Genomic DNA, 56335 nt, shown 5'->3' on the forward strand with positions numbered 1-56335 from the left:
CGGCAGCACCGGGACGAGCGCCCGCTCCGCCAGCGCGCCGTGGCCGATCTCGCGGCGCTTGGGCGAGCCCACGCGGCCGGTCTCACCGGTGGAGAACGGCGGGAAGTTGTAGTGGTGCATGTAGCGCTTGCGCGTCTCCGGGGAGAGCGTGTCGAGCTGCTGCTCCATGCGGAGCATGTTGAGCGTGGTCACGCCGAGGATCTGCGTCTCGCCGCGCTCGAACAGCGCCGAGCCGTGGACGCGCGGCAGCACCTCGACCTCGGCCGACAGGGTGCGGATGTCCCGCAGGCCACGGCCGTCGATGCGGAAGCCGTCCGTGAGGATGCGGCGGCGGATGAGCTTCTTCTGCACCGACCGGTAGGCGGCGGAGATCTCCTTCTCACGGCCCGGGAACTTCTCGGCGAGCTCGGCCTTGATCTCGGCCTTGATCTCGTCGATGCGGCCCTCGCGCTCCTGCTTGCCGGCGATCGACAGGGCGCTCTCCAGCTTGGCGGTGGTGCCCGCCTCGACGGCCTCGTAGACGTCCGGCTGGTACTCCGGGAACACCGGGAACTGGACGGTCTCCTTGGCGGCCTTGCCGGCCAGCTCGATCTGCGCCAGGCACAGCGCCCGCAGGAACGGCTTGGCGGCCTCGAGGCCCTGGGCGACGACCTCCTCGGTCGGGGTGGTGCCACCGCCGCCGTGGATGAGGTCCCACGTGTTGTCCGGCGCCTCGGCCTCGATCATGGCGATCGCGACGTCGTCACCGACGATGCGACCGGCGACGACCATGTCGAACGTCGCCTGCTCGCGCTCGGAGTAGCGCGGGAACGCCACCCACTGCCCGTCGATGAGGGCGATGCGCGTCGCGGCCACCGGGCCGGAGAACGGCAGGCCGGACAGGCCGGTGGAGACGGACGCGGCGTTGATGGCGAGCACGTCGTACGCGTCGTCCGGGTGCAGCGAGAGCACCGTGACGACGACCTGGACCTCGTTGCGCAGGCCCTTGACGAACAGCGGCCGCAGCGGACGGTCGATGAGCCGGCAGGCGAGGATCGCCTCGGTCGAGGGGCGGCCCTCGCGGCGGAAGAACGAGCCGGGGATCTTGCCGGCGGCGTACTGCCGCTCCTCGACGTCGACCGTCAGCGGGAAGAAGTCGAACTGGTCCTTCGGCTCCTTGCCGGCGGTGGTCGCCGACAGGAGCATCGTCGAGTCGTCGAGGTAGGCGACGGCGGAGCCGGCGGCCTGCTTGGCGAGGCGGCCCGTCTCGAAGCGGACGGTGCGGGTGCCGAACTTGCCGTTGTCGATCACGGCTTCGGCGAACTGGATCTCGGGACCCTCCACGGGTGCCCTCCTTGTTCTCGAAGGCGCCGGACGAGACCTCGGCGGTCTTCGATCGAGGCCCACGGACCGTTGTCGTCCGGGAGCCACTACCGAGGACCGGACGCGGGCCGGCCGACGCGGGGGTGGAGTTGTCGTACGCAGAACCGGCCCGGACCCTTCCGCGGGTCCGAGCCGGTGGGACGTGCTATCGACGCAGTCCGAGCCGCTCGATGAGGCTGCGGTAGCGCTCGATGTCGACCTTCTGCAGGTAGCTGAGCAGGCGGCGACGACGACCGATGAGCAGCATCATGCCGCGCTCGCTGTGGAAGTCGTGCTTGTTGACCTTGAGGTGCTCGGTGAGGTCCTTGATGCGCTGGCTGAGCACCGCGACCTGGACCTCGGGCGAACCGGTGTCGCCCTCGTGCGTCGCGTACTCGTTGATGATGGCCTGCTTGGTGGCGGCGGCGAGGGCCACGGGCTCTCCTTCGGTGTCTCGTTGCGCGGCGCGCCGGGGCATGTCCACCCGGGCTCTGTGGGTCCGCGGCCGTTCGTACGGCCCGACGAGTCTACCAGCCGGTCCGCGCGGCCCCGGCCGGGTGCGCGCCCGCCCGGCGAGCCCGCCGCCGCGCACCGGTCCGCGGGTCGCGACCGACACGAAGTCTCGCATCGTGAGACCGCCGGTCGGGTTCGTCCGGGTGCGCCGGGGCGGGTGCCACACTCGGTCCGTGAGCACGCGTCCGATCGCCGCCCCGGCATCCTCGCGCGCCCTGTGCCGAATGTGCACGTCCTGCTGTCCGTGTCATCGCTGAGTCCCACTCGCTGACCCGCGGCCGGCCATCGCCGGCCCCTGCGCCCCGCGCAGGACGACCCCACAGGACCCCACATGTCGAGCACCGCCCTCCTGCCCGCACCCCGCGCCGCCCTGCGCCCGGCCGTCGCGGCCGCCCCGCCCCACCCGGAGGCCACGCGCCGCGGGTTCGTCCTCCAGGTCGACCTCTCCGACGTGGCCGACGAGGACCTCGACGACCTGCTGCGCGCCGTGCAGAACCTCGCCGACCTCGCCTCCGAGTGGTTCCCCAACGCGCGCGCCCGCGCCGCGCTGACGGGCACCGAGGGCGGCGCCGCGCGGGTGGTCCCCGCGGGCCGGGCGGCGGCCTTCCGCGACCGGCTGGCGGCCCTGCCGAGCGCGCCCACGCTGACGATCGACCCGGACGCCCGCACGGTCACCATCGACGGCCGGGCCGTCGCCCTCACCGCGACCGAGGTCGCCCTGCTCGTGCACCTGGCGCAGGCCGGCCCCCGCGTCGTCTCGCGCGGCGAGCTGCTGGCGTCGGTGTGGGACGGCCGAGACGTCCCCGACGGCAGCCGCACGGTCGACGTCCACGTGCGCCGGCTGCGCGACAAGACCGGGCTGGCCGACCTCCTCGTGACGGCCCGCGGGGCCGGGTACCGGATCGCGCCGCGCTACGACGTGCGCGTCACCGGCGACTAGACCGGCGCCAGCACCTCGCGCGCCCGTCGCACGTCGTCGGCCATCGTCGTGAGCAGCTCGTCGACCGAGGCGAACCGCTCCATGCCCCGCAGGCGCGCGACGAGCTCGACGGCGACCTCCTCGCCGTACAGCTCGAGGTCGTCGCGGTCCAGCACGTACGCCTCGACGCGGCGCTCGTGGCCGTGGAACGTGGGGTTGGTGCCGACCGAGATCGCGGCGGGCAGCCGCCGGTCGGGGTCGTCCTGCGGGACCGGGCGTCCGTGCACGTCGCGCAGCCGGACGAGCCGTCCGGCGTAGACGCCGTCCGCGGGCACCATCCCGGTGGCGTCGGGGCCGAGGTTGGCCGTCGGGTAGCCCAGGGTCCGGCCGCGCGCGTCGCCGCGCACGACGATCCCGCGCACCCGGTGCGGGCGGCCGAGCACCCTGGCCGCCCCGGCCACGTCGCCCGCGGCGAGCAGCTCCCGCGCCCAGGTCGACGACCAGCGCCGCCAGCGGTGCGCCGCCGGGTCCTCCTCGCCGCCGGCGTCGCCCGCCGCGGGCGGACGCACGTCGTCGACGACGTCCACCCGGAAGCCGAGCCGCTCCCCCAGCGCCGTCATGGTCGCCAGGTCGCCCGCGTTGTCCTTGCCGAAGCGCACGTCCCGCCCGACGACCACGGTGCGCGCCCGCAGGGCGTCGACGAGGTACGTCCGGACGAACTCCTCCGGCGTCTGCTGCGCGAACTCCAGCGTGTACGTCGCGAGCAGCACGCCGTCCAGGCCGGTCGCCGCGAGCAGCTCGAGGCGCTCGTCGTCCCCCGTCAGCAGCGGCGGTGCGACCTGCGGCCGGTGCACCCGGGCGGGGTGCGGCGTGAAGGTGACGGCCACCGCCCGGCAGCCGGACGCGGCGGCGTCGGCGACCATGCGGCGCAGCACGTCGACGTGCCCGCGGTGCACCCCGTCGAAGTTCCCGATCGTCACCACCGACGGCCCGAAGCCGACCGGCACCTCGGCGAGATCCCGCCACACCTGCACGTGCGCTCCCGTTCCGCTGACGCCGCACGCCGGGTCGGCGTGGTCAGGCGTGGTCACTGCGTGCTTCCGCGCGGACAAGCCTGCCATGTCATCCGACGAGTCACGCCGGGGCGAACACCACCACGGGCCGCAGCGCCCCCTCCCGCGGTTCCAGCAGCGCGACGAGCGAGCCGTCCGGGGCGATCCCGGCGGTGGTCCCCTCGGCGTCCCCCCGCGCGATCGTCCGGCCGTGGCCGAGGGCGACCGCCTCGTCGTCGGACAGCGCGCGCGCGGGGAACGTCACCCGCGCCGCGTCCGCGAGCGGCAGCACCGCCAGCGGCGCGTCGGCCGGCTCCTCGGCCAGCTGCTCCAGCGTCCGCGCGACGTCGAGGCCGAAGCCGCCGACGCGGGTGCGCCGCAGCGCCGTCAGGTGCCCGCCGACGCCGAGCGCGGCGCCCAGGTCACGCGCGAGGGCCCGCACGTAGGTGCCCGACGAGCACACGACCTCGACGTCCACGTCGAGCACCGGCGTGCCGTCCAGCTGCGCGGGCCGCGTGGCCAGCACCGCGAAGCGCGACACCGTCACCGGCCGGGCGGCCAGCTGCACGTCCTCGCCGGCGCGCACGCGCGCGTAGGCGCGCTCGCCCGCCACCTTGATCGCCGAGACCGTCGCCGGCACCTGGAGGATGGCACCCGTCAGGGGGCGGACGCCGTCCTCGACGGCCTGCCGGCTCACGCCGGAGGCGCCCGTCACGGCGAGCAGCTCACCCTCCGCGTCGTCGGTCAGCGTCGTGGCGCCGAGCCGGATCGTGGCGGTGTAGGCCTTGTCGGCACCCGACAGGTAGGCCAGCAGGCGCGTCGCCTTGCCGATGCCGACGACGAGCACGCCGGTGGCCATGGGGTCGAGCGTGCCGGCGTGGCCCACCTTGCGCGTCGCGGCCAGCCGCCGCACGCGCCCGACGACGTCGTGGCTGGTCCATCCGGCCGGCTTGTCGACGACGAGCACGCCGTCGGCGGCCGTCGGCCGGCGGCCGTTGCCGCTCGGGCCTGCGTCGCCGCTCAGCGGGACCACCGGTCCAGCGCGACGTGCTCGAGGCCGTCCACCCCCTCGATGACGCAGGCCAGCAGGGCGTCCATGCCCTCCTCCTGGCCCCGGTGCGCGGGGGCGTCGACCGCCAGCAGCACGTTGATGAGCATGCCGGTCGCGACGAACGTGCGGCCGTCGTCGGGCGTCCCCCCGGTGCGCTCCAGGAACATCCGGTAGACCTCGCCGAGCGTGTGCCGCGCGAGGCGGCCCACCTCCTCGTCGGCCTCGGCGAGGAACCCCTGCATGAGGATGCGCAGCAGGTCACGGTCGTTCAGCAGGTGCACGTAGGCGGCGCCCATCTGCGTGCCGGCGTCCGGGCCGGCCGGGATCGGCCGGAACGCGCCGAGGATGGCGTCGGCCACGTCGCGGTACACCGCGAGGAACAGCTCGCGCTTGCTGCCGAACAGCCGCACGACGTACGGCTGCGACACCCCCGCCGCGCGCGCCACCTGGTCCGTGGTCGCCTGATAGCCCCCCTGCGCGAACACCGTGCGGGCGGCGGCGAGGATCTGGTCCCGGCGCTCGTCCGAGCGCATCCGGGACCGGTGGCCCGCCACATGGGCGTGGAGCGCGGTCGACATGTTGACATGTTATCAGTCGATGCCTACCGTCGTCCTTCGTAGTAATCAGTGAATGCCAACAACAACGGAGCGCGACCATGACCGCCAGCACCGAACGCCTGCGCCCACCGCAGGCGTCGCCCCGTCCCGTCCCGGCCCGCGCCGCCGGCACCGCGCTCGCGCTGGCGGCCGCCTCGCTGCCGATGTTCATGTCCACGCTGGACAACCTCGTCATGACCACCGCCCTGCCGGTCATCCGCCGCGACCTGTCGGCGTCGCTGGAGCAGCTGCAGTGGATGGTCAACGCGTACACGCTGGCGTTCGCGTCGCTGATGATCGCCGCTGCGACGCTCGGTGACCGGACCGGCCGCCGGCGCGCGTTCGTCGCCGGCATCGCCCTGTTCGGCACCGGCTCCGTCGCCTCGGCGCTCGCCGGCTCGGCCGGGATGCTCGTCGCCGCACGCGCCGTCCAGGGGGCCGGCGCCGCGGCGATCATGCCGCTGTCGCTGACGCTGCTGGCCGGCGCCGTCCCGAAGGAGCGACGCGCCATGGCGATCGGCGTCTGGGGTGCGGTGTCCGGGCTCGGTGTCGCCCTCGGCCCCGTCATCGGCGGCGCCATCGTCGACGGGTTGTCGTGGCAGGCGATCTTCTGGCTCAACGTGCCCGTGGCGCTGGTGTCGATCCCGCTCATCGTGCGCGCCCTGCCCGAGTCCTTCGGCCGGCGCCAGCGCCTCGACCTCACGGGCGTGCTGCTCGCGGGCCTGGGCGTGCTCTCGGTCGTGTGGGGCGTCGTCCGCGGGAACGACGACGGCTGGACGTCCGCCTCGGTGCTCGGCCGGCTCCTCGTCGGCGCGGTGCTGCTGGCCGCCTTCGTCCGGCGCGAGCGGCGCACCGACCACCCGCTGGTCCCGCTGCGCCTGTTCGCGGTCCGCTCCTTCACCGTCGCGAACCTGACCGGCTTCGCGTTCGCGGTCGGCGTCTTCGGCGTCATCTTCGTGCTGTCGCAGTACCTGCAGATCGGCCTCGGCTACACCCCGCTGCAGGCCGGCATCCGCACCCTCCCCTGGACCGCGGCGCCCATGCTCGTCGCGCCGCTCGCCGGCCTCCTGGCGCCGCGCACCGGGGTGCGACCGCTGCTGACCGCCGGCCTGGTGCTCCAGGCGGCGGGGCTGGCGTGGATCGGCCTGCTCGTGGCGGGCACGACGAGCTACTCGGACTTCGTCCCTGGCCTCGCGCTGGCCGGCGTGGGCATGGGCCTGACGTTCGCACCGTCGGCGACGGCGGTGCTGGCGGACGTGCCCGAGGCCGAGCACGGCACCGCCAGCTCGGTCAACGCCACCCTCCGGGAGCTGGGTGCAGCCGTCGGGGTGGCCGCCATCGTCGCCGTCTTCCAGGCGGCCGGCGGCACTCTCACCCCGGACGGCTACGCCGGCGGCCTGCGGCCCGCGATGCTCGTCGGCGCCGCGGTGATCGCCGTCGCGGCGCTCGCCGCCCTCTTCATGCCGGCCGGCACCGGCCGGCAGGTGGCACCGGCAGCGCCGTCGACGGCCGACCGGGTGGGTCAGCCCGCGTAGCCCAGCCGAGGCGTGCCGGCCTCGTCGCCGATCCGGACGTCGGCGACGAGGCCGTCCGCGCGCAGCTCCAGCAGCCTCGTCACCGCACGGTCGCGCAGCGTGTACGGGTCGATGGTGTTGACGTACACCTTGGTGTCGCCCTCGAACCCGGCGAGGGTCGACACACGCCACTTGAGGACGATGCGCCACGGCATCGGCTCGCCGAGGTCCGGCGGCCGGTGGTGCCACTCCTCATTGCTCGGCGTGTGCACGCCGCCCACCGCGTGCAGCGCGTGCACCAGGTCGGAGACGCCGCGCACCTGGGCCTCGTCGTGCTCCCACGGCAGCTGCTCGCGCGCCGTCGAGTAGACCTCGAACGCCGGGTACCGGTGGCCCACGCCCGCGATCGCCACCGCGTGCTCGTTGCTCGCCACGACGAGCCCGTGCTCCACCGCGACGTCGATCACCTGGGTCTGGTACAGGTCCGGCTCGCCCCGCAGCCGCAGCCGCTCGTGCTCCACCTGCGGGCCGTGCTCGTCGATCGCCACCACCTGCTTGTGCAGGTGGTCGAACGACGCACCCGCGGGGCGCAGCCAGTTCTGGAACGCGGCGACGTACAACGCGGCGGGGCGCGTCTCGTACAGGTCGCGGATCGCGTCGACGGTCATCCCGACGAAGCGGTGGTGCTCGTCGGGCGTCAGCGTCCCCGAGCCCGCGAGCTCGTCGTCGAACGCGGCGCCGTCCACGAGGTGCCGACGGGCGACGACGACGTCGTGCGAGCCGGCGAACAGGTCGATCGCCGCCTGGTGGTCCTCCGGCGTCGCCGACGCGAGGTCCGGGTCCAGACCGGCGGCCAGGGCGCGGGCGCGCAGCACGCCCGCGACGTGCGCGGCACCCGCGGGGTCGGCCAGGTACGCCTCGGCCCGTTCCCGCACCGCGCGCGGCACGACGAAGCCGTGGTTCGCGCGCCAGTAGTCGACCGAGAGGATCTCGAAGAGGTTGGGGATGCGGCGCACCTCGGCGACCGTCGCGTCGAGCTGCGCCGCCGCGACGTGCTCGATGACGCGCGGGGACGGGTCCAGCACCAGGCGGGACTTCTCCGGCGGCGTGTCCCGGTACCTGCCGGAGCAGAACGCGCAGAGCCGGTCGACCCGGGACGGGTCGACCGGGTGGCGCTCCGCCGGCGCGCCCGGCAACGGGCGGTGACCCCGGCCGGGGACGGTCCACACGGTGGTCCCCGTCAGGGGCGACACCTGCTTGACGGTGCCGTCGGCGAGTCGCTGCAGCGGGAGCTCGGCCACGGCGGTCAGGCGGTGGGACCGTCGAGCTCGTCGTCCGCCCCGTCGGCGGCACCGTCCGACGGCGATCGGTACGGGTCCGCCTCGCCCGCGTAGCTGGCGCCGGCGGCCAGCGCCGCCACCTCGGCGTCCTTGCGCGCCGCGGCCGCCAGGGCGGCCTCGAGGTGCGCCGCCGTCTCGGGCACCGCGTCGAGGTGGAACGCCAGGGTCGGCGTCAGGCGCAGGCCCGTGGCCTTGCCCACCTCGGAGCGGATGATGCCGGTGGCCGAGGCCAGCGCCACGGCGGAGGCCGCCCGCGCCTCGTCGTCCCCGTACACCGTGTAGAAGATGTCGGCATGCTGCAGGTCACCGGTGACGCGCACGTCGGTCACCGTCACGAACCCCAGCCGCGGGTCCTTGATCCGGGTGTCGAGCATGCGCGCGACGACCTCCTGGATCCGGTCAGCCAGCCGGCGCACCCGCGCGTTCTCCGCCATCACGTCTCCCTGTCTGCGCGCACCCAAGGCGGGTCCGGCCCGGGGCGGACCCCGGGCCGGACCTGGTGAACCTCAGGAGCGCGGCTTCTCCCGCATCTCGAACGTCTCGATGACGTCGTCGACCTGCAGGTCGTTGAAGGAGCCGAGCCCGATACCGCACTCGTAGCCCTCGCGGACCTCCGTGGCGTCGTCCTTGAACCGCTTGAGCGACTCGATGGTCAGGTTGTCCCCGATCACCTTGCCGCCGCGCAGGACGCGCGCCTTCGCGTTGCGCCGGATCTCGCCCGACCGCACCAGCGAACCGGCGATGTTGCCGAACTTGGAGGACCGGAACACCTCGCGCACCTCCGCGGTGCCGAGCTGGACCTCCTCGTACTCCGGCTTGAGCATGCCCTTGAGGGCCGCCTCGACGTCGTCGATCGCCTGGTAGATCACCGAGTAGAACCGCACGTCGACGCCCTCGCGCTCGGCGAGGTCCTCCACGCGCTCGGCGAACTTGACGTTGAACCCGATGATGATCGCGTTGTCGACCGTCGCCAGGTTGACGTCGTTCTGCGTGATCGCGCCGACGCCGCGGTGGATGACCCGCAGGTCGACCTCCTCGCCGACGTCGATCTTGAGCAGCGCGTCCTCCAGGGCCTCGACCGCACCGGACACGTCGCCCTTGATGACGAGGTTGAGCGTCTCGACCTTGCCCTGGGCGAGGGCCTGCGTGAAGTCCTCGAGGCTGATCCGCTTGCGACGCTTGGCCAGCAGGGCGGCACGCTCGGCGGCCTCGCGCTTCTCGGCGATCTGGCGCGCCGTCCGGTCGTCGGGCGCGACGAGGAACGTGTCCCCCGCGCTCGGCACCGACGTGAGCCCGAGCACCTGCACCGGGCGCGCCGGTCCGGCCTCGGGCACGGTCTCGCCGTGCTCGTCGAACATCGCCCGGACACGCCCGTGGGCCGTGCCCGCGACGATCGCGTCGCCGACCCGCAGCGTGCCGGACTGCACGAGGACGGTCGCCACCGCACCGCGGCCGCGGTCGAGGTTGGCCTCGATCGCCACGCCGCGCGCGTCCTTGTCGGGGTTTGCCCGCAGGTCGAGCGCCGCGTCGGCGGTGAGCAGGACGGCCTCGAGCAGCTCGTCGATGCCGAGCCGCTGCTTGGCGGAGACGTCGACGAACATGGTGTCGCCGCCGTACTCCTCCGCGACCAGGTTGTACTCGGTCAGCTGCTGGCGGACCTTGGAGGGGTTGGCCCCCTCCTTGTCCACCTTGTTGACCGCGACCACGATCGGCACGTTCGCCGCCTGGGCGTGGTTAAGCGCCTCGATCGTCTGAGGCATCACGCCGTCGTCCGCCGCGACCACGAGGATCGCGATGTCCGTCACCTGGGCACCGCGGGCACGCATGGCGGTGAACGCCTCGTGGCCCGGGGTGTCGATGAAGGTGATGGCGCGCTCGATGCCCTCGTGCTCGGCCTTCACCTGGTAGGCGCCGATGTGCTGCGTGATGCCGCCGGCCTCGCCCGCGACGACGTCCGTCTGCCGGATGGCGTCGAGGAGCTTCGTCTTGCCGTGGTCGACGTGGCCCATGACGGTGACCACCGGCGGGCGCGGCGCGAGGTCCTCGTCGGACTCCGCCTCCAGCTCCGCGTCGAGGTCGATGTCGAACGAGCCGAGCAGCTCGCGGTCCTCCTCCTCGGCGGACACCATCTCGATGACGTACCCGAGCTCGGCGCCGAGGGCCGCGAAGGTGTCCTCGTCGAGGGACTGCGTGGCCGTGGCCATCTCCCCGAGGTGGAACAGGACCGTGACCAGCGAGGCCGGGTTCGCGTCGATCTTGTCGGCGAAGTCGTTGAGCGACGAGCCGTGACGCAGGCGGAGCACCGTGGTGCCGTTGCCGCGCGGGACGGACACGCCGCCCAGCGACGGGGCCTGCATCTGCTCGAACTCCTGGCGCTTCGCCCGCTTCGACTTCCGCCCGCGGACGGGACGCCCACCGGCCTTGCCGAAGGCGCCCTGCGTGCTGCCACGGCCGGCGCCGCCACCAGGACGCCCACCGCCGCCGGGACGGCCGGCGCCACCGGCGAAGCCGCCGCCGGCCCCGGGGGCACCCGTGCCGCCACGACCGCCGCCGGGCCCGCCACGACCCGGCGCGCCGCGCCCGGGAGCGCTCGTGCGCTCGCCGGGACGCCCGACGCCGGAGTTCATGCGGCCCGGCATCATGCCGGGGTTGGGACGCGGGCCGCCCGGGCGGGGACCGCCGGGACGCGGCCCGCCGGGACGCTCGCCGCCGGCCGCCGCAGGGGCACCCTGCTGCTCGGAGCGCCGCTCGCCCGGGCGGGGCATGCCCTGCGACGGCGCGAACGGGTTGTTGCCCGGGCGCGGGGCGCCGGGACGGGGACCGCCGGAGCGCTCACCGCCACGCGGCATGCCCTGCGAGGGGGCGAAGGGGTTGTTGCCGGGCCGCGGCGCCGGGTTCGCCGGCGTCTGGCGGGGGCCGGGCCGGGCCGGGCCGGGCGTGGGGCCCGACGGGCGCGCCGCGGGGGCGGCGGGCCGGGCGCCGGGCGTGGCCGGGCGCGCGGCGGGAGCCGCGGGACGGGTGGCCGGCGGGGTCGACTGCGCCACCGGGGCCACGGCCTCGGCCGGCGCAGGAGCGGCGGCGCGCTCGGGCGCCGTGGGGGCAGCGGCGGGCGCGACGGCGGCGGGAGCCGCCGGCGAGGGCCTGGCCGGTGCCGGCTTGACCGCAGCGGGGGCGGGCGCGGCGGGGGCTTCCGACTTCGGGAAGGCCTCGCGCACCTTGCGCACCACGGGCGCCTCGATGGTGGAGGACGGCGATCGGACGAACTCGCCCATCTCGCCGAGCTTGGTCACCAGCGCCTTGCTGTCGATCCCGAGCTCCTTGGCGAGCTCGTAGACGCGGACTGCCACATCTCTCCTGTCTCGGTCCGCCCGGGACAGGGGCCGGACCGTCGTTAGTGCAGGTTCATCGGAACGTGCTCATCGGTGCGTGCTCATCGGGCAGCCATCGGCTTCCTGACCCGCTTTCCTCATCGACGATCGGCGGCCGCCGGGACGGTCCCGGCGGCATGCGGCTCCGCGAGGGTCTCGAGGTGCCGGGCGACGGCGCCGGCGTCCGGGGCCGCCGCTGTGCGCAGCGCCCGCCCGAACGCACGCCGACGGACGGCGAGCTCGAGACAGTGCGGATCGGGGTGAAGCCACGCACCCCGTCCCGGCATCCGGCGGGCGACGTCCACGACGAGCACGTTGGCTCCCGGGTCGACGACCACCCTCAGCAAGGCCTGCCTGGATCCGGTCCCCCGGCACCCCACGCACGTGCGGACGGGTCCGGTGGTGGTGGAGCTCCGGGCTCCTGGCCCAGGCGTGGTCAGTCTACCCGACGCCGCCGCCGGAGCCCTCGGCGTCACGCGTCGGTCGCCGGGGCGACGCCCGCACCGGCCGCCTGCGGAGCGGCCGCGTCGGAGCGGATGTCGATGCGCCACCCCGTGAGCTTGGCGGCCAGGCGGGCGTTCTGCCCCTCCTTGCCGATGGCGAGCGACAGCTGGTAGTCGGGCACGACGACCCGCGCGGCGTGCGTCTGCGGGTCGACGATCGTCACCGAGAGCACCCGCGCCGGGGACAGCGCGTTGGCGATCATCTCCGCCGGGTCGTCGGAGTGGTCGACGATGTCGATCTTCTCGCCCTGGAGCTCGGCCATGACGGCGCGCACGCGGCCGCCCATCGGGCCGATGCAGGCGCCCTTGGCGTTGACGCCCGGGATCGTGGCGCGCACCGCCATCTTGGTGCGGTGGCCTGCCTCGCGGGCGATCGCCGTGATCTCGACGGTGCCGTCCGCCACCTCGGGGACCTCCAGCGCGAACAGCTTGCGCACGAGGCCGGGGTGGGTGCGGCTCAGCGTCACCTGGGGGCCGCGCATGCCACGGGCCACCTCGAGCACGTAGCCGCGGATCCGCTCGCCGTGGACGTACCTCTCCCCCGGCACCTGCTCGTGCGCGGGCAGCACGGCCTCGGTGCCGCCGACGTCGACGAGCACGGTGCGCGGGTCGCGGCCCTGCTGCACGACCCCGCCGAGGATCTCGCCCTCCTTGCCGCGGAACGTGCCCAGCACCTGGTCGTCCTCGGCGTCGCGCAGCCGCTGGACGATCACCTGGCGGGCGGTCGACGTCGCGATGCGGCCGAAGCCCTCCGGCGTGTGGTCGAACTCCGGCTGCTCGACGTCCTCCGGCTCGCCGTCCGGGCCGAGCGGGATCGGCTCGCGCGCCCACACGGTCACGTGGCCGGTGCGGCGGTCCACCTCGACGCGGGCGCGGGCGTAGGCGCCCGGCGTCCGGTGGTAGGCGGACAGCAGCGCCTGCTCGATCGCCTCGATCAGCACGTCGATCTTGATGTCGCGCTCGTGCTCGATGAGCCGCAGCGCCTGCATGTCGATGTCCACGTCAGGCCTCCCCCGATTCGTCCTCGTCATCCGCGGGGCCGACGCCGGACAGGTCCACCTCGACGTGCGCGGAGCGCACCGTCGCCAGCGGGACCGTCACGGCGGGGCCGTCCACGGGCCGCCTCCCCTTGCCCGGGGACGACGAGGGCACGACGACCACCGTCGCGCCCGCCTCGTCGTCCCCCACGACCTCCGTCAGCCTCCCGGCCAGCCGCGTGCCGTCGCCCAGCACCAGGCTCACCGTCCGGCCCAGCGCGCGCCGGTAGTGCCGCCGCAGCGTCAGCGGCCGCGACACCCCCGGGCTCGACACCTCGAGCGTGTAGTGACCGGCCACCACGTCGTCGGCGTCCAGGGCGTCCGAGACGGCGCGCGTCGCGTCGCCGATGCGGTCGAGGTCGAGCTCGCCCTGGTCGTCCTCCGCGACGTCGACGACGACGCGGACGACCGTCCGGGCCCCCGCACGTGCCAGCTCGACGTCCTCGACCAGCAGGCCGACCGTCGCCACCGCGGGTTCGACGACCTGGCGCACCCGCGCAGCGGTTGCCGCCCCAGCCATGCTCGCCTCCCGCTCGTCCGTCACCGACACCCGGCTGACACCGTGGTTGACGCCCGGCTGGCACGCCCGCCGGCCCGACAGTCCAGGGTATCGGTCGTCGTCCACCGGTGGGCCCCGCGGCCGCGGGGCCGGCGGGGTGGCAGGATCGCGGGCGATGATCGCCCGCCCCGCCCCCCGCCGCCTCGTGCCGACGTCCGGCGCGCTCGTCGTCGTCCTCGCCGCCGTCCTCGCGCTCGCCGGGTGCGACCTGCGGTTCGAGAGCGCCCCACCGGCCGCCCCCACCCCGGGCGCCGCGGAACAGGTCCGGGAACGGACCGTCGCCGACGCCCTCGCGCTGGCGGCCGCGGCACGCTCGGCGCAGCCCATTGCGGACAAGGCCGCGGCGGCCGTGCTGGCGGATGTCGCGACGTTCTCCACGGCGCACGCGGACCAGCTCGGCGGGGTGTACCAGGCCGGGCTGGCGACCCCGACGAGCACGACGAGCCCCGCGGCCGTCGTGGCCACGCCGGACCAGGTCCTCGCCGCGCTGCGCACCGACGCCTCGACCGCGCTCGCCGACGCCACCACGGCCGCCGACGGCGCCACCGCCCGGCTCCTCGCCGCGGTCGGGGTGTCGCGCGCGGCGCTGGGGACACGGCTGGCGACCGCGCTGAACGAACCGGCACCCGCGCCGACCCCGACGCCCACGGCGCCCGCCGTCCCCGTCCCCACGGCGTCGCCGGCCGCCGCGTTGACGGCCGCCGACGTCGCGCCGCTCGTCCTGGCGCACGACCAGGCGGGCTTCGGCCTCGAGGTGGTGGCGGCGAAGCTGACCGGCGGGGACCGCACGGCCGCGGCGACGTCCGCGGCGGCGCACCGGGACGCCGCCGAGCAGTGGGCGCAGCGCGTGAAGATCGCGGGCACCGCGTCCGACCCGCGGCGTGCGGACTACGCGCTCCCGAAGACGATCGACGACCCCGCCGGGGCGCGCACCGTGGCGGCGAGCCTCGAGGCGGGCGTCGCCGAGGCGGCGAGCGCCGCGATCCTCGGTGCACCGCAGGGTGCCCGCCAGGACCTGATCGACGAGCTGACCAGGGCCGACGCGGCGGCGGCCCGGTGGGGCGCCGCGGCGACCCCGTTCCCCGGCCTGCCCGGCCTCGCCTGAGCGGCGCCGCTGCCTACCGGGCGAGCGCCGCGCGCACCAGCCCGGCCACCACGTCCGCGGCCTGCGCCACCGGCACCTGCTGCGCGTCGCCGCCGGCGCGCGGACGCACCTCGACGACGCCCTCGGCCAGCCCACGGCCGACGACCACGACGAGCGGCACGCCGAGCAGCTCGGCGTCGGCGAACTTCACGCCGGGCGAGACCTTCGGACGGTCGTCGTAGAGCACCTCGACGCCACGGCCGTCCAGCTCGCGCGCCAGGGCCTCGGCGGCGTCGAACACCGCCTGGTCCTTGCCCGTGGCCACCACGTGGACGTGGGCCGGCGCGACGTGCGCCGGCCACGCGAGGCCCTTGTCGTCGTGGTTGGCCTCGGCGAGCGCCGCGAGCACCCGGGACACGCCGATGCCGTACGAGCCCATGGTGACGACGCGTGACTTGCCGTCCTGGTCGAGCACGGTCAGGCCGAGCGCCTGGGCGTACTTGCGCCCGAGGGCGAAGATGTGGCCGATCTCGATCCCGCGGGCCAGCTCCAGGGGCCCCGAGCCGTCCGGCGCCTCGTCGCCGGCGCGCACCTCGGCCGCCTCGACGGTGCCGTCGGCGTCGAAGTCCCGGCCCGCGACCAGGTCGAACACGTGGTGGTCGGCCTTGTTCGCGCCGGTGATCCAGCGCGTGCCGGTCACCACGCGCGGGTCGAGGAGGTAGCGCACGCCGCCCTCGCGGTTCGGCGACAGCACCTCGGGCCCGATGTAGCCGCGCACGAGCTCCGGCTGGGCGGCGAAGTCGGCCTCGCCGGCCTGCTCCACCTCGGACGGCGCGACCGCCGCCTCGAGCCGCTTGACGTCGACCTCGCGGTCGCCGGGCACGCCGACGACGAGCATCTCGCGCTCGCCGGTGGGGTGCTTGAGGACGAACACCACGTTCTTCAGCGTGTCCCCCGCGGTCCAGGCCCGGTCCGCGCGCGGGTACAGCTCGTTGGCCCTCGCCACGAGCGACTCGATGGTCGGCGAGTCCGGGGTGTGCTCGACGTGGGCCGCCGGGACGTCGTCGTACGGCAGCGCCGGCGGCACGACCGTCGTCACGGCCTCGACGTTCGCGGCGTACCCGCCGGGCGACCGCACGAAGGTGTCCTCGCCGATCGCCGTCGGGGTGAGGAACTCCTCCGAGCGCGAGCCGCCCATCGCGCCGGACATCGCCGTGACGATGACGTACCCCAGGCCCAGCCGGTCGAAGATCCGCCGGTAGGCGTCGCGCTGCGCCTCGTAGGAGGCGGCCAGCCCGTCGTCGTCCAGGTCGAAGGAGTAGGCGTCCTTCATGACGAACTCGCGGCCCCGGATCAGGCCAGCGCGCGGACGGGCCTCGTCGCGGTACTTCGTCTGGATCTGGAACAGCGTGAGCGGCAGGTCCTTGTACGACGAGTACAGGTCCTTGACCAGCAGCGTGAACATCTCCTCGTGGGTCGGGGCGAGGAGGTAGTCGTTCTCGCGCCGGTCCTGCAGGCGGAAGATGTTGGGCCCGTAGTCGGTCCAGCGGCCCGTCGCCTCGTAGGGCTCCTTCGGCAGCAGCGCGGGGAACAGCACCTCCTGCGCCCCGGCGGCCGTCATCTCCTCGCGCACCACCTGCTCCACCTTGCCCAGCACGCGCAGGCCCAGCGGCAGCCAGGTGTAGATGCCGGGGGCGGCACGGCGGATGTAGCCGGCGCGGACGAGCAGCCTGTGGCTGGCCACCTCCGCGTCGGCGGGATCCTCGCGCAGGGTGCGGACGAACAGGGTCGACAGGCGCAGGAGCATGGGGGCAAGGCTAGTGCCGCGTGCACGGGGCTCCGCCCGAGGTCCCTGTCGCGGAGCGGTCGGCGACCCTACGCTCGCAGCCAGCCCGACGACCGGGGGGCGCGATGGGACTGGCCAGGCGGTGGCTGCGAGCGGGGCTGCTCCTCCTCGCCGCGGCCGCGCTCGCCACGGTGGTGGGAGCGGCGGCGGCGATCGGGCCGGCGCGCTGGGCGCATGGCGACCGGGCGCTCGGCGTGGCGGGCACCGCGCTGCTGGTCCTGGCCGTCGTCGCCCTCGTGCTGCTCTGGCACCGCGCCACCCGCCGCCGCCGGTGGTTCGTGCGCTGGCCGACGGCCCTGGCCGGATTCGTCCTGGGAGCGGTGCTCGCGCTGCCGGCCGCCATCGGCGTCTACGCGGCGTGGCCCGCCCGCGCCATGGTCGGCGCCGCGGCACCGGAGGGCGCGCGCGAGGTCACGGTGCCCGCCGACGGCGGCACGAGGCTCGCCGGCTGGTACCTGCCGGGCGACAACGGCACCGGGCTCGTGCTGGCGCACGGCGCCTCCGGGACGCGGGCGTCCGTGCTCGACCAGGCCGCGGTGCTGCGACGCCACGGCTACTCCCTGCTGCTGCTCGACGCCCGCGGCCACGGCCGCTCCGGGGGCCGTCCGATGGAGCTCGGCTGGTGGGGCGAGGCGGACCTGCGGGCGGCGGTCGACTGGCTCGCGGCGCAGCCCGAGGTCGCGCCGGGGCGGATCGGGCTCGTCGGGCTCTCGATGGGGGGCGAGGAGGCTGTCGGCGCCGCCGGGGCCGACCCGCGGGTGGCGGCGGTGGTCGCCGAGGGCGTCACGGGGCGCACGGCCGCGGACAAGGACCTCTGGCTTCCCCGGCACGCGTTGGGCGCGGTCCAGCGTGGCATGGACGCGTGGCGGGACGTCCTGGTGGGCGCGCTCTCCGACGCGCCGAAGCCGCCGTCGCTGCTGTCGGCCGTCGTGCGGACCCAGGCGCGGGTGCTGCTCGTCACCGGCGCGCAGGTGCCGGACGAGGCGGTGGCCGCGGCCGCGCTCAAGGCGGCCGCGCCGGATCGCGTCGAGGTGTGGACCGTCCCGGGCGCCGGGCACACCGGCGGCCTCGCCACCGACCCGAAGGGCTGGGAGCGACGGGTCGACGGGTTCCTCGGCCGCGCCTTCGCGCCACCGGCGTAACCCTGGGCGTCTCAGGGGCGGGCCTGCGACGATGGGCCCGTGCCGGAGCTCCCGGAGGTGGAGGCGCTCGCCCAGTACCTGCGCGGGCGGGCGGTCGACGACGTCATCACGGGCGCCGAGCTGGGCGACCTGGCGGCGCTGAAGACGTTCGATCCCCCGCTCTCGGCGCTCGTCGGCGCGGTCGTCGCCGACGCGCAGCGGCACGGCAAGTGGCTCGACCTGACCTGCGCGCGGCCCGACGGCGAGGCGGTCCACCTCGTCTGGCACCTGTCGCGGGCGGGCTGGCTGCGGTGGTCGGACGCCCTGCCCGCGACGACAATCCGGCCGGGGAGGTCCCCGATCGCGCTCCGCGTGCGGCTCGACGACGGATCGGGTTTCGACCTCACCGAGGCCGGGACCCGCAAGCGCCTCGCGGTCCACGTGGTCACCGACCCCGCGCTCGTCCCGCAGATCGCCACGCTGGGCGTCGAGCCGCTCTCCGACGCGTTCACGGCCGACCGGCTCGGCGCGCTGCTGGCGGAGCGGAACCAGCAGGTCAAGGGGCTGCTGCGCGACCAGGGCACCATCGCCGGCATCGGCAACGCCTACTCCGACGAGATCCTCTTCGTCGCGCGGACGAGCCCGTTCCGGCTGACCGGCAGCTACGGGCCCGACGAGGTCACGGCGCTGCACGGGACGATCCGAGCGGTGCTCGGCCAGGCCGTCGAGGCCGCGGCGGGCAAGCCGGCCGCCGAGCTCAAGGACTCCAAGCGCCGCTCGATGCGCGTCCACGGCCGCACCGGCGAGCCCTGCCCCGGCTGGGACGGCGTGCCGTGCGGCGACACCGTCCACGAGGTGAGCTTTGCCGACTCCGCGCTGCAGTACTGCCCCACCTGCCAGACCGGCGGCAAGCCGCTCGCGGACCGGCGGATGTCCCGGTTGCTGCGCTGACCGTGTCGATCCGGGGGCACCCCGATCGTCATGGGGGCGTCAGGATCGACCACCCGAGAGGACACGACCATGCGCTACACGCTGCTTCTCCACTACCCCGAGCCCACGGCCGCCGACCTCGGCCCCGAGGCGCTCGAGCAGGGCATGCGCGCCTTCCAGGCGTACGCCCGGGCGCTCGACGACGCCGGCGTGCTGGCCAGCGCCGAGGTGCTGGCGGCCTCGCAGCTGACGACGACCGTCAGCCGCGCCGACGGTGAGCTCGTGGTCCAGGACGGGCCGTTCGCCGACACCAAGGAACGGCTCGGCGGCACCTTCGTCATCGACGTGCCGGACCTCGACGCCGCGATCGACTGGGCCGCCCAGGCGCCGTCCGTGGCGTGGGGCCACGTCGAGATCCGCCCCACCGCCACGCGGTACGTCGACGGCGCCTGGCAGGGCACGCAGCCGGTGCGATGACCGACGGCTTCGCCGCCGCCGAGCGCGCGGCGCGCTCGTCGTACGGACGCCTGCTGGCCCTGCTCGCGTCCTCGACCCGGGACCTCGCCCGGGCCGAGGACGCGCTAGCCGACGCGTTCGAGCGCGCCCTGCGCACGTGGCCGGCGGCCGGCGTGCCCCACAACCCGGAGGGCTGGCTGATGACCGTGGCGCGCAACCGGCTGCGCGACCTGCTGACCTCGGCGGCCGTCCGGACGTCGGCCGAGCTCTCCGACGACCTCTGGGTGGCCCTCGAGGAGCCGGAGCCCGACGCCATCCCCGACCGCCGCCTGGAGCTGCTCTTCGCGTGCGCCCACCCGGCGATCGAGCCCGCGGCGCGCACGCCGCTCATGCTGCAGGTGGTGCTCGGCTTCGACGCCGCGCGCATCGCCCGGGCGTTCGCGGTGGAGCCGGCGGCGATGGCGCAGCGCCTGGTGCGGGCCAAGCGCCGGATCCGGGACGCCGGCATCCCGTTCCGGGTGCCGACGCGGGCCGACATGCCGTCCCGGCTGCCCGCCGTGCTCGAGGCGGTCTACGGCGCCTACGCCATCGACTGGCTGGACCAGCACGACCGGATCCGCGACTCGGTCGCCGACGAGGCGCGGTGGCTCGCCGTGCTCACCGCGAGCCTGCTGGGCACCGAGCCCGAGGCGTGGGGCCTGGCTGCGCTGCTGACGTTCGCCCAGTCACGCGCCCCGGCCCGCACCGGCGACCCGTGGCCCGGGCTCGACGAGCAGGACACCGGGCTGTGGGACCGGGCGCTCATCGCCGAGGGAGAGGCGCTGCTGCGGCGGGCCCACGCCCTGGGGGCGCCGCTCGGTAGGTTCCAGCTCGAGGCGGCGATCCAGTCGGTCCACTGCGACCGGGCCCGGACCGGCGTGCTCGACCGCGACGCGCTGGTCGACCTCTACCGCGGGCTGGTCGCGATCGCCCCCACCGCGGGCGCGCTGGCGGCCCTGGCCACCCTGGGAGGCTAGAAGCGCGCCGTGGCGTGCGTCCCGAGCTCGCCCGGCCGGGGAGCGCCCGCGCGGGGCTCGCCGTAGCATCGCCGCAGGACCTCTTCGTCGTCCGGCCCCGCTCTCCACCACGGAGGTGACAGATGGCCGAGACCTCTCTGCCGCCCGACGACATCCTGCTGGCCCACTTCATCGTCTCCGACGACGTCGAGCGTTCTCGACGCTTCTACACCGAGGTGCTCGGCGGCACGGTGGCCTTCCTGGGCCCCGGCGGGCTGACCTACGTCCGGCTCTCCAACACCTGGATCATCATCAACGTCGGCGGAGGTCCGACCGACGACAAGCCCGGTGTCACCCTGCAGGTGCCCGCCGATCCCGACCGGGTCAGCAGCTTCCTCAACATCCGCGTGAAGGACATCGAGAAGGTCTACGCGGAGTGGAGCGCGCGGGGCGCGCAGTTCCTGACACCGCCGAAGCGTCACCAGTACGAGATCCGCTGCTACGTCCGCGATCCCGACGGCCACCTCATCGAGGTGGGGCAGACCACGGACCCCGAGGGCGACTGGGTACCCGACCGCTGGCCGTCGCACTCCTGACGTCCCGAGCCGCGGACGTGACAGCCCGTCCCGGGAGGGCATCGGCGAACGTCCGTCCTGGCGCTGGCCCGGCCGTCCGGCGTGCGGCTAGAAGAGCACGGTGGCGTACGTGCCGACCTGGCGGAAGCCGACCGCCCGGTAGGACGCCAGGGCCCGCGTGTTGTACGCGTTGGCGTACAGCGAGACGACCGGGGCGATCTCGGCCCGCGCCACCTGCACGACGGCGGCCATCCCGACCTCGGAGAGGCGCTGCCCGCGCCGCTCGGGCGCCACCCACACGCCCTGCACCTGCCCGACGCCGAGGGCCACCGCGGCGACCTCGGCCTTGAACACCACGCGCCCGTCCTCGACGCGCACGAACGAGCGGCCCTGGCCGATGAGCGAGCGCACGCGCGCCTCGTAGTAGCCGCCCGAGCCCAGCGGGGAGTAGCCGACCTCCTCGGTGAACATCGCCACGCACGCCGGGAGCACCGCGCCGAGCTCGTCGGGGCGCGACCGGCGCACCGACGGGTCGGGGTCGAGGAGCGGCGGCCCGTCGATGACCATCGACGGCTGGTCGTCCCGCACATCGCGGGCCGGCGGCCACGCGCCGCGCAGCCGCTCCCAGAGGTCCAGCACGTCCTCGCGCGGGCCGACGATCGAGGAGCAGCGGCGGCCGCGCGTGGCGCCGAGGTCGGCGAGCGCGTCGAGCGCCCGACGCCGCGTCGCGGCGTCCAGCCCCGGCATGATCGGCACGAGGTTCGCCCCGACCCAGCACGCGGCGACGATCTCGCCGTCCTCGCTGTAGCCCCAGATCTCACCGCCGGCGGCGCGCAGCCCCGAGGCGATGGCGTGCTCGAGGCGGACCGACGCGAGCACGGTGCCGACCGGGTCGGCGCGGCACAGCTGCAGGACGCGCTCCACGTGCATCTCGCCGAGCACGAGGGCGCCCGTGTGCCGGGCGTCGAGCACCGCGCCACGCCGCACGTCCATGCGGCGATTGTGCCTCAGCCCGGTGTGGGCGCCTACGGGAAACCTCCCGGCGTGCCTAGCCGACCGTGACGGTCGGCGCCCCGGACTCGTCGGAGTCCATCGTCTCGGCGATCCGCATGGCCTCGTCGATCAGCGTCTCGACGATCTGGGACTCCGGCACGACCTTGACGACCTGGCCCTTGACGAAGATCTGGCCCTTGCCGTTGCCCGAGGCGACGCCGAGGTCGGCCTCGCGCGCCTCGCCGGGACCGTTGACGACGCATCCCATGACGGCCACGCGCAGCGGCACCGTCAGCCCCTCGAGGCCGGCGGTGACGCGCTCGGCCAGGGAGTACACATCCACCTGCGCGCGCCCGCACGAGGGGCACGAGACGATCTCCAGCTTGCGCGGTCGCAGGTTGAGCGACTGGAGGATCTGGATGCCGACCTTGACCTCCTCGACGGGAGGCGCCGACAGGGACACCCTGATCGTGTCGCCGATGCCCTGGCTGAGGAGCGCGCCGAACGCGGTCGCCGACTTGATGGTGCCCTGGAACGCGGGACCGGCCTCGGTGACGCCGAGGTGCAGCGGCCAGTCGCCCCGCTCGGACAGCATCTCGTAGGCCCGCACCATGACCACCGGGTCGTGGTGCTTCACCGAGATCTTGAACTCGTGGAAGTCGTGCTCCTCGAACAGCGACGCCTCCCAGACGGCCGACTCGACGAGCGCCTCCGGCGTGGCCGAGCCGTACTTCTCGAGCAGGCGAGGGTCGAGCGAGCCGGCGTTGACGCCGATCCGCAGGGACACGCCGGCGTCCTTGGCCGCCTGGGCGATCTGTCTGACCTGGTCGTCGAACTTGCGGATGTTGCCCGGGTTGACGCGGACGGCCGCGCAGCCGGCGTCGATCGCGGCGAACACGTACTTCGGCTGGAAGTGGATGTCCGCGATGACGGGGATCTGGCTCTTGCGGGCGATCGCGGGCAGCGCGTCGGCGTCGTCCTGGCTCGGCACGGCCACGCGCACGATGTCGCAGCCCGCGGCCGTCAGCTCGGCGATCTGCTGGAGCGTGGCGTTGATGTCGGCGGTGAGGGTCGTCGTCATCGACTGCACGCTGATGGGGGCGTCGCCGCCGACCTCCACCTTGCCGACGCGGATCTTGCGGGTCGGCTTGCGGACCGCGAGCACGGGCGCAGGTGTGGCGGGCATACCTAGGTTGATGGCTGGCACGGCTCCATCATCCCATTCAGCCGATGGAGACCGGGTTGACGATGTCCGCCCAGATGAGCATGACGCCGAGCGCGCCCAGGATCGCGAACACCGTGTAGGCCAGCGGGACGAGCCGAGCGGTGTCGGCCACGCGCGGCTTCGGCAGCCGGCGCAGGCGCGCCGCCTGGCGCTTCAGCCCCTCCCACAGCGCCGCCGCCACGTGCCCGCCGTCCAGCGGCGGCAGCGGGATGAGGTTGAAGACGAAGAGCGACAGGTTGAGCGCGGCGAGCATCTCGAGCAGGCCCGCGGCCTTGAGGCCCCAGCCGACCGGCGCCGTGGCGATGTCGCCGGAGAACCGGCCGACGCCGACGATGCCGACGATGCTCGACGCGCCGCGCGGCTGGCCGGTGATCGTCTCGTGGAGCACCTGGTAGGCCTGGACCGGCAGCGTCGCGACCACCTTCATCGTCGCCCACGTGCGGTCGCCGACCAGCCCGGGGATGGAGGTGATCGAGGCCCGCTGCGTCGCCTCGGCGGAGGTCACCCCGAGGAACCCGGCCTGCGTCGTCTGCGGCGTGCCGTCGGCCCTGGTCACCGGGTTGCCGCTGGCGTCGAGCACCGGGCGCTGGGTGATCGCCGGCGTCACCTGCAGCGTCACCTGCTGCCCGCCGCGCTCGACGAGCATGGGCACCGTCCGGCCGCCGGCCGCGCGGATGAGCGTCGTCAGCTGGTCCCAGGACGTGATCGCCGTGCCGCCGAAGGAGACGATCCGGTCTCCCGGCTGGACGCCGGCCGCCGCGCCCGGCCCCTTCGGGTCCGTGGCGGTGCACTGGCCGCCGGTCGCGCCCGCCGCGGGCACGCAGGCGGAGACGGACTCCACCGTGGTCGTCGGGGCGGGGATGCCGATCCCGACGTAGGCGATCGCGAGCAGCACGGCCGCGATGACCAGGTTCATCACCGGGCCGCCGAGCATGACGACGAGCTTCTTCGGCGTGCTCAGCCGGTAGAAGGCGCGCTCCTCCTCACCGGCGGGGATCTCCTCGGCGCTCGCCTCCCGGGCGTCGGCCGCCAGGCGGATCGCCCAGCCGCCGTCGGCAGGCGGGTCGCCAACGGCACGGGCCGGCGGGTACATGCCCGCCAGGCGCACGTAGCCGCCCAGCGGGATCGCCTTGAGCCCGTACTCGGTCTCGCCGCGCGTGCGCGACCACACCGTCGGCCCGAACCCGATCATGTACTGGCCCACGCGGACGCCGAACTTCTTGGCCGGCACCATGTGCCCCAGCTCGTGCAGCCCGATCGACGCCAGCAGCACGACGACGAGGATCAGCACCCCGACGAGGTAGGCCATCGCCCCTCCCGATGCGCGCGGCACCGCACCGCGACACCCCATTGTCCGTCACCGCGCTGGGAGCGCGCTGAGACGCCGGCCACCGCGTAGCCTCCGCGCCATGCCCGACCTCGAGCCCAGCCGCCACCCGGAGCGCGCGGTCCACGACCGCGCCGCCCTGGACGCCCTCCTCGACCGCGGGCGCGTCGCGCACGTCGCGCTGTCGACGCAGGACGGGCCGCTGGTGCTGCCGACGGCCTACGCGCGGCTGCGCGACAGGCTCGTCGTGCACGGCTCGCCGAGGTCACGCTGGCTCGCGCAGGTGGCGGCCGGTGCGCCGGTGTGCGTCGCGGTGAGCGAGGTGTCGGCGATCGTCGTCGGCCGGTCGGCGCCGGCGGTGTCGATGCGCTACGCCAGCGCCACGCTCTTCGGCGCCTTCGCACCGCTGCCCGACGACGAGAAGGCGGACGCCCTCGCCGCGCTCGCCGACCGGCTGACGCCCGGCGGCGCCGCGCGGCTGCGCCCGGCCACCGAACGGGACGTCGCGCGCACGCTCGTGCTCGCGCTGCCGATCGACACCTGGTCGCTCAAGGTGGCCGACGGGTGGCCGTACGACGCGGCCGACCCCTCCGCCGAGGGCTGGGCAGGGGTGGTGCCCCTGCGGACGACGTGGGGCGAGCCGCTGACCGCGCCCAGTCTCAGGCCGCCCGCGGGCGTGCCCGACGAGGTCCGCTCGCTCGTCGGGCGCGACGCCTGACCCCCCACGGTGCGGGCGGGCGACGCCGTGCGGACCGCCCTGCCGGCGGCCCGTATCCTTCTCGATCGTGCCGGTGACCCGGCCGGGCCCCACCGCTCCCCCCGTGATCGGTGCCGGACCTGCGCCTCGGCCAACGCGATCCGGGCGGGCCGGCCCATGAATGCCATGGAAACGGAAGCGACAGCCGCCAAACGCAACTGATTCGCTTGCTCGCGACGCCCGGGATGCGGCACGATGCTGGCCATGGCGCGCCGTCCGGGACCTCCCTCTCACGTCCAGCTGGACGAGGTCTCGCGAGCCATCATCGACCAGCTCAAGCAGGACGGGCGACGGTCCTACGCCGCCATCGGCAAGGCCATCGGGCTCTCGGAGGCCGCCGTCCGGCAGCGGGTGCAGCGGCTGACCGACAGCGGCCTGGTGCAGATCGTCGCGCTCACCGACCCCCTCCAGGTCGGGCTGACGCGGCAGGCGATGGTGGCGCTGCGCGCCGACGGGGACCTCGCCGCGCTCGCGGCGACGCTCGCCGACCTGCCCGAGGTCGACTACGTCGTCGTCACCGCCGGCTCGTTCGACGTGCTCGTCGAGGTGGCGTGCGAGAACGACGACCACCTGCTGCGCCTGCTCAACGGCAGCATCCGGACCCTGCCCGGGGTGCGCGAGACCGAGACCTTCGTCTACCTCGGCGCGCACAAGCGGTCGTCGCACCGGGTCAGCGTGTGACCTCCGGCGCGGACGCGACGGGCGCCCGCCACCTGTCCCTCTGGTGGGACCAGGTCGCGTCCCAGGCTCCCGACGAGCTCCTCGAGCGGCCGCCCCTGGACGGCGACACCACCGCCGACGTCGTCGTCGTCGGCGCCGGGCTGACCGGCCTGTGGACCGCCTACTACCTGCACGAGGCCGACCCCTCGCTCGACGTGCTGGTCGTCGAGCAGGAGGTCGCCGGGTTCGGCGCGTCCGGGCGCAACGGCGGGTGGTGCTCGGCGCGGCTCCCCCAGTCGCCCGAGGCGCTGGCACGCCGCCACGGCCGGGACGCCGCCCTGGCGCTCCGCGCGGCGATGCGCGACACCGTGGTGGAGGTGGGCGGCGTCGCGCGCGCCGAGGGCATCGAGTGCGGGTTCGCGTACGGCGGGACGGTCACCCTCGCGCGGAACGTCGCCCAGCTCGAGCGCGTCCGTGCCGAGGCGGCCGGCGCCGGGCAGTGGGGCGACGAGGAGCACCCGCTCGACGCCGAGGGCGTCGCGGCGCACGTGCGGGCCTCGGGGGTGCTCGGCGGGTCCTGGACGCCCGACTGCGCCCGTGTCCAGCCGGTCGCCCTCACCCGCGGGCTCGCGCGCGTCGTCGAGGGCCGCGGGGTGCGGATCGCGGAGCGCACCCGGGTGCTGCGCCTCTCCCCGCGCGCCGTCGTCACCGACCGGGGGACGGCCCGGTCGCGCTGGATCGTCCGGGCGACGGAGGCGTGGACGGCGCAGCTGCCCGGCTCCCGGCGCGAGATCGCACCGGTGTACTCGCTGATGATCGCCACCGAGCCGCTGCCCGCCGAGGTCTGGGCCCAGGTGGGGCTGGAGCGGGCCGAGACCTTCACCGACGGCCGCCACCTCACCATCTACGGCGCACGGACGCCCGACGACCGGCTGGTCCTCGGCGGCCGCGGCGCCCGGTACCACGCCGGCTCGTCGATCTCTCCGTCGTTCGACCGTGCCACGCGCGGCCACGAGCGGCTGCGCCGCACGCTCGTCGAGCTGTTCCCGGCGGTGGCGGGCGCCGCGATCACCCACCGCTGGGGCGGTGCCCTCGGCGTGCCACGCGACTGGCACGCGTCCGTCGGGCTGGACGCCGCCACCGGGATCGGCTGGGCCGGTGGCTACGTGGGCGACGGGGTCGCCGCGGCCAACCTCGCCGGGCGCACCCTGGCCGACCTCGTCACGGGTGCCGACACGCCCCTCGCGCGCCTGCCGTGGGTCGGGCACCGGTCCCCCCACTGGGAGCCGGAGCCGGTTCGCTGGGCGGAGATCGCCGCGACGGCGCGGGCGACGGCCCTCGCGGACCGCGAGGAGCGCCGCACCGGCCGGTCGAGCCGCGTCGCGGCGCTCGTCGCGCCGCTGCTAGGGCGCTGACACCTCGCGCGAGCGCCGGCGGGGCGTCAGGATCGGCGCATGGGCGAGGTCACGGACTACGTCGGGAGCCTGGACGGCGCCGAGCGCGCCGCGGTGGCGCGGGTGATCGAGCGGGCGCGCCGGCTGGTGCCGGACGCGCAGGAGGGCCGCAGCTACGGCATGCCGGCGCTGCGCCACCGCGGTCGGCCGCTCGTCGCCGTCGTGGCGACGCGGTCCCACCTCGCGCTCTACCCGTTCAGCTCGGCCGTCATCGACGCCCTGTCCGGCGAGCTGGCGGCGTTCTCGCCGTCGAAGGGCACCATCCGGTTCCAGCCGACGACGCCGCTGCCCGACGACCTCGTCGACCGGATCGTCCTCGCGCGCCGCGACGAGATCGACGTGAGCCTGGCGCGCCGCTGATCCCCGTGGGCGCCACCGGCCCGCCCGGTGGCGCCCACCGGTCGGCTGGGTCACGGTGGACCCACTCGACCGCCTCCGGAGGGATGACCCATGGGCCGCTTCGTGTACTGGATGAACGTGTCGCTCGACCTGCGGATCGAGGCGACCGCCGGCGAGAACGGCGGTGGCAGCTGGCTGCGGATCGGCGAGGCGCTGCACCGCGAGTTCAACGCGCGGGCGCGGGCGCTGTCGCTCGGCGTCGAGGGGCGCGTGATCTACGAGGTGATGGAGCGGTACTGGCCCGCGGCGCGGCACGACGAGTCCCTGTCCGACGTGCTGCGCGAGTACGGCGAGATCTGGACCGACATGCCGAAGGTGCTCGTCTCGCGGACGCGGCGCAGCGCCGACCACCACACCCGCGTCGTGGGCGGCGACGACGCGATCGCGCAGCTCGCGGCGCTCCGCGCCTCCACCGAGGGTGACATCGGCGTCGGCGGTGCGAACCTGGCCACCCAGCTGCTGGAGGCGCACCTGCTCGACGAGCTGATGCTGTTCACCCACCCCGTCGTGCTCGGTGCCGGCCGGCCGCTCTTCGACCGGTTGGCCGAGCCGCTGCAGCTCGACCTCCTCGAGCAGGCGACGTACGAGGACGACGTCACGCTGCACCGGTACGCCGTGCGGGGCGCCCAGCCCATGGGCTGAGCCGCCGGCTACCGCCGGGCGAGCAGCTCGTCGGCCCGCGTGCGGGCCCACCGCTCGGCGGCGAGCACCGCGTCCAGGTCGGCGCCGCTCGCCACGTGCTCGTCGAGCACGCGCTCGACCGTCCCGACGATGTCGAGGAAGCCGATGCGCCCGGCGAGGAACGCCCCGACCGCCTGCTCGTTCGCCGCGTTGTACACGGCCGGGTGCGTCGGCGACGCCGCCAGCGCCGCACGGGCGAGCCGGACCGCGCCGAACGCCTCCTCGTCGAGCGGCTGGAAGGTCCAGGACGCCGGCGCCGTCCAGTCGCACGCCGGCACCACCGGGTCGAGCCGGTCCGGCCACGCCAGCCCGAGCGCGATCGGCAGCCGCATGTCGGGCGGCGAGGCCTGCGCGATCGTCGAGCCGTCGACGAACTCGACCATCGAGTGCACCACCGACTGCGGGTGCACCACCACGACGATGTCGTCCGCCGGCACGTCGAACAGCAGGTGCGCCTCGATGAGCTCGAGGCCCTTGTTGACCATGGTCGCGGAGTTGATCGTCACGACCGGCCCCATCGACCACGTCGGGTGGGCGAGGGCCTGCGCCGGCGTCGCGGCCTTCCGCTCGTCGAGCGTGCTGCCCCGGAACGGGCCGCCGCTCGCGGTCAGCACCAGGCGGCGCACCTCGGCGTGCGTGCCGGACCGCAGCGCCTGCGCGATCGCCGAGTGCTCCGAGTCGACCGGCACGATCTGGTCCGGCCGCCGCCGCGCGGCGCGGACGAGGTCACCGCCGACGACGAGGGACTCCTTGTTCGCCAGCGCGAGCGTCGAGCCGGCGGCCAGCGCCGCCAGCGTCGGCCGCAGCCCGACCGACCCGGTGATGCCGTTGAGGACGACGTCCGCGCCGATGTCGGCGAGCTCGCTCGCCGCGTCCGGCCCCGCGAGCACGCGGGCCGACGAACCGGCGTCCGCCAGGGCGTCGCGCACCCGCGCCGCCGCCGCCACGTCGGACACCGCGACCGTCGCCGCACCGAACGCCAGGGCCTGGCGCACCACGAGGTCGACCTGGCCGCCCCCCGCCGCCAGCCCGACCACGTCGAACCGCTCCGGGTGGCGCGCCACGACGTCGAGCGCCTGCGTGCCGATCGAGCCGGTCGACCCGAGGAGCACCACCGACCGGGTCATGAGGTCCTCACTCGACGCCGAGCAGCACCTCGACGGCGCGCCCGCAGAAGGCGTCGACCGACGCCTCGTCGTAGCCGTCCTTGCCGTTGCGGCGGCGGAACGTCGCGGTGCGCACCTCGGCGGCCGTCAGCGGCGTGCCGCTGTCGAAGTACGCGACGAGGCGGTGGCACAGCGCGTCGACGTCCGCCGGCTCGTAGCCCTGCGCCCGCCCGGAGGGTGGCGCGAACCGGTCGCCGTCGGGCCGACCGAGCCGCCCGTAGAGCGTGCGCGCCTGCTCGCCGAGCTGGGCGAGCCACGCCTGCTGGCCGCGCTGCGCGATGAAGTCGGCGCGGGCGCGGGCGACGAACGCGGCCTCGAGCCGGTCGAGCGCCGCGTCGACGGCGGCGGTGACGTACCCGCCACGCACCATGTCGAACGACACCCGGCGCACGTCCTTGCCGGTCAGCGCGCCGCCGGGCCCGGCCTCGTACATCTGCCGGGCGTGCGCGAAGAACTCGTCCACCTCGTCGGGGTCGTAGCCGTGCCGCACGCTGGACACGGTGCGGAACATCCCGTCGCTCACTGCGTCTCCTCCTCGACTGCACGCCGGCGTGCGGTCGCTCGCATCGCCCGGACCTCGGACTCGTCGGCGGCCAGCTGCCCGCACGCCCCGTCGATCTCGCTGCCCCGCGTGTCGCGGACCGTCGTCGGGATGCCGTGCGCCCGCAAGCGTGCCACGAACTCCGCCTCCACCGCGGGATCGCTCGCCGTCCAGCGCGAGCCCGGGACGGGGTTCATGGGGATGGGGTTGCAGTGCACCCAGTGCTTGCCGCGGGCGAGCAGCTTCTCGGCGAGGAGGTCGGCCCGCCACGCGTGGTCGTTGACGTCGCAGATGAGCGCGTACTCGATGGACACCCGCCGGCCGGTGGCCTGGAAGTAGCGGTGGGCCGCGTCCAGCGCCTCGTCGACCGACCACCGGGTGTTGACCGGCACGAGCTCGCTGCGCAGCTCGTCGTCCGGCGCGTGCAGCGACAGCGCGAAGGTGACCGGCAGCCCCTCGCCCGCGAGCCGGTCGATCGCCGGCACCAGGCCGGCCGACGACACCGTCACGTTCCGCGCCGAGATGCCCAGGCCGTCCGGCGCCGGGTCGATGATCCGGTGCACCGCGCCGAGCACGGCGTTGTAGTTCGCCAGCGGCTCGCCCATGCCCATGAAGACGACGTTCGACAGCCGCGTCGGCCCGCCCGGCAGGTCGCCGTCGGCCAGGGAGCGGGCCGCGACCCGCACCTGCTCGACGATCTCGGCGGTCGACAGGTTGCGCGTCAGGCCCATCTGCCCGGTGGCGCAGAACGCGCAGGCGAGGCCGCAGCCGACCTGGCTCGACACGCAGAGCGTGGACCGCCCCGGGTAGCGCATGAGGACCGACTCGACGAGCGCGTGGTCGAACATGCGCCACAGCGTCTTGACGGTGGTCCCCCGGTCGGCCGTCAGGGTGCGGACCTTGTCCAGCAGCGGCGGGAACAGCGCCTCCGCGAGGGCGCCACGGGCAGCGGCCGGCACGTCCGTCATCGCGCCGGTGTCCGCGGTCAGGTGCGTGTAGTAGTGGGTGGCGACCTGCTTGGCGCGGAACGCCGGCAGCCCGAGCTCGGTGACGGCCGCCGCCCGCTCGTCGGGCCCCAGGTCGGCGAAGTGCCGCGGCGGCTTGCCCCGCGGCCCGCGGGCGGGCGACGACAGGTCGAGCCGCACCGACGTGCTCACGAGGCCGGCACCAGGATCGTCAGGACGAGCCACACCGCGGGCGCCGTCAGCAGCAACGAGTCGAGGCGGTCCAGCAGCCCGCCGTGGCCCGGCAGCAGGTGCCCCATGTCCTTCAGGCCGAGGTCGCGCTTGAGCATCGACTCCGACAGGTCGCCGAGGGTCGCGGTCGCCACCGTCGCCAGGCCGAGCACGACGCCGACGACCGGCTGCGCGTGGAACGCCACCTGCGCGCCGACTACGCCGACGACGCACGCGAGCACGACCGAGCCGGCCAGCCCCTCCCACGTCTTCTTCGGGCTGACGGACGGGGCCATCGGGTGCCGGCCGAGCAGCACCCCGACGGCGTAGCCGCCGGTGTCGGACGCGACGCCGAGCAGGACGAAGAGCGCCACCCGCGCCTCGCCGTCGGGCGCGGCCAGCATGAGCAGGGCGAACCCGGCCAGGAAGGGCAGGTAGGCGGTGGCGAACGCCGACGCCCCGGCGTCGCGCAGCGCGGGCCGTCCGGAGCCGTCCAGCACGCGCCAGACGACCGTGCCGCCGACCGTCAGCAGGAACGCGACGACGAGCGCCTCGGCCCCGGTCGTGTACGCCGAGACGAGGATGCCGACCGTGCCGACGAGCAGCGGCACCAGCGGCAGGTGCACGTGCGTGCGCGCGAACGCGCGGGCCAGCTCCCACATCGCCCCGCACACCGCGAGGATCACCAGGCCCGCGAACACGTCCTTGCGGATGAACAGCGCCGCAGCGACGGCCGCGAGCATGCCCAGGCCGACCGCGACCGCCACGGGCAGGTCACGGCCGGGGTTGGGGGTCCGGGCGGGGGCGAGCTGCGTCATCAGACCTCGAGCAGCTCGCTCTCCTTGGCGGCCAGCAGGTGGTCGACGAGGTCGACGTGCTTCTTCGTCAGCGCGTCGAGCTCCTTCTCCGCGCGGACCACGTCGTCCTCGCCGGCCTCGCCGTCCTTGACGATGCGGTCCAGCTGCTCCTTGGCGTGCCGGCGCACGCCGCGCACCACCACGCGGGCGTCCTCGGCCTTCGCCTTCGCCAGCTTGACGTAGTCCTTGCGCCGCTCCTCGGTGAGCTGCGGCAGGACGATTCGGATGACGCCGCCGTCGTCGGTCGGGTTCACCCCCAGGTCGGAGTCGCGGATCGACTTCTCGATCGCGCGCAGCGAGGACTTGTCGTACGGGCTGATGAGCACCGTGCGCGCCTCGGGGATGTTGAACGAGGCCAGCTGCTGCAGCGGCGTGGGGGTGCCGTAGTAGTCCACGTGCAGCTTGGAGAACATCGCGGCGTTCGCACGGCCGGTGCGGATCGTCGCGAACTCCTCCTTGGCGAACTCGATCGCCTTGTCCATCTTCTCCTCGGCCTCGAGGAGGGTGTCGTCGATCACGCCGAGCTCCTTCGTGCTGTGCGATCGGTTGAGAGAGCGACGCTCACGGTCGCCTGGCGCCGGGTCAGCGCGCGGTGACCAGCGTCCCGATCCTCTCACCCTCGAGCGCCCGGGTGACGTTCCCCGGCTCCTCGAGCCCGAAGACGACCATGGTCACGTCGTTGTCGCGGCACATGGACAGCGCCGTCGCATCCATCACCTCGAGGCCCTTCACCAGCGCCTCGGTGTACGTGAGGTGCTCGAGCCGGACGGCGTCCGGGTCGCGGCGGGGGTCGGCGCTGTAGACCGCGTCCACGCCGTTCTTGCCCATGAGCACCTCGTCGCAGTGCGTCTCGAGGGCGCGCTGCACGGAGACGGTGTCGGTGGAGAAGTAGGGCATCCCGGCGCCGGCGCCGAAGATGACGACGCGGCCCTTCTCCAGGTGCCGGATGGCCCGCAGCGGGATGTACGGCTCCGCCACCTGGCCCATCGCGATCGCGGTCTGCACCCGCGTGTGCACGCCGGCCTGCTCGAGGAAGTCCTGCAGCGCCAGGCAGTTCATCACCGTGCCGAGCATGCCCATGTAGTCGGCGCGGGCACGGTCCATCCCGTTGGTCGCCAGCTCGGCGCCGCGGAAGTAGTTGCCGCCGCCGACGACGATCGCCACCTGGACGCCGGCCCGCACCGCGACGGCGATCTCCGTGGCGATGCGCCGCACCACGCCGATGTCCACGCCGACCGCTCCCCCGCCGAACGCCTCCCCGGAGAGCTTGAGGAGCACCCGTCGCGCGGGTGCGGATGGGGTCTGCGGGCTCTCGGCGGTCACGGGTCCTCCACGCTCGGCGTCGTACGGCGGGTGCAGCCCCGCGCGGCGGCCCCGGGCTGTGGGGCCACCGCGCGGTGCCGGCTCAGGCGCCCACGCGGTAGCGGGCGAAGCCGGTGACCGAGCCACCGACCTCGGCCAGCACCTGCTGGACCGACTTCTTCGGGTCCTTGGCGAACGCCTGGTCGAGCAGCACGTTCTCCTTGAAGTACCCGACGAGGCGACCCTCGACGATCTTCGGCAGCGCGGCCTCGGGCTTGCCCTCGTTGCGGGCCGTCTCCTCGGCGATGTGCCGCTCGCTGGCCACGACCTCCTCGGGCACCTCGTCGCGCGACAGGTACGTCGGCGAGTAGGCGGCGATGTGGGTCGCGATGTCGCGGGCCACCGAGGCGCCCGCCGCGTCGGTGGCGACGAGCACGCCCACCTGCGGGGGCAGGTCCTTGTTCACCTTGTGGAGGTAGACGTCGACGTGCTCGCCGGCGACACGCGTCACGCGCCGCACGACGACCTTCTCGCCGAGCGTCGCCTGCACCTCGTCGACGGCGCCCTGGACCGTGGTCCCGTCGGTGTCGGCCGCGACGAGCGCGTCGGCGTCCGCGGCGCCGGAGGCCACCGCGGCGGCCAGCACGCGGTCCGCCAGCGCGAGGAACGGGCCGCTCTTGGCGACGAAGTCCGTCTCCGAGTTGATCTCGACGAGCACGCCGACCTCGCCGTCACCGGACGCGAGCGGGACGACCGTGGCCGCCACCAGCCCGTCCGAGGCCGCGCGGCCCTCGCGCTTGCCGATGCCCTTGAGGCCCTTGACCCGGATGATCTCCTCCGCCTTGGCGGAGTCGCCGCCGGCCTCCTCGAGCGCCTTCTTGACGTCGAGCATCCCGGCGCCCGTCTTCTCGCGCAGCGCCTTGAGGTCCGCCACCGAGTAGTTCGCCATCAGTCCTGTCCCATCCTGTCGTGCGGTCTGTGGGTGATCAGCGCGTGATCAGCGCTCGGTGCCGTCGGTCTCGTCGGCGATCGCCTCGGCGACCTCGTCGGCCACCGGCTCGACGACCGACTCGACGACCGGCTCGGCGGCCGGCTCGACGACCGGCTCGGCCTCGGGCTCGGCGGACTGCGCCGTCTCGGCCGCGGCGTCGGCCTCGGCACCGGCGAGCAGCTCCCGCTCCCACTCGGCCAGGGGCTCCGCCTCGGCGGCGGTCTCGCCCTCGGCGGCCGCGCTCGCGCCGGAGTGGCGCTTGAGCAGGCCGTCGGCGACGGCGTCGGCGACGACGCGGGTGAGCAGCTGGACGGCGCGGATCGCGTCGTCGTTGCCCGGGATCGGGTAGTCGACCTGGTCGGGGTCGCAGTTGGTGTCGAGGATCGCGACGACCGGGATGCCCAGCTTGCGCGCCTCGTCGACCGCCAGGTGCTCCTTGTTGGTGTCGACGATCCACACCGCGGACGGCACCTTGGCCATGTCACGGATGCCGCCGAGGGTGCGGGCGAGCTTGTCCTTCTCGCGGCGCAGGACGAGCAGCTCCTTCTTCGTCAGGCCCGAGGCCGCGACGTCGTCGAAGTCGATCTGCTCCAGCTCCTTGAGCCGCTGCAGCCGCTTGTGGACCGTGGTGAAGTTGGTGAGCATGCCGCCCAGCCAGCGCTGGTTGACGTAGGGCATGCCGACCCGCGCGGCCTGCTCGGCCACCGGCTCCTGCGCCTGCTTCTTGGTCCCGACGAAGAGCACCGACCCGCCGTGGGCGACCGTCTCCGAGACGAACTCGTAGGCACGGTCGATGTAGGTGAGCGACTGCTGCAGGTCGACGATGTAGATGCCGTTGCGCTCGGTGAAGATGAAGCGCTTCATCTTGGGGTTCCAGCGGCGGGTCTGGTGCCCGAAGTGGACACCGCTCTCCAGCAGCTGGCGCATGGTCACGACGGCCATGGCACGTCCTTCCGGCGCGGTCCCGGCTGGCGCCGGAGGCACGCGCACTCGTGCGGATCCCCGTCGTGGACGGGTCCCGCGGCTCGGTTGTCGGAGCCGGCCGGGTGGCCAGCTCCCCTGGCGCCTGCCGGGGCCCGCGCCGGGTGGGAACCCGGACCGCTGCGGACGACGGCCCCGTGCCGCACGCACGAGGCGGGCGGGACGGGAGGTGACGCGCGAAGTCGACCGGCTCGCACCGGTCGCCAGCACACTCTACCGGACACCCGCCCTGGTCCCGTGCCATCGGCGGGCCCGGCGGCGGCGCCGCCAGCCGACCCCAGCCCGGCCCCGGCACGGCCTCGTCCACCGGCGTGCGCCCCGCCGCCAGGCGCGCCCCGCCGCACCGTGCAGTCTCGCCCGGTGCACGCCAGCCGCGGCCCCGCCGCCACCCGCCCGCCCACTGCCAGCGGGCCTGTCGCCCGGCCGACCCGGCGGGCGATGTGCGCCTGGCTCACCGTCGCACTGACGCTGCTCGTCGCCGGCGCCGCCTCGGCCCCCTCCGGTCCGGCGACCGCCGCGGCGGGGCCGTCACCGGTCGTCGTCCGCTACCGCGCACCCACCGCGCTCCCGGTGCGCCTGGTCCGCGGGTTCGCCGCTCCGCCGCAGCGCTGGGCGGCCGGGCACCGCGGCATCGACCTCGCCCTGGACCCGGGCTCCCCCGTGCTCGCGCCGGCGGCGGGGACGGTGGCCGTCGCCGGCTGGGTCGTCGACCGCGGGGTCGTGACGATCGTCCACGGTGACGGCCGGCGCAGCAGCCTGGAGCCCGTGAGCCCGACGGTCGTCGTCGGCGCGCGGGTGGCGGCGGGCGAGGTCGTCGCGACGCTGTCCGACGGTCGCTCGCACTGCGCGGGCGCGTGCCTGCACTGGGGCGTGCGGCAGGGCCTGGACTACCTCGACCCGCTCACGCTCCTGCCGGACGGCGGCCCCGTGGTGCTGCTGCCGGACGGCCGGTGAGCTCAGGCGCGCTCGGCGTCGACGAGGTGCGTGCGGAGCCGCTGCATCGCCGCGGTGTGCATCTGGGAGATCCGGGACTCGGTGACACCGAGGGCGCGGCCGATCTGCGCCAGCGTCATGCCCTCGTAGTAGTAGAGGACGACGACCATGCGCTCCCGCTCGGAGAGCTGCTCGATGGCGCGGGCAAGCAGGTACGTCGTCTCCTGGGACTCGACGGAGCCGGCGGGGTCCTCCACCCGTTCGTCGCCCAGGGTGTCGCCCAGGCTGACGGCGCCGGGGCGGTCGTCGCCGCCGAGCATCTCGTCCAGCGCGACGATGTTGACGGTCGACAGCTGCGAGAACGCCGTCCGCAGCTCGTCCATCGAGACCTCGAGCTTGTCGGCGATCTCGGTGTCGGTCGGCGTGCGGTGCAGCGTCGCCTCGAGCTCGCCGTACGCGCGGTCGATGGCCCGCGCCTTGGTCCGCACGGAGCGCGGCACCCAGTCCATGGCGCGCAGCTCGTCGATGATCGCGCCGCGGATGCGGCTCGACGCGTACGACTCGAAGCGCACCGCGCGGCCCGGCTCGTACTTCTCGATCGCGTCGATGAGGCCGAACATGCCGCACGAGACGAGGTCGGCGTGCTCGACCATGCTCGGCAGGCGCAGCCCGACGCGGCCGGCGACCGCCGACACGAGCGGCGCGTAGTGCATGATCAGCCACTCGCGCGCGGCCTCGGCGCCGGTGGACTTCAGCTCGGTCCAGTGCGCCGCGACCACGTCGTCGCCGGCGAGGGCCGGGGGCACGTAGTCGGCGGGCGGCTGGTACCGGCGCGGCTGCGGGATGACACCGCGCGGCGCGGTCGGGGCCGTGCGGCCGGCCGGAACGTGCACGGGCGGGACGACGGTGTCGGCGTCGGTGCTCATCGGGGACTCCGTTCGGGCGCTCATGCGCGGGGGTGGGCGAGCTGGTAGGACGAGCGCAGGCGCTCGGCCGAGACGTGGGTGTACCGCTGGGTGGTGCCGAGGCTGGCGTGACCCAGGAGCTCCTGGACGCTGCGCAGGTCCGACCCGCGCTCGAGCAGGTGCGTCGCGGCGGTGTGCCGCAGCGCGTGCGGGGCGACGTCGTCGACGCCGGCACGGCGCGCCATCGCATGGACCGCGTCGCGCATCCGGCGCTGGTCGACCCGCCCGCCGCGAGCACCGAGGAACAGCGCATCGCCGGACGCGGCGTTGGCCAGCCGCGGCCGCGCCTGCGTCAGCCACACGGTCAGCGCGTCCGCCGCCGGCTTGCCGAAGGGGACCACGCGCTCCTTGTCGCCCTTGCCGAGCACGCGCAGCGACCGCGTCGCCAGGTCCACGTCCGTGAGGTCGGCGCCGCACAGCTCGCCCACCCGGATGCCCGAGGCGTACAGCAGCTCGGCGGCCGCCCAGTCCCGCACCGCGACGGGGTCGCGGTCGTCGGCCACCTCGGCGGCCTCGTCGAGCAGGGACGCCACGGCGTCCTGGCGCAGCACCGACGGCAGGTGGGTGGCCGTCTTCGCGGTCGCGAGCCGGACCGTCGGGTCCTGCGCGACCCGACCGGTGTGCGCCGCCCAGCCGAAGAACGTCCGGGCCGCGGCCGCCCGCCGCGCCATGGTCGCCCGTGACAGGTGCCGCGCGGCCATCGACGCGAGCCACGCCCGGAGGAGGCCCAGGTCGACGGCGTCGAGGGTGGCCCGGCCGTGGCGGCCGGCGAAGCCGAGAAGGTCGTCGAGATCGCCGAGATAGGCGCGCACCGTGTGCTCCGACAGTCCCCGCTGGGACCGCAGGTGCGCCGCGAAGTCGGCGTGCAGAACGGCGTACGGAACCGTGCGCTGTCGCGCCTGCTCCGACATCCCGGTCACCCGCACAGGCTTACCGTGACCGGTGCGGACCCGCAGATCAAGGGGGATCTGCAACGAAATGGGCACGCCATGGGCGAATGCGCCGCGAATGTCCGATTTTCGGGCCGGAATGGACGCACCCGGGACGCATTTCACCCGCTTGGAGTATTCAGGATCCGTGACCCCCCACCGCGGAGGCGACGCCCGAACGGCGTGTTGCGGCCGCCGGACCGGTGCGCCACGCGGCGGGGTGGTGACGGCGTCACCCGGTTGGCCGCCACCCGTCCGGCCGTGCGCTCACCGGCCGCGCGGCGGCCTGACCGCACGCCATCCGTCGTCCTTCCGGACCGCCAGGCCGGCCAGCTCGAGCAGCCCGAGCGCGCTGCGCACCGCCGCGCCGTCGAGGTCGGCACGCGCGGCGACGTCGTCCTCGCGCGTCCCCGTCCGCAGGCTCAGGGCGTCGTGCACCTGGAGGCATGCCGGGGAGAGCCAGGACGCGTCGTCGTCCCCGACCAGGCCCGGCACGGCGCTCCCCTGGCGGGCGCCGGTGGGCAGGAGCTCGATCACGTCCTCGACGTCCGTGACGCACACCGCGGCGCCCTCGCGCAGCAGCCGGTGGCAGCCGGCGGACGCGACCGACGTCACCGGGCCCGGCACCGCACCGACGGGTCGCATGAGGTCCACGGCGTGGTGGGCGGTCGACAGAGCCCCGGATCGCCAGGCCGCCTCGACGACCACCGTCGCGGCGGTCATCGCGGCGATGAGCCGGTTGCGTTGGAGGAAGCGCGACTTCGTCGGGAGCGCGCCCGGCGGCATCTCGGAGACCAGCGCGCCGCCGGCACCGACCGCCTCCTCGAACAGCCGCACGTTCCCGGCCGGGTACCCGCGGTCGACGCCGCCGGCCAGCACGACGAGCGTGGCGCCGTCGCCGGCGATCGCCCCACGGTGGGCGGCGGCGTCGATCCCGTAGGCCCCGCCCGAGACGACGACGACCCCACGGCGCACGAGCCCGTTCGCCAGGTCGAACGCCACCCGTTCGCCGTAGCCGGTGCTGGCGCGCGAGCCGACGACCGCGACGGCGGGCCGGTCGTGGGGCAGGGAGCCACGGCACCACAGCGCGAACGGCGCGCCGTCGCCGAGGTCGTCCAGCGCCGTGGGCCAGCCGTCGTCGCCGGGGACGACGAGCCGCCCGCCGGCCCGAGCGAGGTCCGTCAGGAGGGCGTCGACGGACACCTCCTGGCCGCGGGCCGCCCAGCGGTGGGCGGCGCCGACCAGGCGCAGGCGGCTCGGCCCGGGAACCCCGGGAAGGGCCGCCCAGTCGGGAGCGCCACGGCCCGCCGCGGCCACCCAGTCGACGGCCGCCGCCGCGCCGAGCGCCCGCACGAGCGCTCCGGCGAGCAGGTCCCCCGGCTCGGCGCTCGCCGACCACTGTGCGCGCGCCCGCCGCTCCTCGTCGGCGGTGCTCATGCGCCGTGCCCCCGGGTCCGCAGGTCGAGCGCCGCGCCCACGTCGGTCGGGCTGGGGGCATCCCTCCCGCCGAGGTCGGCGAGCGTCCACGCCACCCGGAGCACCCGGTCGACGCCCCGCAGCGAGAGCGTGCCGCGGTCGACGGAGTCGTCCAGCGCGCGCACCAGCCGACGGTCGGGCCCGAGCCGGGCCCGCAGCCACCCGCCCGGCACCTCGGCGTTCGTGCTCCAGCCGGTGCCGGCGAGCCGGTGCGCGGCGGCCGCCCTCGCCCGCCGCACCCGCTCGGCGACGACGGCCGACGACTCGCCCGGCCGGTCGCTGGACCGCGCGGGGACGACGTCCACCTGGAGATCGACCCGGTCGAGGAGCGGTCCGGACAGCTTGCCGAAGTAGCGGCGGCGCTGGTGCGGGGTGCACGTGCAGGTCAGTCCCTTGCCCACGGAGTTGCCGCACGGGCACGGGTTGGCCGCCAGCACGAGCTGGAACCGGGCGGGATAGCGCGCGATCCCGGCCGAACGGTGCAGCACCACCTCCCCGTGCTCGAGCGGCTGCCTCAGCGTCTGGAGCACCGCCACCTGGAACTCCGGGGCCTCGTCCAGGAAGAGCACGCCGCGGTGGGCGCGCGACGCGGCCCCCGGCCGCGGGATCCCCGAGCCGCCACCCACCACGGCGGCGGGAGTCGCGGTGTGGTGCGGGTTCTCGAACGGCGGTCGTCGGAGCAGGCCGTCGGCAGGGTCGAACACGCCGGCCAGGGAGTGCACGGCCGTCACTTCGACGGCCGCCACCTCGTCGAGGTCCGGCAGGAGGCCGGGCAGCCGCGCCGCCAGCATCGTCTTGCCGACACCCGGCGGGCCGACCATCAGCAGGTGGTGGCCGCCCGCCGCAGCGACCTCGAGGACCGCCCGTGCCGCGTCCTGCCCGATGACGTCGGCAAGGTCGGGGACGTCGGCCGTCGGCCGCGGCGGCACCAGCGCCGCGACGGGGTCCGCGTCGGGCACGTCGACGTCGGCGCCGTACCGGGCGGCGATCTCGGCCAGGCAGTGCGCGCCGACCACGTCCGCGCCGGGGACCAGCCGCGCCTCGGCGACGTTGCCCGCGGGCACGACGACCCGCGGCAGGCCCGCGGCCACGGCCGCCGCCACCGCCGGCAGCACCCCGCGCACCGGGCGCAGCCGGCCGTCCAGCCCGAGCTCGCCGAGGTGGACGGTCGCGGTCGCCGCCCGCGGCTCGACGAGGCCGGCGCCCGCGAGGATCGCCACCGCGATCGCCACGTCGAAGGCCGAGCCCGCCTTGGGGAGCGCCGCGGGCGACAGGTTGACGGTGATGCGCCGGTTCGGCCACGGCAGGCCGCTCGAGGTCACGGCGGCCCGCACGCGGTCGCGAGCCTCGGCGAGGGCGGCGTCGGGCAGCCCGACCAGCGTGAACGCCGGCAGCGACGGTGCGAGGTGCGCCTCGACGTCGACGACGTACCCCGACAGCCCGACGAGGCACACGGAGCGGGTGTGTCCGAGGAGCACGTCACACCACCCCGGTGAGGTGGTCGACGAGCGGTGCGCCGCGCGCGGGCACGACGACCGCGACGACGTCGACGCGCACCGAGGCCGGGTGCACGTCGTGCGCGGCGAGCCACCGGGCCGTCAGCCGGCGCACCCGCGCCAGCTTGTCGGGCGTCACGGCCAGCGACGGGGGGCCGAAGCGGTCCGACCGGCGCGTCTTGACCTCCACCGCGACGAGCTCGGTGCCGTCGAGGGCGACCAGGTCGAGCTCGCCGTCCCGGCAGCGCCAGTTGCGGTCCAGCACGGTCCAGCCGAGCGCGACCGCGTGCCGCGCCGCGACGTCCTCCCCGTACCGCCCCACGGCGTCCTTCGCCCGCACGGCCACCACCTCCGGGCGCACACGGTGCCGCGGGAGCCGACGCAGGCGAGCACGGGACGACGAGGCCCGCGCGCCGAGCGAGTGAACGGCCGGGCTGTGGTCGGCTCGGCGATGGGCTCGCCTACCGGGCGAAGCCGGCGCTGCCCCCGAGGTCGAGCTCGGCCTTGGCGAGCTCCTCGACGTTGACGTCCTTGAACGTCACCACCCGCACCGACTTGACGAAGCGCGCCGAGCGGTACACGTCCCACACCCAGGCGTCGGCGAGGGACACCTCGAAGTAGACCTCGCCCGCCGCGGACCGCACCTGCAGGTCCACCTGGTTGGCCAGGTAGAAGCGGCGCTCGGTCTCCACCACGTAGGAGAAGAGCCCGACGACGTCCCGGTACTCGCGGTACAGGGCCAGCTCGGCGTCGGTCTCGTAGTTCTCCAGGTCCTCGGCACTCACGCGCCCATCATCCCCCAACGAGGTCGGCGCCGGCGACGTCCTCGTCCGAGGCGGGCAGGGCGATGTCCTCGCACGGCTCCCCCGCGCCGGGCAGGTGCCACGACCGCCGGTGCAGCACGCACGGCCCGAGCTCGCGCAGCGCCGCCAGGTGCTCGGGCGATGCGTACCCCTTGTTCTCGGCCCACCGGTAAGCCGGGAACGAAACGGCAAGGGAGGTCATCATCGAATCACGTTCGCACTTGGCCAGCACGCTCGCCGCGGCGACGCTCGCGCAGGAACGGTCCGCCTTGATCCGCAGGTGGACGCGCGGGGCGTCGTCGGCCGGCTCGTCGTCGAAGAGCGTGGGCGTGCCGGTGAGCCAGTCGTGGTTGCCGTCGAGCAGCACGGTGTCGACGGGCCCGACGACGAGCGACACCTGCGCCAGGGCGCGGCGCCCGGCCAGCCGCAGCGCCCCCATGATCCCGATCGCGTCGATCTCGTCGGCCGAGGCGTGCCCCACGGCCCGCGCCAGCCCCCAGCGCGACAGCGCCGGCAGCAGCGCCTGACGGGCGGCCTGGGTCAGCAGCTTGGAGTCGGCCACCCCCGGCGGCGCCGAGCGCGTGCGCGCGTCGACGACGACGACCCCGACGCTGACCGGGCCGGCGAGCGACCCGCGGCCCACCTCGTCCATCCCGGCGACCAGGCGGGCGCCGTCACGCAGCAGCTGGCGCTCGTGGCGCAGGTGCGGGACGACGAGCGGGCTCATGACGGGTTGGGCACGGACGCGAAGGTGGCGCCGGGGTTGCGCAGCACGGTCCAGCGGTCCGCGGGCCAGACGATGACGAAGGCGGTGCCGACGACGTTGGCCTCGGGGATCGAGCCGCCACCCGGGTTGCCCCGGTGGTAGCGCGAGTCCTCCGAGTGGTCACGGTTGTCGCCCATCACCCACAGCGAGCCGGCGGGCACGGTGGTGTCGAACGCCATGCCGCACGGCTGTGAGCCCGGGGCGAGGTAGGGCTCGTCGAGCGCCACGCCGTTGACCGTCACCTGGGACGTCGGGCCGGTGCAGACGATGTGGTCGCCGGGCAGCCCGATGATCCGCTTGACCAGGTGCTGGCCCGCGTCCACGGGGCGCAGCCCGATGAACGTCAGCACGTCGTTGGTGACGCGCTGGAACCCGGTGACCGGGACCGTCGGCTGGTCGGCCAGCCACCCGCCCGGGTCCTTGAACACGACGATGTCCCCGCGGTGGACCTGCAGCGGCCCGGGGGCGAGCTTGCTGACGAGGATCCGGTCGTCCTCGACGAGCGTGTTGTTCATCGAGGGCGACGGGATCCAGAACGCCTGGACGAGGAACGTCTTGACGAGCAACGACAGCACGAGCGCGCTGACCAGCACGATCGCGGTCTCGCGGAGCCAGGACAGCGGCCCGCTGCGGGCGGGCTGGGCGCGCCGCGCCCGGTCACCGCGGTCCCGGCGCGCACCACCCTCGGCCGGTCCGGGTGCGCCGGCTGCCACGCCGGACGGCGTCGGGCCGGCTGGGGCGGTGCCTGCCGCCGGGACCTGCGGATCCGACCCGGCGGGGCTTGTCGCACCGGGGGCGCCGGCGACCCGGGGCGCCCACACCGGCCGCTCGGGCACCGGCCCGTCGGGGTTCCACTCACTCACCCGCACAGCCTCGCACGCCGGATCGGGTGCCGACGCACGGCGTCGCCGACCGAGACCTGCGAAGGACGACGGAGGGGCGGCCCCGTGACGGGACCGCCCCTCCGGAGGACCGGGCTCAGGCCTGCGGCGTCGTCTCGCGACGCTCCTTGATCTTGGCCTTCTTGCCGCGCAGGTTGCGCAGGTAGTACAGCTTCGCGCGCCGCACGTCGCCGCGGGTGACCACCTCGACGGAGTCGACCGTGGGGGTGTGCACCGGGAAGGTGCGCTCCACGCCGACGCCGAAGCTGATCTTGCGGACCGTGAACGTCTCGCGGACGCCGCTGCCCTGGCGCGCGATGACGACGCCCTGGAACGCCTGGATGCGGGACCGGTTGCCCTCGACGACCTTGACGTTCACCTTGACGGTGTCGCCGGGCCGGAAGTCGGGGACGTCGTCGCGCAGCGAGGCCGCGTCGAGCGAGTCGAGGGTGTGCATGGTGGTGTCGCTCTCTCGCCCTGCCGCGGGTCAGGGACGTCGTCGGACCGCCCTCGCCGCTCGTCGTGCATCGGTGAGCGGGGCGGGAGGTTCAAGTGACGGTCGGTGCGGTCCGGGAGACCCGAGGCGCCTTTCCGACCCCTCCTGCGGCAGAGGGCGGGTGCGCACACCAGCGGACCAGTGTGCCATACCGCCCCGGCGCGGCTCCAACCGGGGATCAGGCCGGGCGGACGAGCTCGAGGTGGTTGCCGACGACGACCCAGCCGAGCCGGCCGAGCGTCTGCCGGTCGTGCTTGTCCAGCGCCGCGACGTCGAGCCGTGCGAGCAGGTCCGGACGGCGCTCCGCGGTGCGCTCCAGGGCCTCGTCGCGGCGCCAGCGCTCCACCTTGCCGTGGTGGCCCGAGAGGAGCACGTCGGGCACGTCGAGGCCCTCCCAGGCGGCGGGCTTCGTGTACACGGGGTACTCGAGCAGGCCGTCCGCGCCGTGCGACTCCTCGACCAGCGAGTCCGGGTTGCCGACGACGCCGGGCAGCAGGCGCGCCACCGCCTCGACGACGACGAGCGCGGCGACCTCTCCCCCGTTGAGCACGTAGTCGCCGAGCGACAGCTCGGTCACCGGCAAGCGGTCGCGGTAGTGCTCGACGACGCGCGCGTCGATCCCCTCGTACCGGCCGCACGCGACGATCAGCCGGTCCTCGCCGGCCCACGACTCGGCGTGCCGCTGCGTGAACGGCTCCCCCGACGGCGTCGGCACGACAAGCCGCGCCGGCCCGTCGGCCAGCAGCTCGTCGAGCGCGCGGCCCCAGACGTCCGGGCGCATCACCATGCCGGCGCCGCCACCGAACGGGGTGTCGTCGACCGTGCGGTGCCGGTCGGTGGTCCAGTCCCGCAGGTCGTGGACGCGCACGTCCAGCAGCCCGGCCTGGCGGGCCTTGCCGACGAGCGACAGCTCGAGCGGCGCCAGGTACTCCGGGAAGATCGTGACGACGTCGACGCGCACGTCAGCCTCGCGTCTCGTCGTCGGACACGACGAGGTGCTCCGCGTCCGAGGCGAGCAGCCCACCCGGCGGGTCGAGCACGACGCGCCCACCGGAGACGTCCACCACCGGCACGATGGCACGGACGAACGGCACGAGCGTGCGGGCGCCGTCGGGCTCGCGCAGCAGGAGCAGGTCGTGCGCCGGGGCGTGCTCCAGCCCGACGATCTCGCCCAGCAGGCGACCGTCCGTGCCCTCGGCGCGCAGCCCGGCGAGCTCGTGCGGGTACCACGCGTCCACGTCGTCCCCGTCGTCCCCGTCGTCCTCCGGCTCGTCGCCGGCGTCGACGACGAGGGACACGCCGGTCAGCGCCTCGGCCGCCGTGCGGTCACCGACCCCCTCGAACACGACGAACCAGCGCCCCTGCTGCACGCGGGAGCGCTGGATCGTCAGTGGACCGGCGGACGCCGGGTCGGTGGTCAGCACGGCGCCGACGACCAGCCGCTCGTCGGGCACGTCGGTGCGGACGTCGAGCGCCACCTCGCCACGCAGGCCGTGCGCACGGCCGATGCGGGCGACGGTCAGCAGCACGACGCGGGCCCCGTCAGCGACGGTCGACGTCGACGACGTCGACGCGCACGGTCCCCTCGGACGACAGGGCGTTGACGACCGTCCGGAGTGCCCGCGCGGTCCGACCGCCCCGGCCGATCACGCGGCCGAGGTCGTCGGGGTGCACGCGCACCTCGAGCAGCTCGCCGCGGCGCAGCGTGGCCGAGCGGACCTGCACGTCGTCCGGGTGGTCGACGATGCCCCGCACGAGGTGCTCGAGCGCGTCGGCGAGCACGTCAGGCCTGCTCGTCCTCGGCGGCGGCCTCGGCCGTCTCCTCGGCGGGGGCCTCGACGACCGGCTCCTCCGCCTTCTTGGCCGAAGCGGTCGCCTTGACCTTCTCGGCGTCGGCGGCGGCCGCCTCGACCGCAGCCTTCGGGTCGACCTTGCCGGCCTTGACCTTCAGCGTGCCCTCGGCGCCCGGCAGGCCCTTGAACTTCTGCCAGTCACCGGTGACCTTGAGCAGCACGACGACCTGGTCGCTGGGCTGCGCGCCGACGCCGAGCCAGTACTGCGCACGCTCGGAGTCGACCTCGATGAGCGAGGGCTCCTCGGTGGGGTGGTACTTGCCGATCTCCTCGATCACCTTGCCGTCGCGGCGGGCGCGGGAGTCGGCAACGACGATGCGGTAGTACGGCGCGCGGATCTTGCCCAGGCGCTTGAGGCGGATCTTGGTGGCCACGAGCGGATGTTCTCCTGATGTCTGTGGGTGGTCTCGCCGTCGGGCCCGTGGGGATGGGCGCCGGTCCGACCGGGGACGCGGCCGGGCGCAGGTAGAGGGGCTGCGCCAGCCGAGTACAGCGGACCATTGTGCCAGACGAGCGGACGGCTACGCGACGCGCGTCCCGCGCAGCACGACGGCGGTCGGCGCGGCCAGGACACGGATGTCCTCGCGCGGGTCGGCGGGGTAGACGACGAGGTCGGCGGGGGCGCCCTCCGCCAGGGCGGGCGCCCCGAGCCAGGCGCGTGTGCGCCAGCTCGCCGCGGCGACCACGGCGGAGGCCGGCAGCCCCGCCGCGACGAGCGCCGCGGCCTCGTCGGGCAGCCGCCCGTGCCCGATGGTGCCGCCGGCGTCGGTGCCGACGAGGATCGGCACGCCGGCGTCGAACAGGTCGCGCAGGTGGCGGTGGCGGCGGGCGTGCATCTCGCGCATCCGCGCCGCGTACACGGGATACCTCGTCGCGGCGGCGGCGATCTCCTCGAATCGGTCCACCTGCAGCATCGTCGCGGTCACCGGGATGCCGGCGGCGGCGATCCGCTCGATCTGCTCCGGGGACGCGCCGGTGGCGTGCTCGAGGCAGTCGACCCCGGCGTCGAGGAGGGCGTCGATGGTCTCGGTGGCGAACGTATGGACCGTGACCCGCGCGCCGGCGTCGTGCGCGGCGGCGATCGCCGCCGTGACGAGCTGGTCGGACCACAGCGGGGTCAGGTCGCCGGGGCCGTCACGGTCGATCCAGTCGCCGACGATCTTCACCCAGCCGTCGCCGCGCGCCGCCTCCTCGCGCACCGCGCCGGGCAGCTCCTCGGGAGCGCGCAGCTCGCGGCCGTAGTACCGCAGGTAGCGCTTGGGCAGCGCGAGGTGGTGCCCCGCGCGCAGGATCCGCGGGAGGTCCGCCCGGTCGTCGATCCAGCGCGTGTCCGAGGGCGAGCCCGCGTCGCGGACGAGCAGCACGCCGGAGTCGCGGTCCGCGAGCGCCTGCCGCTCGGCCGTCGCCGCGTCGACCGCGCCCGTGGCCGCGAGGCCGACGTGGCAGTGGACGTCGACGAGGCCCGGCAGCACCCAGCCGTCGAGCTCGTCGTCCGCGCCCCCGGCAGGCCGGGAGAAGGTGACCCGGTCGCCGACCACCCACGCCTCGCCCGCCGCACGCTCGTCGCCGAGCAGCACCGGGCCGCGCAGGTGCAGCGTCATCGGTCAGCGGCCGCCGAACAGCTTGCCGAAGCTCGTCGGGTCGAACTCGCCCGGGTCGGCGGGTGGCTTCCCCTGGCCGAGGCCGAACGCCGAGCCGGGAGCCGTGGGGGCGGCCGGGGCACCCACCTGGCGGTTGGCGGCCTGCTGCTCCTGCAGCGCGCGTTTCGCCGGGTTGCCGGACTTGCCCTTGGCCTTCTTCGGCGGCGGCGCCTGGCGGCCGCGGGCCTTCTTGCCCGAGCCCGGCATGTTGCCCAGGCCGGGCATGTTCCCGCCGCTCTTCGCCATCTGGCGCATCATCTTCTGCGCCTGGTCGAACCGCTCGAGCAGCTGGTTGATCTCGCTCGGCTGGGTGCCCGAGCCGCGGGCGATGCGGGCCCGGCGGGAGCCGTTGATGATCTTCGGGGTGTCGCGCTCCGCCGGCGTCATCGACTGGATGATCGCCTGGATCCGGTCCACCTCGCGCTCGTCGAACGAGTCGAGCGCCTCGCGCATCTGGCCCATGCCGGGCAGCATCCCCAGCATCTTCTTCAGCGGGCCGGCGTTGCGCAGCTGCTGCATCTGCATGAGGAAGTCGTCGAGCGTGAAGTCCTCGCCGGCGGCGAGCTTGCCCGCCATCCGCTCGGTCTGCTCGGCGTCGAACGCCTTCTGCGCCTGCTCGATGAGCGTGAGGACGTCGCCCATGTCGAGGATGCGCGAGGCCATCCGGTCGGGGTGGAACACCTCGAAGTCGCGCAGCTGCTCGCCGGTCGAGGCGAACAGGATCGGCCGGCCGGTGACCGTCGCGACCGAGAGCGCGGCGCCGCCGCGGGCGTCGCCGTCGAGCTTGGACAGCACGACGCCGGTGAACCCGACGCCCTCGGCGAAGGCGTTGGCCGTGGCGACCGCGTCCTGGCCGATCATCGCGTCGACGACGAAGAGGATCTCGTCGGGCTGCACCGCGTCCCGGATGTCCGCGGCCTGCCGCATCATCGCCTCGTCGACGCCGAGGCGGCCCGCGGTGTCGACGATGACCACGTCGTGCTGCTTGTCGAGGGCGAACGCGACCCCGTCGCGCGCGACCGCGACCGGGTCGGCACCGAGCGGCAGCGTGTCGAGGTCGACCGCGGCCTGGTTGCCCGGGTGCGGCGCGAACACCGGCACGCCGGCGCGCTCCCCCACCACCTGCAGCTGGGTCACGGCGTTGGGCCGCTGGAGGTCGGCGGCGACGAGCACGGGGGTGTGCCCCTGCTCCCGCAGGTGCACGGCGAGCTTGCCGGCCAGGGTCGTCTTGCCCGCGCCCTGGAGGCCGGCGAGCAGGATGACCGTCGGCGGCCGCTTGGCCAGCGTCAGCTGGCGCGTCGACCCGCCGAGGATCGCGACGAGCTCGTCGTGCACGATCTTGACGACCTGCTGCGCCGGGTTGAGCGCGCCGGACACCTCGGCGCCGAGCGCGCGCTCGCGCACCGCGGCGGTGAACTGGCGGACCACGGGCACGGCGACGTCGGCGTCGAGCAGCGCCCGGCGGATCTCGCGGACGGTGGCATCGACGTCCGCCTCCGACAGCCGACCCCGGGTGCGCAGGTTCCGGAAGGTCGACGTCAGTCGGTCGGAGAGGTTGTTGAACAAGGCGCCTCACTCAGTCGGACGGACGCCCCAGGGTACCCGCCAGCCGGGCCGTGGCCCGGGCGACGAGCTCGTCGACGAGGGTCGCCCGCCACGAGGTCCACGCCGCGGGACCGGCCGCCGACGCGTCGGCCTCGACGAGCGCGCGCAGCAGCTGCAGCAGGTCCTGGCGGTGGTCGACCGCGGCCAGCAGCCGGTCAACCGTCGCGGGGTCCGCCGGGTCCTCCTGCGTCGCCAGGTCGGGCAGCGTGAGGTGCTCGCGGACCAGGCGCGCGACGTCGGCGGCGACCTGGTCGCCGAACCCCATCCGCACGACGATCGGGCCGGCCAGGCGCGCCCCCTCGGCGGCATGGTCGCCGCCACCGGCCCGCTTGCCGATGTCGTGCAGCAGCGCCGCCAGCAGCAAGGTCTCCGAGCCGTGCCACTCCTTGCCCACGCGCGCCACCGTCTCGACGAGGTGCCGGTCGACCGTGTGGCGGTGGATCGGGGACCGCTGCGGCCGGTTCCGCACGCCGGCCCACTCCGGGATCCAGGTGGTGACGACGCCGGCGAGGTCCAGCGCCTCCCACACCGGCACCTGCGCCTGACCCGACCCGAGCAGGGCCACGAGCTGGGCGCGGGCCGGCTTGGGCCACGGCACCGGCAGCGGCGGCGTCGCCTCGAGGCTCGCCACGGTGACCGGCGACAGCACCAGGCCCGTCCGCGCGGCCGTCGCGGCCGCGCGCAGCGACAGCACGGGGTCGTCGGCCGGGCGGGCGTCGGCGGCCAGCACCAGCTCGCCGTCGTGCTCGACGAGGCCCTCGGCGATCGCGCGCAGGCGCGGTGGCTGGCGCCGGCCGCGCACGAGGAAGGGCGGCGCCGGACGCTGCAGCGCCTGGCGGGCGCTGCGCACGGTCGTGTCGACCGCGTAGGAGATGACGCGGCCGGCCTCCGCGATCGAGGCGAGCAGGTCGTCACGGTCGTCGAACCCGACCCGCGCGGCGACCTCGTCCTGGTCGGCCAGCAGCAGGCGGTTGGTGTGCCGGCCGGTGACGACCTGCACCGCGTCCCGGACGTCCAGCAGGTGGTGGTAGGCGGCGTCGACCGCGCCGTGCGGCCGGTCGGTCAGCCAGGTGGCGGCCAGCGCGGAGAGCACCACGGCGTCGCGGATGCCGCCGCGCGCCTCCTTGAGGTCCGGCTCCAGCAGGTAGGCGAGCTCGCCGAAGCGCTCCGCCCGGCCCTTCGTCGAGGAGAGCAGCTCCGGCAGCCGACGACGAGCCGCCGACCGCCAGTCCTCGAGGAGCGCCGACATCGCCCGGGCGACGACCACCGGGTCGCCGGCGACGTGCCGCAGCTCGAGCAGCCCGACCGCCGCGGGCAGGTCCTTGCTCGCCACCTGCCGGCACTGCGCCAGCGAGCGCACCGAGTGGTCGAGGTCGAGCCCCGCGTCCCACACCGGGTACCAGAGCCGCTCGGCGAGCCGCTGCAGGTCCTCGGGCGACCGGCCCCGGCCCTCGTGCACGAGGAGCAGGTCGAGGTCGCTGATCGGGGACGCGTCCCCGCGCCCGATGCTCCCGACGGCGCCGAGCGCGAGCCCGGTCGTGTCGAGGTCCGCGGTCGCGGTCTCCCACAGCTCCCCCAGGCGCTGCACGACGAGGTCCGCCACCGCACGCCGGCGCGCGACGCCGTCGGTGCCGGGGCCGGCCAGCGACGCCGCGAGCTCCAGGCGCTGACGCCGCAGGTCCCGCACCCCGGGAGCGGGGTACGGGACCTGCGGGCCGGGCGGTGCGCTCGGCCGAGCGGTCACACCGTGCTCACAGCGCCACGGCGCCGTGCTCGCCGGTGCGGACCCGGGCGACGTCGTCGACCGGCGTCACCCAGACCTTGCCGTCGCCGATCTTGCCGGTCTGGGCCGCCTGGATGATCGCGTCGACGATCGAGGCCGAGTCCTCGTCGGCCACCAGGACGTCCACCCTCACCTTCGGAACCAGGTCCACGGTGTACTCGGCGCCCCGGTAGACCTCCGTGTGACCGCGCTGGCGGCCGTAGCCGCTCGCCTCGCTCACCGTCAGTCCGTGGACGCCGGCACCCTCGAGGGCCGACTTCACGTCGTCCAGCCGATGCGGCTGGATGATCGCCGTCACGAGCTTCGTCATCACTCCACCTCCGACGAGATGCGGGCACCGATCGTGTCGTACGCGGACTCGCCGTGCACGGCGAGGTCGATCCCGCCGACCTCGACGTCCTGGGAGAACCGGATGCCGCGGACTGCCTTGATGATGCTGGCGATCACCCACGTCAGGACGAAGGAGAAGACCAGCGCGAACAGCGCCGCAACGATCTGGGTGATCAGCTGCGTGAACCCGCCGCCGTACAGCAGGCCGTTCTTGGCGCCGGTCGGGTACCAGGCGCCCTGGTTGTTGGTGGCCAGGAAGCCGATGAGGACCGTGCCCGTCAGGCCGCCGACGAGGTGCACGCCGACCACGTCGAGCGCGTCGTCGAAGCCGAACTTGTACTTGATGCCGATGGCGATGGCGCACAGCACGCCCGCGACCAGGCCGACGACCATCGCGCCCCACGTGTCGACCGACGAGGCGGCCGGCGTGATGGCGACGAGGCCGGCGACGATGCCCGAGGCCGCACCGAGCGACGTCGCGTGCCCGTCGCGGAGCTTCTCGGTGGCGAGCCAGCCGATCATCGCGACGCAGGTGGCGACGAACGTGTTGAGCCACGCGCGGGACGCGGTCCCGTCGGCGGCCCCCTCGGAGCCGGCGTTGAAGCCGAACCAGCCGACCCACAGCAGCGCCGCGCCGAGCATGACGTACGGCAGGTTGTGCGGCCGCATGGGCTCCTTCGGCCAGCCCTTGCGCTTGCCGAGCAGCAGGGCGAGCGCCAGGCCGGCGGCTCCGGCGTCGATGTGGACGACCGTCCCACCGGCGAAGTCGATCGGGGTCGACAGGTGCTGCGAGATGAAGCCGCCGACGCCGAGGAACCCGCCGGCCCACACCATGTGCGCGAGCGGGAAGTAGACGATGGTCGCCCAGATCACGGTGAACGCGATCCACGCGCCGAACTTCATGCGGTCCGCGATGGCGCCGGTGATGAGGGCCACCGTGATCACCGCGAACGTCACCTGGAACGCCACCACGGTGAACGCCGGCACGCCGGTCGTCGCGAGCGGGCTGAAGCTGGACGCGCTACCGTCCGCGGCGGACTCGACCAGGCCCTGCAGGCCGAAGAACTGGAACGGGTTGCCGAAGAACTGGTTGATCCCCGTCGTCGCCGTGCCGAAGGCCATCGAGTAGCCCCACAGCAGCCAGACGAACCCGACGATGCCCGCCGCGATGTAGTTCATCATCAGCATGTTGAGGACCGACTTGGCCCGGACCATGCCGCCGTAGAAGAACGCCAACGCCGGGACCGTCATCATGAGGACGATCACGGCGGACGTCAGCATCCACGCGTTGTTGCCGGTGTTGAGGCAGAACGCGCTGGCGGTCGACGCCATGGGGTCACACGATGGACCCGCGGCCGCCACTGCCGTCAGTAGCGATGTCACCATCTGCTGCACCCGTTTCTCCCGTGGCCAGCCGGGTGGCTCGCCGCGGTGACAACGGTGGCGGTGCGCGATTTCCGCGGGTCGCCGCGCGCGTTACGCCGGCGTCACGTCCGTGCGGTCGACGTAAACATCGTGTGACGTGGCCGGGTCCGTCTCATGCTCCGAGAAGGCCGTCCACGAACGCCTCGGGGTCGAAGGGCGCGAGGTCGTCGGGGCCCTCGCCCAGCCCGACGAGCTTGACGGGCACCCCGAGCTCGCGCTGCACGGCGACGACGATGCCGCCCTTGGCGGTGCCGTCGAGCTTGGTGAGGACGATGCCCGTCACCCCGGCGACCTCCGTGAACACGCGCGCCTGGTTGAGTCCGTTCTGGCCCGTCGTGGCGTCGAGCACGAGGAGCACCTCGGACAGCGGCGCGGTGCGGGTCAGCACGCGCGTGATCTTGCCCAGCTCGTCCATGAGGCCGGCCTTGTTCTGCAGGCGCCCCGCCGTGTCGACAAGCACCACGTCCGCGCCGTCGGCGCGCGCGGCGCGCACCGCGTCGAACGCCACCGACGCCGGGTCGGCACCCTCGCGGTCGGCCCGCACCGTCGGGACGCCCACGCGGGCCCCCCACGTCGTCAGCTGCTCGGCGGCGGCCGCGCGGAAGGTGTCGGCCGCACCGAGCACCACGGTCCGACCGTCGGCGACGAGCACGCGCGCGAGCTTGCCGACGGTCGTCGTCTTGCCCGTGCCGTTGACGCCGACGACGAGCACGATCGCCGGCGTGGTGGCACCGTCCTCGTCCAGCGTCGGGGTCGTGTCGAGCGAACGGTCCAGCGTCGGGTCGACGAGGTCCAGCAGCTGCTCGCGCAGCAGGGCCCGCACCTGCGCCGGGTCGCCGGTGCCGGTGACCCGCACCCGGGTGCGCAGCGCGTCGACGATCTCGCCGGTCGGACCGGCGCCGACGTCGGCCAGCAGCAGGGTCTCCTCGATCTCGTCCCAGTCGGCGTCGGACAGCCGGTCGCGCGACAGCACGGCCAGCAGGCGGGCGCCGAGCGGCGAGCCGGACCGCGCGAGGCGGTCGCGCAGCCGGGTGAGGCGGCCGCTGGTCGGGGCCGGCGTCTCGACCGCCACCGGGGCCGGGGCCTCGGGCGCCTCCGGCTCGAGCGCCGGGAGCGTCTCGGCCTCCGGCGGCGCAGCCTGGGACGGGATCCCCGTGGCCGGCGGCGCGGCGACCCGCGTCGGCGCGGCGCCCTCGCCGGGTGCGGGCGGCTGCTGCGTCCTGCGCCGGCGGCGCAGGCCGACGGCGGTGCCGACGCCGGCGACGATCACGACCAGCGGCACGCCGCCGGCCAGGAGCCAGGTGAGGATCTCGTGGGTCACCGGCACAGTCTGTCGGTCCGCCGCGGGCGGGCGCGACTCGCGCCGTCAGCCCGCGCGGGACCCGGGGGCGTCAGCCCTCGGCGTCGTGCCCGTGCCCGGGCAGCACCCGGACGGCCGCGGCGTGCAGCGACCCCGCCAGCTCGCCGGGCTCGAGGTAGCCGCCGCCGGGCTCGACGTTGGCCCGCAGCATCTGCTCGAGCGAGACGTCGACCGGCTGGACCGCGGCGAGGCTCCGCGCCTCGGCGCGCAGCTCCGCGTCCGGCCGGAGCCAGGCCCGCAGCCCGCGCCGGAACGCCCGGACCGGGCGCTCGCCCTCGCGTCGCGGCGCCTCCACGGTCGCCAGCAGGGCGACGGCGGCGGCGGCGAGGAGGGCGAGGGCGACGACGACGAGAACGGCCATGCCGCCATCGTGCGCCCGATCATGGGACGTCTCCAGCCCAGGGACGGGGCCTCACGCACGCGTCACGAAACCTTCACCGCGCGGCACGTCAGGCCGGCACGTCCTCCCGCAGCCGCTGGCTGATGACGGCCGACACGCCGTCGCCGCGCATGGTGACGCCGTACAGGGCGTCGGCGATCTCCATCGTCCGCTTCTGGTGCGTGACGACGATGAGCTGCGAGCTCGTCCGCAGCTCGCGCAGCAGCTCGAGCAGGCGGTCGAGGTTGGTGTCGTCGAGCGCCGCCTCGACCTCGTCCATGACGTAGAACGGGCTCGGGCGGGCCCGGAAGATCGCCACGAGCAGCGCCACGGCGGTCAGGGACCGCTCGCCGCCGGAGAGCAGCGACAGTCGCTTGACCTTCTTGCCCGCCGGGCGGGCCTCCACCTCGATGCCGGTGGCCAGCATGTCGTCCGGCGCGGTGAGGACCAGCCGGCCCTCGCCGCCCGGGAAGAGCCGGCCGAAGACCTCGACGAACTGGGTGGCCGTGTCGGCGAAGGCCTCGGCGAACACCTGCTCGACGCGCTCGTCGATGTCGGCGACGATCTGCAGCAGGTCCGCACGGGACTTCTTGAGGTCGGCGAGCTGCTCGGTGAGGAACCGGTGCCGCTCCTCCAGCGCCTCGAACTCCTCGAGCGCGAGCGGGTTGACGCGGCCCAGCAGCGCGAGCTGGCGCTCGGCGGCGGCGAGGCGCTTCTCCTGCTGCTCGCGCACGTACGGGATCGCGCTCGGGGCCTGGCCGGCGGGCTCGGTCCCCGGCGCGGCGAGCACCGGCACGTCCCGGTGCGGTCCGTACTCGTCGACGAGGACGTCGGGGTCGATGCCCAGCTCCTCGACCGATCGTTGGGCCAACGCCTCGACCCGCAGCCGCTGCTGCGTGCGCGCCACCTCGTCGCGGTGGACGACGTCGGTGAGCTGCGCCAGCTCGGTCGCGAGCGCGTCGGCCGCGCCGCGGGCCTGCACCAGGGCGGCCTCGCGCTCGGCACGGGCCGCCTCGGCGGCCGCCCGCTCGTCGGACGCCCGCGCCAGCGAGCCCTCGAGCACCGCGAGCGCGTGCACGGCGCCGGCGTGGACGGCGCGGGCGGTGGCGGCCTGGTGGGCGCGGGCGACCTCCCGGCGGGCGACACGCTCGCGCGCCTCCCGCTCGGCCTGCGCCGCGCGCTCGAGCGACTCGGCACGCCCGGCGAGTGCCCGGGCCCGCTCCTCGGCGGTCCGCAGCGTCAGGCGTCCCTCGGTCTCGCGGGCGCGCGCCAGCGCGGCGGCGGCGGCCAGGTCGTCCCGCTCGCGCGTGCCGGTGGCGATGCGCGCCTCCGACTCGGCGGGCTCCTCCTCGACGGCCGCCAGCCGCTGCGTGAGCTCGGCGAGCGCGGCGGTGTCCTCCTCGAGCGCCTTCGCCGCCGCGTCGAGCGACGCCTGGACGCGATCGGCCTCGGCACGTGCCGAGCGCGCGACCTGCCCGAGGTTCGCCAGCTGCTCGGCGACGGCGGCCAGCGCGGCGTCCGACTCGTTGAGACGCTCCAGCGTGCGGTCGTACTCGGCCTGGGCGTCGGCCCGCGCCTGCTGGGCCGCCGTGAGCTCGAACCGCAGCCGCTCCGCGGTCGCCCTCGCGGCCTGCGCACCGGAGCGGGCCTGGTCCAGCGCCGCCTGCAGGTGGAGCGCGCTGGGGGCGCCCGACGAGCCGCCGGAGGCGCGCCGGGCGGACAGCAGGTCACCGGCCCGCGTGGCGACGACGAGGTCGGGGCGCTGGGCCAGCACCGATCGGGCGGCGGCCAGGTCGTCGACGACGACGACGCCGGCCAGCAGCGCACGCACCGTCGTGCGCACCCGGGACGGGGCCTGGACCAGGTCGATCGCGGCCCGGGCGCCCGGGGGCAGGTCGCCGAGGGC

The 56335-nt window shown here is 75.0% G+C and carries 58 protein-coding genes (1 of these 58 cut by a window edge); 14 read left to right on the forward strand and 44 right to left on the reverse strand.

What is annotated here, in order from left to right; translation table 11 throughout:
- Positions 1–1323: polyribonucleotide nucleotidyltransferase (locus BGO37_RS02675; RefSeq protein ID WP_291752013.1), on the reverse strand; the 1323-nt coding region annotated here is incomplete at its 3' end.
- A gap of 184 nt (positions 1324–1507) precedes the next feature.
- Positions 1508–1777, reverse strand: a complete 270-nt coding sequence (gene rpsO, locus BGO37_RS02680; protein ID WP_291752018.1) for a 30S ribosomal protein S15 — start codon at positions 1775–1777, stop codon at positions 1508–1510.
- Between the two features lie 408 nt (positions 1778–2185).
- Here rpsO and BGO37_RS02685 point away from each other — a divergent pair, with 408 nt between their 5' ends.
- Positions 2186–2794 carry a winged helix-turn-helix domain-containing protein gene (locus BGO37_RS02685; RefSeq protein WP_291752020.1) on the forward strand — a complete coding sequence of 203 codons (609 nt, stop codon included), beginning with the start codon at positions 2186–2188 and terminating at the stop codon, positions 2792–2794.
- Here the strand turns inward: BGO37_RS02685 and BGO37_RS02690 are convergent.
- From BGO37_RS02690 to BGO37_RS02700, 3 genes are all read right to left on the reverse strand, one after another.
- Positions 2791–3807 (reverse strand): bifunctional riboflavin kinase/FAD synthetase, encoded by a 1017-nt coding sequence (locus tag BGO37_RS02690; RefSeq protein WP_291752280.1) that lies wholly within the window; start codon positions 3805–3807, stop codon positions 2791–2793. The genes BGO37_RS02685 and BGO37_RS02690 overlap by 4 nt on opposite strands.
- A 100-nt stretch (positions 3808–3907) precedes the next feature.
- Positions 3908–4849: a tRNA pseudouridine(55) synthase TruB gene (gene truB / locus BGO37_RS02695; RefSeq protein WP_291752282.1), complete on the reverse strand. Its 942-nt coding sequence runs from the start codon at positions 4847–4849 to the stop codon at positions 3908–3910.
- Positions 4846–5454 (reverse strand): TetR/AcrR family transcriptional regulator, encoded by a 609-nt coding sequence (locus tag BGO37_RS02700; RefSeq protein WP_291752023.1) that lies wholly within the window; start codon positions 5452–5454, stop codon positions 4846–4848. Before BGO37_RS02700 ends, truB begins: the two co-directional genes overlap by 4 nt.
- Before the next feature lie 77 nt (positions 5455–5531).
- Between BGO37_RS02700 and BGO37_RS02705 the strand changes: the two genes are divergently transcribed.
- Positions 5532–7007 (forward strand): DHA2 family efflux MFS transporter permease subunit, encoded by a 1476-nt coding sequence (locus BGO37_RS02705; RefSeq protein WP_291752025.1) that lies wholly within the window; start codon positions 5532–5534, stop codon positions 7005–7007.
- Here BGO37_RS02705 and BGO37_RS02710 read toward each other — a convergent pair.
- From BGO37_RS02710 to rimP, 6 genes are all read right to left on the reverse strand, one after another.
- Positions 6995–8287, reverse strand: coding sequence for a DUF4921 family protein (locus BGO37_RS02710; protein ID WP_291752026.1), 1293 nt, complete (start codon positions 8285–8287; stop codon positions 6995–6997). The two genes, BGO37_RS02705 and BGO37_RS02710, sit on opposite strands and share 13 nt — an antisense overlap.
- Before the next feature lie 5 nt (positions 8288–8292).
- Positions 8293–8760 carry a 30S ribosome-binding factor RbfA gene (gene rbfA, locus BGO37_RS02715; RefSeq protein ID WP_291752028.1) on the reverse strand — a complete coding sequence of 156 codons (468 nt, stop codon included), beginning with the start codon at positions 8758–8760 and terminating at the stop codon, positions 8293–8295.
- A 72-nt stretch (positions 8761–8832) separates the two neighbouring features.
- Entirely contained in the window at positions 8833–11673 is a 2841-nt protein-coding gene (gene infB / locus BGO37_RS02720) for a translation initiation factor IF-2 (protein WP_291752029.1), read from the reverse strand.
- A 119-nt stretch (positions 11674–11792) separates the two neighbouring features.
- Positions 11793–12245, reverse strand: a complete 453-nt coding sequence (locus BGO37_RS17815; RefSeq protein ID WP_367188081.1) for a YlxR family protein — start codon at positions 12243–12245, stop codon at positions 11793–11795.
- Positions 12167–13198, reverse strand: coding sequence for a transcription termination factor NusA (nusA, locus tag BGO37_RS02730; protein ID WP_291752031.1), 1032 nt, complete (start codon positions 13196–13198; stop codon positions 12167–12169). The genes BGO37_RS17815 and nusA overlap by 79 nt, the downstream gene beginning before the upstream one ends.
- A 1-nt stretch (position 13199) precedes the next feature.
- Entirely contained in the window at positions 13200–13754 is a 555-nt protein-coding gene (gene rimP / locus BGO37_RS02735; protein ID WP_291752033.1) for a ribosome maturation factor RimP, read from the reverse strand.
- A gap of 154 nt (positions 13755–13908) precedes the next feature.
- Here rimP and BGO37_RS02740 point away from each other — a divergent pair, with 154 nt between their 5' ends.
- Positions 13909–14898, forward strand: a complete 990-nt coding sequence (locus BGO37_RS02740; RefSeq protein WP_291752036.1) for a DUF4439 domain-containing protein — start codon at positions 13909–13911, stop codon at positions 14896–14898.
- 13 nt (positions 14899–14911) lie between these two features.
- Here BGO37_RS02740 and BGO37_RS02745 read toward each other — a convergent pair whose 3' ends face one another.
- Positions 14912–16684 (reverse strand): proline--tRNA ligase, encoded by a 1773-nt coding sequence (locus BGO37_RS02745; RefSeq protein WP_291752038.1) that lies wholly within the window; start codon positions 16682–16684, stop codon positions 14912–14914.
- Between the two features lie 104 nt (positions 16685–16788).
- Here BGO37_RS02745 and BGO37_RS02750 point away from each other — a divergent pair, with 104 nt between their 5' ends.
- The 5 genes from BGO37_RS02750 (at position 16789) to BGO37_RS02770 (ending at position 20821) form a co-directional block, all read left to right on the forward strand.
- Positions 16789–17865, forward strand: coding sequence for an alpha/beta fold hydrolase (locus tag BGO37_RS02750; RefSeq protein ID WP_291752040.1), 1077 nt, complete (start codon positions 16789–16791; stop codon positions 17863–17865).
- A 39-nt stretch (positions 17866–17904) separates the two neighbouring features.
- Positions 17905–18795: a DNA-formamidopyrimidine glycosylase family protein gene (locus tag BGO37_RS02755; protein WP_291752041.1), complete on the forward strand. Its 891-nt coding sequence runs from the start codon at positions 17905–17907 to the stop codon at positions 18793–18795.
- A 69-nt stretch (positions 18796–18864) separates the two neighbouring features.
- Positions 18865–19251 (forward strand): YciI family protein, encoded by a 387-nt coding sequence (locus BGO37_RS02760; RefSeq protein ID WP_291752042.1) that lies wholly within the window; start codon positions 18865–18867, stop codon positions 19249–19251.
- The gene (locus BGO37_RS02765) at positions 19248–20246 is read left to right on the forward strand and encodes a DUF6596 domain-containing protein (protein ID WP_291752044.1); all 999 of its coding nucleotides are present in this window, start codon (positions 19248–19250) and stop codon (positions 20244–20246) included. Before BGO37_RS02760 ends, BGO37_RS02765 begins: the two co-directional genes overlap by 4 nt.
- A gap of 122 nt (positions 20247–20368) precedes the next feature.
- Positions 20369–20821, forward strand: a complete 453-nt coding sequence (locus BGO37_RS02770) for a VOC family protein (protein WP_291752048.1) — start codon at positions 20369–20371, stop codon at positions 20819–20821.
- 87 nt (positions 20822–20908) lie between these two features.
- Here BGO37_RS02770 and BGO37_RS02775 read toward each other — a convergent pair whose 3' ends face one another.
- The 3 genes from BGO37_RS02775 to BGO37_RS02785 are packed head-to-tail and all read right to left on the reverse strand — an operon-like array spanning position 20909 to position 24327.
- On the reverse strand, positions 20909–21793 hold the full coding sequence (locus tag BGO37_RS02775; RefSeq protein ID WP_291752050.1) for a DUF4081 domain-containing GNAT family N-acetyltransferase: 885 nt from the start codon (positions 21791–21793) through the stop codon (positions 20909–20911).
- 55 nt (positions 21794–21848) lie between these two features.
- On the reverse strand, positions 21849–22979 hold the full coding sequence (ispG, locus tag BGO37_RS02780) for a flavodoxin-dependent (E)-4-hydroxy-3-methylbut-2-enyl-diphosphate synthase (RefSeq protein WP_291752287.1): 1131 nt from the start codon (positions 22977–22979) through the stop codon (positions 21849–21851).
- A 37-nt stretch (positions 22980–23016) separates the two neighbouring features.
- A complete protein-coding gene (locus BGO37_RS02785) occupies positions 23017–24327 on the reverse strand; it encodes an RIP metalloprotease (protein ID WP_291752052.1) in 1311 nt (436 codons plus the stop codon).
- A gap of 100 nt (positions 24328–24427) precedes the next feature.
- On the opposite strand from BGO37_RS02785, the gene BGO37_RS02790 reads away from it, so the two are divergent.
- The 5 genes from BGO37_RS02790 (at position 24428) to BGO37_RS02810 (ending at position 28257) form a co-directional block, all read left to right on the forward strand.
- Positions 24428–25063, forward strand: coding sequence for a pyridoxamine 5'-phosphate oxidase family protein (locus tag BGO37_RS02790; RefSeq protein WP_291752054.1), 636 nt, complete (start codon positions 24428–24430; stop codon positions 25061–25063).
- Between the two features lie 243 nt (positions 25064–25306).
- Positions 25307–25783 (forward strand): Lrp/AsnC family transcriptional regulator, encoded by a 477-nt coding sequence (locus tag BGO37_RS02795; protein WP_291752057.1) that lies wholly within the window; start codon positions 25307–25309, stop codon positions 25781–25783.
- Positions 25780–27177, forward strand: a complete 1398-nt coding sequence (locus BGO37_RS02800; RefSeq protein ID WP_291752058.1) for an FAD-binding oxidoreductase — start codon at positions 25780–25782, stop codon at positions 27175–27177. Before BGO37_RS02795 ends, BGO37_RS02800 begins: the two co-directional genes overlap by 4 nt.
- Positions 27178–27216: 39 nt before the next feature.
- Positions 27217–27576: a DUF1801 domain-containing protein gene (locus BGO37_RS02805; RefSeq protein WP_291752059.1), complete on the forward strand. Its 360-nt coding sequence runs from the start codon at positions 27217–27219 to the stop codon at positions 27574–27576.
- Positions 27577–27666: 90 nt separating this feature from the next.
- Positions 27667–28257: a dihydrofolate reductase family protein gene (locus BGO37_RS02810; protein WP_291752060.1), complete on the forward strand. Its 591-nt coding sequence runs from the start codon at positions 27667–27669 to the stop codon at positions 28255–28257.
- Between the two features lie 8 nt (positions 28258–28265).
- On the opposite strand, the gene dxr is transcribed toward BGO37_RS02810, so the two are convergent.
- From dxr to rpsB, 8 genes are all read right to left on the reverse strand, one after another.
- Positions 28266–29423: a 1-deoxy-D-xylulose-5-phosphate reductoisomerase gene (dxr, locus tag BGO37_RS02815; RefSeq protein WP_291752062.1), complete on the reverse strand. Its 1158-nt coding sequence runs from the start codon at positions 29421–29423 to the stop codon at positions 28266–28268.
- A 7-nt stretch (positions 29424–29430) separates the two neighbouring features.
- Positions 29431–29985 carry a DivIVA domain-containing protein gene (locus tag BGO37_RS02820; RefSeq protein ID WP_291752065.1) on the reverse strand — a complete coding sequence of 185 codons (555 nt, stop codon included), beginning with the start codon at positions 29983–29985 and terminating at the stop codon, positions 29431–29433.
- Complete coding sequence (rlmN, locus tag BGO37_RS02825) at positions 29982–31160, reverse strand: 23S rRNA (adenine(2503)-C(2))-methyltransferase RlmN (RefSeq protein ID WP_291752068.1); 1179 nt, start codon at positions 31158–31160, stop codon at positions 29982–29984. The genes BGO37_RS02820 and rlmN overlap by 4 nt, the downstream gene beginning before the upstream one ends.
- Entirely contained in the window at positions 31157–31996 is an 840-nt protein-coding gene (locus BGO37_RS02830) for a phosphatidate cytidylyltransferase (protein ID WP_291752069.1), read from the reverse strand. The genes rlmN and BGO37_RS02830 overlap by 4 nt, the downstream gene beginning before the upstream one ends.
- Positions 31996–32553 carry a ribosome recycling factor gene (frr, locus tag BGO37_RS02835; protein ID WP_291752070.1) on the reverse strand — a complete coding sequence of 186 codons (558 nt, stop codon included), beginning with the start codon at positions 32551–32553 and terminating at the stop codon, positions 31996–31998. The genes BGO37_RS02830 and frr overlap by 1 nt, the downstream gene beginning before the upstream one ends.
- Positions 32554–32617: 64 nt before the next feature.
- Positions 32618–33358 (reverse strand): UMP kinase, encoded by a 741-nt coding sequence (gene pyrH / locus BGO37_RS02840; RefSeq protein ID WP_291752072.1) that lies wholly within the window; start codon positions 33356–33358, stop codon positions 32618–32620.
- An 82-nt stretch (positions 33359–33440) separates the two neighbouring features.
- Positions 33441–34286 carry a translation elongation factor Ts gene (gene tsf / locus BGO37_RS02845; protein ID WP_291752074.1) on the reverse strand — a complete coding sequence of 282 codons (846 nt, stop codon included), beginning with the start codon at positions 34284–34286 and terminating at the stop codon, positions 33441–33443.
- Positions 34287–34334: 48 nt separating this feature from the next.
- On the reverse strand, positions 34335–35270 hold the full coding sequence (gene rpsB / locus BGO37_RS02850) for a 30S ribosomal protein S2 (protein WP_291752076.1): 936 nt from the start codon (positions 35268–35270) through the stop codon (positions 34335–34337).
- 399 nt (positions 35271–35669) lie between these two features.
- Between rpsB and BGO37_RS02855 the strand changes: the two genes are divergently transcribed.
- Positions 35670–36263 carry a M23 family metallopeptidase gene (locus BGO37_RS02855; protein WP_291752079.1) on the forward strand — a complete coding sequence of 198 codons (594 nt, stop codon included), beginning with the start codon at positions 35670–35672 and terminating at the stop codon, positions 36261–36263.
- A gap of 2 nt (positions 36264–36265) precedes the next feature.
- On the opposite strand, the gene BGO37_RS02860 is transcribed toward BGO37_RS02855, so the two are convergent.
- From BGO37_RS02860 to smc, 21 genes are all read right to left on the reverse strand, one after another.
- Positions 36266–37168 carry a FliA/WhiG family RNA polymerase sigma factor gene (locus BGO37_RS02860; protein ID WP_291752081.1) on the reverse strand — a complete coding sequence of 301 codons (903 nt, stop codon included), beginning with the start codon at positions 37166–37168 and terminating at the stop codon, positions 36266–36268.
- A gap of 20 nt (positions 37169–37188) precedes the next feature.
- Positions 37189–38118, reverse strand: coding sequence for a tyrosine recombinase XerC (locus BGO37_RS02865; RefSeq protein ID WP_291752289.1), 930 nt, complete (start codon positions 38116–38118; stop codon positions 37189–37191).
- Positions 38119–38403: 285 nt separating this feature from the next.
- The gene (dprA, locus tag BGO37_RS02870; protein WP_291752084.1) at positions 38404–39573 is read right to left on the reverse strand and encodes a DNA-processing protein DprA; all 1170 of its coding nucleotides are present in this window, start codon (positions 39571–39573) and stop codon (positions 38404–38406) included.
- Positions 39570–41090 (reverse strand): YifB family Mg chelatase-like AAA ATPase, encoded by a 1521-nt coding sequence (locus tag BGO37_RS02875; protein ID WP_291752087.1) that lies wholly within the window; start codon positions 41088–41090, stop codon positions 39570–39572. Before BGO37_RS02875 ends, dprA begins: the two co-directional genes overlap by 4 nt.
- 1 nt (position 41091) lies before the next feature.
- Complete coding sequence (locus BGO37_RS02880; RefSeq protein ID WP_291752089.1) at positions 41092–41448, reverse strand: YraN family protein; 357 nt, start codon at positions 41446–41448, stop codon at positions 41092–41094.
- Between the two features lie 121 nt (positions 41449–41569).
- Complete coding sequence (locus tag BGO37_RS02885; RefSeq protein ID WP_291752091.1) at positions 41570–41893, reverse strand: DUF2469 domain-containing protein; 324 nt, start codon at positions 41891–41893, stop codon at positions 41570–41572.
- 7 nt (positions 41894–41900) lie between these two features.
- Positions 41901–42638 carry a ribonuclease HII gene (locus BGO37_RS02890; RefSeq protein ID WP_291752095.1) on the reverse strand — a complete coding sequence of 246 codons (738 nt, stop codon included), beginning with the start codon at positions 42636–42638 and terminating at the stop codon, positions 41901–41903.
- Positions 42635–43540: a signal peptidase I gene (gene lepB, locus BGO37_RS02895; RefSeq protein WP_291752097.1), complete on the reverse strand. Its 906-nt coding sequence runs from the start codon at positions 43538–43540 to the stop codon at positions 42635–42637. Before lepB ends, BGO37_RS02890 begins: the two co-directional genes overlap by 4 nt.
- A gap of 115 nt (positions 43541–43655) precedes the next feature.
- Positions 43656–44015, reverse strand: a complete 360-nt coding sequence (gene rplS / locus BGO37_RS02900) for a 50S ribosomal protein L19 (RefSeq protein ID WP_291752100.1) — start codon at positions 44013–44015, stop codon at positions 43656–43658.
- Positions 44016–44232: 217 nt separating this feature from the next.
- Positions 44233–45015, reverse strand: coding sequence for a tRNA (guanosine(37)-N1)-methyltransferase TrmD (gene trmD / locus BGO37_RS02905; RefSeq protein WP_291752102.1), 783 nt, complete (start codon positions 45013–45015; stop codon positions 44233–44235).
- A gap of 1 nt (position 45016) precedes the next feature.
- The gene (gene rimM / locus BGO37_RS02910) at positions 45017–45583 is read right to left on the reverse strand and encodes a ribosome maturation factor RimM (protein ID WP_291752104.1); all 567 of its coding nucleotides are present in this window, start codon (positions 45581–45583) and stop codon (positions 45017–45019) included.
- Between the two features lie 13 nt (positions 45584–45596).
- Positions 45597–45836 (reverse strand): RNA-binding protein, encoded by a 240-nt coding sequence (locus BGO37_RS02915; RefSeq protein ID WP_291752106.1) that lies wholly within the window; start codon positions 45834–45836, stop codon positions 45597–45599.
- Position 45837: 1 nt separating this feature from the next.
- Positions 45838–46281: a 30S ribosomal protein S16 gene (rpsP, locus tag BGO37_RS02920; RefSeq protein WP_291752108.1), complete on the reverse strand. Its 444-nt coding sequence runs from the start codon at positions 46279–46281 to the stop codon at positions 45838–45840.
- A 147-nt stretch (positions 46282–46428) separates the two neighbouring features.
- Positions 46429–47508, reverse strand: coding sequence for an amidohydrolase family protein (locus BGO37_RS02925; RefSeq protein ID WP_291752110.1), 1080 nt, complete (start codon positions 47506–47508; stop codon positions 46429–46431).
- A gap of 3 nt (positions 47509–47511) precedes the next feature.
- Positions 47512–49113: a signal recognition particle protein gene (gene ffh / locus BGO37_RS02930; RefSeq protein WP_291752111.1), complete on the reverse strand. Its 1602-nt coding sequence runs from the start codon at positions 49111–49113 to the stop codon at positions 47512–47514.
- Positions 49114–49123: 10 nt separating this feature from the next.
- Positions 49124–50896, reverse strand: coding sequence for a [protein-PII] uridylyltransferase (locus BGO37_RS02935; protein ID WP_291752113.1), 1773 nt, complete (start codon positions 50894–50896; stop codon positions 49124–49126).
- Between the two features lie 7 nt (positions 50897–50903).
- Positions 50904–51245 (reverse strand): P-II family nitrogen regulator, encoded by a 342-nt coding sequence (locus tag BGO37_RS02940; protein WP_291752116.1) that lies wholly within the window; start codon positions 51243–51245, stop codon positions 50904–50906.
- On the reverse strand, positions 51245–52597 hold the full coding sequence (locus BGO37_RS02945) for an ammonium transporter (protein WP_291752117.1): 1353 nt from the start codon (positions 52595–52597) through the stop codon (positions 51245–51247). The genes BGO37_RS02940 and BGO37_RS02945 overlap by 1 nt, the downstream gene beginning before the upstream one ends.
- 205 nt (positions 52598–52802) lie before the next feature.
- Complete coding sequence (gene ftsY / locus BGO37_RS02950; RefSeq protein ID WP_291752118.1) at positions 52803–54011, reverse strand: signal recognition particle-docking protein FtsY; 1209 nt, start codon at positions 54009–54011, stop codon at positions 52803–52805.
- A 70-nt stretch (positions 54012–54081) separates the two neighbouring features.
- Positions 54082–54411 carry a hypothetical protein gene (locus BGO37_RS02955; protein ID WP_291752119.1) on the reverse strand — a complete coding sequence of 110 codons (330 nt, stop codon included), beginning with the start codon at positions 54409–54411 and terminating at the stop codon, positions 54082–54084.
- Between the two features lie 88 nt (positions 54412–54499).
- Positions 54500–56335, reverse strand: partial view of a chromosome segregation protein SMC gene (smc, locus tag BGO37_RS02960; protein ID WP_291752120.1) — the 3' portion only. Its footprint extends 1734 nt past the window's final position; 1836 of the gene's 3570 nt are visible here — the last part of the coding sequence; its start codon lies off the right edge, out of view; its stop codon occupies positions 54500–54502.

It is taken from the genome of Cellulomonas sp. 73-92 (genome assembly GCF_001898175.1).
Taxonomy (GTDB): Bacteria; Actinomycetota; Actinomycetes; order Actinomycetales; family Cellulomonadaceae; genus Cellulomonas.

What these genes read in the sequence shown, in the direction of transcription:
- BGO37_RS02685 (WP_291752020.1), top strand. Translation starts at nt 2,186, where the DNA reads ATGTCGAGCACCGCCCTCCTGCCCGCACCCCGCGCCGCCCTGCGCCCG.
- BGO37_RS02700 (WP_291752023.1), bottom strand. Translation starts at nt 5,454, where the DNA reads ATGTCGACCGCGCTCCACGCCCATGTGGCGGGCCACCGGTCCCGGATG.
- BGO37_RS02705 (WP_291752025.1), top strand. Translation starts at nt 5,532, where the DNA reads ATGACCGCCAGCACCGAACGCCTGCGCCCACCGCAGGCGTCGCCCCGT.
- rbfA (WP_291752028.1), bottom strand. Translation starts at nt 8,760, where the DNA reads ATGGCGGAGAACGCGCGGGTGCGCCGGCTGGCTGACCGGATCCAGGAG.
- rimP (WP_291752033.1), bottom strand. Translation starts at nt 13,754, where the DNA reads ATGGCTGGGGCGGCAACCGCTGCGCGGGTGCGCCAGGTCGTCGAACCC.
- BGO37_RS02740 (WP_291752036.1), top strand. Translation starts at nt 13,909, where the DNA reads ATGATCGCCCGCCCCGCCCCCCGCCGCCTCGTGCCGACGTCCGGCGCG.
- BGO37_RS02745 (WP_291752038.1), bottom strand. Translation starts at nt 16,684, where the DNA reads ATGCTCCTGCGCCTGTCGACCCTGTTCGTCCGCACCCTGCGCGAGGAT.
- BGO37_RS02750 (WP_291752040.1), top strand. Translation starts at nt 16,789, where the DNA reads ATGGGACTGGCCAGGCGGTGGCTGCGAGCGGGGCTGCTCCTCCTCGCC.
- BGO37_RS02760 (WP_291752042.1), top strand. Translation starts at nt 18,865, where the DNA reads ATGCGCTACACGCTGCTTCTCCACTACCCCGAGCCCACGGCCGCCGAC.
- BGO37_RS02765 (WP_291752044.1), top strand. Translation starts at nt 19,248, where the DNA reads ATGACCGACGGCTTCGCCGCCGCCGAGCGCGCGGCGCGCTCGTCGTAC.
- BGO37_RS02770 (WP_291752048.1), top strand. Translation starts at nt 20,369, where the DNA reads ATGGCCGAGACCTCTCTGCCGCCCGACGACATCCTGCTGGCCCACTTC.
- BGO37_RS02775 (WP_291752050.1), bottom strand. Translation starts at nt 21,793, where the DNA reads ATGGACGTGCGGCGTGGCGCGGTGCTCGACGCCCGGCACACGGGCGCC.
- ispG (WP_291752287.1), bottom strand. Translation starts at nt 22,979, where the DNA reads ATGCCCGCCACACCTGCGCCCGTGCTCGCGGTCCGCAAGCCGACCCGC.
- BGO37_RS02785 (WP_291752052.1), bottom strand. Translation starts at nt 24,327, where the DNA reads ATGGCCTACCTCGTCGGGGTGCTGATCCTCGTCGTCGTGCTGCTGGCG.
- BGO37_RS02790 (WP_291752054.1), top strand. Translation starts at nt 24,428, where the DNA reads ATGCCCGACCTCGAGCCCAGCCGCCACCCGGAGCGCGCGGTCCACGAC.
- BGO37_RS02795 (WP_291752057.1), top strand. Translation starts at nt 25,307, where the DNA reads ATGGCGCGCCGTCCGGGACCTCCCTCTCACGTCCAGCTGGACGAGGTC.
- BGO37_RS02805 (WP_291752059.1), top strand. Translation starts at nt 27,217, where the DNA reads ATGGGCGAGGTCACGGACTACGTCGGGAGCCTGGACGGCGCCGAGCGC.
- BGO37_RS02810 (WP_291752060.1), top strand. Translation starts at nt 27,667, where the DNA reads ATGGGCCGCTTCGTGTACTGGATGAACGTGTCGCTCGACCTGCGGATC.
- dxr (WP_291752062.1), bottom strand. Translation starts at nt 29,423, where the DNA reads ATGACCCGGTCGGTGGTGCTCCTCGGGTCGACCGGCTCGATCGGCACG.
- BGO37_RS02830 (WP_291752069.1), bottom strand. Translation starts at nt 31,996, where the DNA reads ATGACGCAGCTCGCCCCCGCCCGGACCCCCAACCCCGGCCGTGACCTG.
- tsf (WP_291752074.1), bottom strand. Translation starts at nt 34,286, where the DNA reads ATGGCGAACTACTCGGTGGCGGACCTCAAGGCGCTGCGCGAGAAGACG.
- rpsB (WP_291752076.1), bottom strand. Translation starts at nt 35,270, where the DNA reads ATGGCCGTCGTGACCATGCGCCAGCTGCTGGAGAGCGGTGTCCACTTC.
- BGO37_RS02860 (WP_291752081.1), bottom strand. Translation starts at nt 37,168, where the DNA reads ATGAGCACCGACGCCGACACCGTCGTCCCGCCCGTGCACGTTCCGGCC.
- BGO37_RS02865 (WP_291752289.1), bottom strand. Translation starts at nt 38,118, where the DNA reads ATGTCGGAGCAGGCGCGACAGCGCACGGTTCCGTACGCCGTTCTGCAC.
- dprA (WP_291752084.1), bottom strand. Translation starts at nt 39,573, where the DNA reads ATGAGCACCGCCGACGAGGAGCGGCGGGCGCGCGCACAGTGGTCGGCG.
- BGO37_RS02890 (WP_291752095.1), bottom strand. Translation starts at nt 42,638, where the DNA reads ATGAGCCCGCTCGTCGTCCCGCACCTGCGCCACGAGCGCCAGCTGCTG.
- rplS (WP_291752100.1), bottom strand. Translation starts at nt 44,015, where the DNA reads ATGCACACCCTCGACTCGCTCGACGCGGCCTCGCTGCGCGACGACGTC.
- BGO37_RS02925 (WP_291752110.1), bottom strand. Translation starts at nt 47,508, where the DNA reads ATGACGCTGCACCTGCGCGGCCCGGTGCTGCTCGGCGACGAGCGTGCG.
- BGO37_RS02940 (WP_291752116.1), bottom strand. Translation starts at nt 51,245, where the DNA reads ATGACGAAGCTCGTGACGGCGATCATCCAGCCGCATCGGCTGGACGAC.
- BGO37_RS02945 (WP_291752117.1), bottom strand. Translation starts at nt 52,597, where the DNA reads ATGGCGTCGACCGCCAGCGCGTTCTGCCTCAACACCGGCAACAACGCG.
- BGO37_RS02955 (WP_291752119.1), bottom strand. Translation starts at nt 54,411, where the DNA reads ATGGCCGTTCTCGTCGTCGTCGCCCTCGCCCTCCTCGCCGCCGCCGCC.